Source organism: Lysobacter sp. yr284 (genome assembly GCF_900107375.1).
Taxonomy (GTDB): domain Bacteria; phylum Pseudomonadota; class Gammaproteobacteria; order Xanthomonadales; family Xanthomonadaceae; genus Lysobacter.
This window is the reverse complement of sequence record NZ_FNPT01000014.1, coordinates 1-56284: the sequence shown is the minus strand read 5'-3', so window position 1 is coordinate 56284 and position 56284 is coordinate 1. Positions and strand designations below refer to the sequence as shown.

Genomic DNA, 56284 nt, shown 5'->3' with positions numbered 1-56284 from the left:
ATCACCCGCGCCGGGCGGGCCTGGGGGTGCTCGGCCAGCAGCCGGCGCCAGGCCGGATCGTCGGGCGGCGCGGTCGGCTCGGGGGTGGAGGGGTCGGCGTCGGCAGGGACCGCGTCGGCCGACTCGGCCGGCAGCGGCCAACCGATCGCCTGCAAGGCGGCCAGTTCGGGGATCAAAGGCGCGGGAGGCGGTTGGGCATGGCGCGATTCTACATAGCCCGCTCGCCGGTTTTGCCGTCGCGCGGTTGGATTTTCGCGGCCGCGGGCCGATCCGCGCCGGCGCTGCGGACCGGCGCGGAAAACGGTTGCAGCGCCGGGTCCGCGGCCCGGATCGGTTTTTTTCGCGCCCGCCCGCGTCGCGGGCCGCGCCCGGGCGCCCGATTCAGGCTGTTTACCAGGGCGGATTCGGCTAGTCTGGACGTTCATCCACTTTCCGATGTGACGCCCCGATGTCCTTGCCGCCCTTGAAGACCCGCGAACGCCTTTCCGAAGTCCGTTACGAAATCCGCGGTGAACTGGCCCGGCGAGCTCGCGAGTTGGAGGCCCAGGGGCGCAAGCAGATCAAGCTCAACATCGGCAACCCCGGCGCGTTCGGTTTCCGCGCCCCCGAACACCTGCAGCGCGCCATCGCCGAGCGCATCGCCGACACCGACCCCTATACCCACCAGCAGGGCCTGCCGGCCGCGCGCGAGGCCATCGCCGCCTTCCACAAGCGCCGCGGCACGCCCAACGCCTCGCCCGAGCGGGTGTTCGTCGGCAACGGCGTGAGCGAGCTGATCGACCTGTCGCTGCGCGCCCTGCTCAATCCCGGCGACGAAGTGCTGCTGCCCTCGCCCGACTACCCGCTGTGGTCGGCCGCGACCATCCTCAACGACGGCCGCCCGGTGTACTACCGCTGCCAGCCGGAGAACGGCTTCCTGCCCGATCCGGACGAGATCGAGCAACTGGTCTCCAGCCGCACCCGCGCGATCGTGCTGATCAACCCGAACAACCCGACCGGCGCGGCCTACCCGCGCGAGCTGATCGAACGCATCGTCGCCATCGCCGCCAAGCACAAGCTGCTGCTGATGTGCGACGAGATCTACGACTCGATCCTCTACGACGGCGCGCAGTTCGTCCCGGTCGCGCCGATCGCCGGCGACCTGCCCTGCCTGAGCTTCGGCGGCCTGTCCAAGGTCCACCGCGCCTGCGGCTGGCGGGTCGGCTGGGCGGTGCTGTCGGGCGACCCGGTCGCCAGCGGCGACTTCCACCACGCCATGGACCTGCTCGGCGCGCTGCGCCTGTGCGCCAACGTGCCGGGCCAGTTCGCGATCGAGGCCGCGCTCGACGGCACCGACACCATCACCCCGCTGTGCCAGCCGGGCGGACGCCTGTTCGAGGCGCGGCGCGCGGTGATCGAAGCGGTCCAGGCCAGCCGGCACCTGCACCTGGTCGTGCCCGCCGGCGCGCTGTACGCGTTCCCGTCGGTGACCGGCGCGGCCGCGCAGGGCTTCGACGACCACCAGTTCGCGCTGGAGCTGCTGGAGACCGAGGACGTGCTGGTGGTCCCCGGCTCGAGCTTCAACGTCCCCTACCGCAACCATTTCCGCGTGACCCTGCTGCCGCAGCCGGAGGACGTGCGCGAGGTGTTCGGCCGGATCGAGCGCGTGCTCGACCGCTACGCCGAACGCGCCGGCGCGCCGCGCGCCGCGGTGGCCTGAGCGCCGCCGATGGCGCAGTCCTACCTGGCGCTGGGCGACAGCTACAGCATCGGCGAGGCGGTCCCCGAAGCCGGGCGCTGGCCGGTGCAGCTGGCCGCCGGCCTGCGCGCGCGCGGCGTCGGGCTGGCCGCGCCGCGCATCATCGCCACCACCGGCTGGACCACCGACGAACTGGCGCTGGCCCTGGACCTGGCCGAACCGCTGGGCGAGTGGGACTTCGTCAGCCTGCTGATCGGCGTCAACAACCAGTACCGCGGCCGCAGCGCCGCGCAATACGCCGGCGAGTACCGGCAGCTGCTCGAACGCGCGATCGGCTACGCCCGCGGCCGGCCCGACCGGGTGCTGGCGCTGTCGATCCCCGACTGGGGCGCAACCCCGTTCGGCGCCCAGGACAAGCGCGGCGCGGCGGTCATCGGCGCCGAGCTGGACGTGTTCAACATCACCGCCAGCGAGATCTGCGTGCGTCACGGCGTGGCCTTCGTCGACATCGCGCCGCTTTCGCGCGAACTCGCCGCGCAGCCGGCGATGCTGGCCGACGACGGGCTGCATCCCTCGGCGCAGATGTACGCGCGCTGGACCGAGCTGGCGCTGCCGGTGGCCGAAGGCCTGTTGCGGCAGGGCTGAGCGGCGGGGCGGGCCGGCCGGACAGCGGCGGCCGCCTCGCCCGGGCCCCGTTCCGGTCAGGCCGTTGCGCGCTCCTGCTGAAGCGCCTCCGGCTGACGCGCAACCAAGCCACGCGCCACTCGCGCAGCGTTCGCCGGCCGTGCCGCGCGGCCCCGCGCTGCGGCGACGAATGTGTTCATTGGTAATACCCGCCGCCGCGGCCGCAAACCGCGGTTTTCGCCCGGGGCCGGCCGGTGCCACACTGCGGGCACCGGCAACGACGACGCCGGGGGAACGTCCGACCCGAATGACTTCAGCGGTACAAGCCATGCCTCCCGGCCAGGCCCTGCGGATCGCCCGCGCCTATCTGCCCGAGCATCCGCTCGGTAATCGCTGGGACTATTACTACAGCCGCGCCAAGCTCGGCAGCGACCCGCTCTACCCCGGCGTCAGCCAGGCGCTGCGCGGCACCCGCGCGCCGCTGCTGGACCTGGGCTGCGGCCTGGGCCTGCTCGCCCACACCCTGCGCGCCGACGGCATCGCCCTGCCCTACCGCGGGGTCGACAGCGACGCCGCCAAGATCCGCCGCGCCGGCCGCGCCGCCGCGCGGGTCGGCCTGGACACCGCCGGCTTCGCGGTCATGGACCTGTCGCGCGAACTGCCCGAACACCGCGGCAGCGTGGCGATCCTGGACGTGCTGCAGTTCATCCCCTACCCGGCCCAGGCGCGCGCGATCGACGCGATGATCGCGATGCTGGTGCCCGGCGCGCGCCTGGTGATCCGCACCGGCCTGGACGACGGCACCGGCCGCGCACGGGTGACCCGCGCGGTCGACCTGTTCTCGCGCGCGCTGGGATGGATGAACGCGACCCCGCGCTATTACCCCGACGGCGAAGCCTTGCGCGAACGCCTGCAGGCGGCGGGATTGCGGGTGGAGTTCACGCCGATGTTCGGGCGCACGCCGTTCAACAACTGGCGGATCGTCGCGGCGAGGGAATGATCGGCCGCGGGTTGCGGCCCGGCTTCGCGGTGCGATGCCGATCGCGCCTGCCTGCGGCAGCGACGCGGGACGGCGTTCGTCGCGATCGGATTTTCGCGGTCGCGGCTCGCGCCGCTCCTACAGTGGGCTGCGGCCGCATCCGACTGCAGCAGCCGCAACTACGCGCGACGCCAGCCCGTCATTCCGGCGAAAGCCGGAATCCATTTTGCCGTTGCCGTTGCTCTTCGCTCGGACGCAACCCCACGCGAAGCACACGTCTCGCAGCCCCGCAGGGCGTGCGCATGGATGCGCACGCGCGCCATGGGGCAGGAAGCCCCTTATGGCGCGGCCCCGCGCCCCTTTCGAGCCATAGTGGCTTTTGATTCGAAACAGGGAAAAGCACTTTCTTTGGTTACTTTCTTTGTGGCTTTGGACAAAGAAAGTGACCCGGCCGCTTGCGGACGGAAGCTCTTGATCGAGGCTTGTCGTCACACGTACGAACACACAAAGGCCGAACCCGCCGCGGAACGCCCCCTGTAGGAGCGACGCAAGCCGCGACCGCGCCAGCGCGGCGATTGCGAAAGTTTCGTCGTAGTTGCATCGTCGCAGTCGCGGCTCGCGCCGCTCCTACCCACAACAAATGCACCTACTCGCGCGCTTCGGGCAACACGCAGCGATACCCCAACGCCTGCAACCGCGCCAACAACACCGCCATCGTCTCCACGCTGCGCCCGTGCCCCGCGCCCTCGTGCATCAGCACGATCGCGCCAGGCCTCAGGCCGCGCTCGACCCGCGCCACCACCCGCGCCGGTTCCGCCGCCACCGCGTCGAAACCGCGCGCGCTCCACGCCACCCGCGCCAGGCCGCAGCGCTTGAGCCCGCGTGCGACGAAAGGATTGGCCATGCCGACCACCGCCCGGAACCAGTGCAGGCGGTAGCCGGGCAGCAATTCACGCAAGGTCCGGTCGGCCTCGACGATCTCGCGCCGCATCGCCGCCGGGCCCAGCCGCCAGAACGCCGCCGAAGGATGGCTGCCGCTGTGATGGCCGACGCCGTGGCCGCGCTGCACGATCCGGGCCAGCAGCTCCGGCCGCGCCCGCGCGCGTTCGGCGACGACGAAGAAGGTCGCCTTGGCGCCGTGCGCGTCGAGCAGGTCGAGCATCGCGGCGGTGTCGTCGGACGGGCCGTCGTCGATGGTCAGCCACACCACCGGCTCGCGCGTGGGCAGGCGCCGCAGCACCGGGCTGAACAAGGCCGAGCCGGGGCGCAGGGTGCCCCACAACAGCGCCGCGTGGCTCAGCGCCAGCGCCGGCAGGCCGACCGTCCAGCCGGCCACCCACCACAGGCCGAGCACGCCCAGTTGCGAGGCCGCGAACAGCCACGGCGCGGCCTCGGGGTGGCGCGGCGGGCGATGGCGGACCGTGGGAGGCATCGGCGGGCGGGCGTCGAGCGCGAATCGGGCGGGACGCTCATCGTAGCGGGGCGGCGGTTGCGGGGCATCCCGGCCGCGCCGGACGTCCGGCCCCGTGGCGCGGTCGCGAACCGAGGCGCGGCGGGCCCGAGGGCCCTCCCACCCACGCGGAGTCCTGAAACCTTCCCAGGCAGGCAAGCCGGGGCCGGCCGCCGCCGCTCCACTTGCATCGCCGCGCCGGCGCCCCCATGTGCCCAGGACTTCCGTCAGCTTCCGCCAAGCCCATGTCCCTCACTCCCGACCTGCGTTCGCGCATCGAATCCCTGCTCCAGTCCAACCGCGTCGTGCTGTTCATGAAGGGCGCGCCGGACGCGCCGCAGTGCGGTTTCTCGGCCAAGGCCGCCGGCACCCTCAACGCGCTGCTGCCGCAGGGCTATGCGCACGTCGACGTGCTCAGCGACGCCGAAATCCGCGAGGGCATCAAGGCCTACGGCGAGTGGCCGACCATCCCGCAGCTGTACATCGACGGCCAGCTGGTCGGCGGCAGCGACATCATTCTGCAGATGGCCGGCAACGGCGAACTGCACGGCGCGCTCGGCCTGCCGGCGCCCGACCGCAGCCCGCCGAAGCTGGAGATCAGCGCGGCCGCGGCGAAGATGCTGCGCGACGCGGTCGCCGGCGCGGGCGAGAACTATGCGGTGCAGCTCGACGTCGACGCGCGCCACAACGTGCGCCTGCAGCTGGCGCCGGCGGACGCCGACGCGGTCGCGGTGGAGATCGGCGGCGTGCGCGTGCAGACCGACTGGATCAACGCGCGCCGCGCCGACGGCGTGTCGATCGACTGGGCCGACGACGAACGCGGCCGCGGCCTGGTGATCAACAATCCGAACGCGCCGGCGGCGGTGCGTTCGATCGCGCCGGCGCAGGTGCGCGAGCGCGTGCAGGCCGGCAGCCTGCGCCTGATCGACGTGCGCCCGGCCGACGAACGCGCGCTGGCCCAGGCCGATGTCGCCTTCGACACCTTCGACCACGGCACCGACGCGCTGGAAGGCCTGCCCAAGGACGCGCCGGTCGCGTTCCTGTGCCACCGCGGCGGGCGCAGCGCGCAGGCGGCGGAGCATTTCCGCCAGCTCGGGTTCCGCGAGGTCTACAACGTGGTCGGCGGCATCGACGCCTGGGCCGACCTCGGCGGCGGCATCGCCAAGTACTGAGCGCGCGATCGGTTGCGCCTGGCGAAGCCGCGGCCTGCGAGCCGCGGCTTCGTCGTTTGCGGCCTGTGCGAACCCGCTCGCAGGCGCACGGCCGCGGTGGCACGGGCCAGCGCGGGCGCCGCCGCCGCCCAGGGCCGCGGCTTGCCGCCCGCCAGCGGCTTAGCGATACTCGTCTCACTACGCGCCTGGAACCGGGCGCGGCGAGCCCCACCATGGATTCAGGACGAATCGCCTGTGTTGCGCGCCAGGCCGCCTCGCCGACGGCGAGCCGGACCCGCCGCAGCGCCTTCGCGCCCGCATCCGCGCCGCCTTGCACGGCCGCTGCCGCGCCGCACGCCCGCGGCGCGGGCCGCCCCCTCCTCCCGACGATCCCGGCACGGCCCTGGCCGCAACGGCCGCGCGCTCTTGCGCGCGCCCGCTGCGGCCCGCCGCTGTCCTGAGACCCTGCGCATGCCGCCCATGAAGTCCTTTTTTCTTGCCTCAGTGGTGACCTTGATGACCGTTTCTACCGCCGCCTGCCAGCAACCGGTGCCGCCGCCGCAGGTCAAGGCCAATCCGAATCCGCAGCACAAGTACGAAGTCGTAATGACCGTGCGCAACGCGCCGCGCGCGTTCGAGCAGGTCGCCGGCAGCGCCCAGTTCGACATTCCCGCCGAACAGGACGCCTGCATCCCGCTCGACCAGACCCGCGCGCTGGCCGGCGTGCGCAACCGCCCGAGCGAGACCGTGCCGCTGCAGTTCCGCAAGGTCTCCGATACCGAGTACCGCGCAGAATTCTTCGCCGACGCGCTGCTGGACGAGGACTACTACGGCCTGGGCGTGTGCCACTGGAAGCTCACCGCGGTCGGCGCGACCCTGACCGCCAAGCCCGCGGTGTTCTCCACCGAGACCTGGAACGAGGCGATCGTCGGCGGCGCGCAGCAAGTGACCTTCGCGCCGAAGTCGCTGTTCGCGCTGTCGCCCGATCCGATCGAGTTCCATCCCATGACCCTCGCCGGCGAGCGTTCGCCGTCCGCCGAGGACTTCGAGGTCGTGTTCCAGTCCAGGAAGATCGAACAATGACGCTGCCCAGCCGCGCCTACGCCTCCCTCGCCGACGACAGCTACCAGGACCGCGCCAAGCAGGAAGGCGCGAAGATTTCCGTCGAAGGCCGCGAGTACAAGGTCCTCAAGACCTCCTCGGACTTCGTCAGCGGATACCAGGGCACGATCTACCAGGACGTGAAGTCCGGCGAGATCGTGGTCGCCCACCGCGGGTCCGAAGGCGGCCTCACCAGCGCCGTGCAGGACTGGGTCGGCGGCAACGGCAACATGGTGCTCAACCGCACCAACCCGCAGGTCAAGCACGCCAACGAACTGACCGAAATGGCGATGAAGCTGGCCGAGCGCTATCCGGTCAACGGCCACGCCGCGCAGGTCTCGGTCACCGGCCACTCGCAGGGCGGCACCCTGGCCCAGGCCACCGCGGCCAAGTACGGATTGCACGGCGAGACCTTCAACGCCTACGGCGCGGCCAGCCTCGACCTGCACCTGCCCAAGGGCGCCAAGCTCGACATCGTCAACCACGCCCGCGCCACCGACATCGTCAGCTCCGCCAGCAAGCACCTGGGCGAAGTGCGGCTGTACGCGATCGACAAGGACGCCAAGGACCTGCTCGCCGACAAGCAGGACCCGCGCACCCAGGGCATCGCCGGCTTCGCCGCCGACATCAAGAAGGTCGGCTTCGATCCGCACAGCGTCACCCAGTTCTACAAGCAGAACGACATTTCCGGGCCGCCGCTGCTCAGCGACGCCAACCGGCAGACCTACGCCAAGAACAAGGACATGTTCGATTCGTTCCGCAACGACATCTACCAGATGCGCGCGGTCATCACCAACGGCAAGGACCTGTCGGACTGGAAGCTGCCCAAGGAGCCGACCGCGGGCATGCCCGACGTGCTCAAGCGCGAGATCAAGCATCGCTACGAGGACGCCAAGGAAGGCGTGCAGCAGGGCTACGACCGCGCCAAGCAGGGCGTGCAGGACGGTTACGACCGGGCCAAGCACGGCGTGCAGGAGGGCTACGACCGGGCCAAGCACGGGGTGCAGGAAGGCTACGATCGCGCCAAGCAGGGCGTGCAGGACGGCTACGACAAGGCCAAGCGCGGCGCCCAGGACGCCGGCGAGCGCCTGCAGGAAGCCGGCGACAAGGTGCGCGGCGCGGTCAAGGACGGCTGGGACCGGTTGCAGAACAACATCCCGCACATCCGCTTCCCGGGCCTGTCCGCCAACGACGCGCGCCAGCCCGGCGGGCCGCTGCTCAGCGATCCGAACCATTCGCACAACCCGATGTTCAACAAGGCCTTCGCCGGCATGAGCGAGATCGACACGCGCCACGGCCGCGTGTCCGACGACGCGACCGCGCGCGCGGCCGGCGCGCTGACCGCCGCGGCGGTGGCCGGCAACCTGCGCGACATCGACAAGGTCGTGCTGGGCAAGGACGCACAGCACCTCTTCGCGGTCCAGGGCGATCCGCGCTCGGTCCACCACAACGCGGTGTCGGTGCCGACCGAGCAGGCCATGCAGCAGACGCTGGTGGCGAGCACCGAGCAGGTCGACCGCTCGGTGCAGGGCCAGAACACGCAGCGCGACCAGCAACTGGCCCAGCAGCAGAACGAGAGCCGTTCGCGCTCGATGGGCTGAACGTCGCACGCGTCGGCTACGGGGATTCGGGGCGGCCTTGGCCGCCCCGAGTCGTTTTGCGGCCTTGGCCGCCTCGGGTCGTCTGAGGCCCTGGCCGCCTCGGGTCGCGTCCGCGCGGCGCGCCTCAGCCCTTGAAGCCGCCGCCGTCGAGATAGGCCTGTTCCTCGGCCGTGGTCGCCCGCCCCAGTACCGGATTGCGGTGCGGAAAGCGCCCGAAGCGCTCGATGATGCGCTGGTGCTGCACCGCCCACTGCGCCGGATCGCTGCCGTCGGCCGACGGCGGCAACGCGCGGTGCAGCTCGACCGAGCGCTGCTGGTCGCCGAGGTCTTCGGAATGCTCCAGCGGCAGGTAGAAGAACGGCCGCAGCGGCGCCTCGATCTTTTGATCGTGGCCGAGCTCCAGCGCGCGCCGCGCGTAATGGCGCGCCAGCGGATCGGTGGCGAAGGCATGGGCGCTGCCGCGGAACACGTTGCGCGGGATCTGGTCGAGCAGGATCAGCAGCGCCAGCGCCGATTCGGCGTCGCGTTCGACCCAGTCGTCGTGCGCGCGCTGCGCCGCGGCGAAGTGCGCTTCGAGGAAGCCGATGCGGCATTGCTGGTCGAAGCGGTCGTCGCGGTCGAACCAGCGTGCCGGGCCGGCGTCGCGCCAGAACGCGACGACCTCTTGGGCGGTGACGGGCATGGCGGATCCGTGAAGGGGGATGGAGCCGCACCCTAACACGACGCTGCGCAGCAACGAGGTCCCCCTGTAGGAGCGGCGCGAGCCGCGACCGCGACATCGCAACTGCGATGCAGGTACGACGCAAGCGAAGTTTCGCGGTCGCGGCTTGCGCCGCTCCTACAGGTAGATCGCCGCGTCCGCGGCGATCAGGCGCCTTCGCCGAGCTGGGTTTCCAGCTCGTTGATCCAGGCCACGGTGATGCTCTCCATCGTCACCGCGTAGATCAGCGGCCGCACCGAACCGGCGGAGTACGACTGGGCGACGAAGCGCGCGTGCTGCTCGCGGAACGCCGACCAGGCGTTGTGGGCGCGCTCGAACGCGGCGCGGCCGTCGCCGTCGAGCCGGTCGCGCAGGTGCGCGACCACCGCGTCCAGGCGCGCCTGCTCGCGGCCGAGTTCGGCCACCGCCTGCTGGTTCATGTCGGCCTGGCTGACCGCGGCATCGCCCTGGTCGCGGGCGATCGCCTCGGCCTTGCCGACGTAGCTGTCGGCCACGCGCGCGGCGTGCTCGGCCTTGCCGATCAGGCGGCTCTCGAAGCGCTGCAGTTCCTCGACGCTGGTGTGCGCGCCGTCGAGTTCCTGCTTGAGCGCGAGCAACTGCTTGCCGCGCTCGATCGCGTCGACGGTGCCGCGACGTTCGGCGATGCGCTGGATGAAGTAGAAGGCCCAGGTGAGCAGGGCGCCGATGACGGTGAAGATGAGCTGTTCCATGACCTGTCCTCCGGTCGTGGAGGACAGTGTCGCGGACCGAGGTCTCAGGCCTTCGGATGTCGCGTGTCGCGCGTCGCAAAACCCCTATAAAAATAGGGGTTTTGTGACAATCCATGAAGCGTTCAGCGCGACTTCGCAGTTCCGCCGGCGGCGTCCGCCGCGGCGCGCAGCAACGCGCGCAGGATGTCCTGCGAGCGGCGCTGGCCGTAGCCGCGGCCGTAGGCGCTGGACTGGATCGCCACCACCATGCGCAGCGACGGCACCAGGTAGAGCTTGTTGCCGCCGTTGCCCGAGGCGAACACCACCGGCACTTCGTCCGCGCCGACGCGCAGGCGCTTGCGGTACCAGAAGCAGCCGTACTCGTCGGCGTAGGGATCGACCGCGCCGATGCGCACGCGCGGCGCCAGGATCGCGCGCAAGGTGTCGGCCTGCACGATCGCGCGGCCCTGCCAGCGGCCGTCGTCGAGCGCCATCTGGCCGATGCGGGCGAAGTCGCCCGCGCGCAACGACAGGTTGCCCTGGCCCTTGGCGTGGCCGCCGGCGTCGCGCTGCCAGCGCCATTGCGCGATGCCCAGCGGCGCGAACAGGTGCTCGTCGGCGAACGCGTCCAGCGGCTGTCCGCTCGCGCCTTCCACGCACAGGCCGGCGAGGTAGGCGGTCAGCGAGTTGTAGGCGTAGCGCGTCCCCGGCGGCTCGCGCCGCGGCGCCGACAAGGCGAACGCCGCCGGGTCGGCGGCCTCGTCCAGGCGGTCCTCGTTGCCGGGCGACTGCGGGTTCTCGTCGTCGGCGTCCAGGCCCGAGCGCATGCTCAGCAGATCGCTCACGCGCACGCCGGCCAGCGCCTCGCCCGCCGCGGGCAGGCAGCGCGCGGCCGGCTGATCGAAGCGCAGGCGCCCGCGATCGGCCGCGATTCCCGCCAGCAGCGCGGTCACGCTCTTGCCGGCCGAACGGATGTCGTGCAACGACTGCGCGTCGTTGCCGCCGTAGTAGCGCTGCGCCGCCAGCTGGCCGTCGCGCAGCACCACCACCGCCTTGAGGTCGCCGCGGGCGTCGCCGTCCCAGCGCGCCAGCACGCGCTCCAGCGCCGGATCGGCGGGCGCCTGCGCGGCGGCCGCGACCAAGGGAAGGCACAAGCACAAACCGAGCAAGCAGCGGATGGCGGCACGCATATGAGGACTCGCGAACAGGTGGCGGCGCGGGCGCGCACTGCCGGCGCGCCGGCGCCAAGGGCCTGCAGCATCTCCCACCGGGCCGGCGCGGTCTCGTGCCAGCAGTCATTGCCGCTGCCGCGCCGCCGGAGCGGCCGGAGCGGCCGGAGCCGCTGCGCCGCGGTCGGCGGCGCAGCGCGGCGCTTACTCGTCGAAGCGCAGGTGCCGCACCGACTTGCCGTGGCGGCGGATCAGCTTGAGCGCCTCGATGCCGACGCCGATGTGGGTATCGACGTAGCTGGCGCTGACCTTGGCGTCGGAGGCCTCGGTCTTGACGCCTTCCGGGATCATCGGCTGGTCCGACACCAGCAGCAGCGCGCCGCAGGGAATGCGGTTGGCGAAGCCGGCGGCGAACACGGTCGCGGTCTCCATGTCGATGGCCATGCAACGCATCGCGCGCAGGCGCTCCTTGAAGGCTTCGTCGTGTTCCCAGACCCGGCGGTTGGTGGTGTAGACGGTGCCGGTCCAGTAGTCGTGGCCGAGGTCGCGGATCGTGGTCGATACCGCGCGCTGCAAGGCGAACGCCGGCAGCGCCGGGACTTCGGGCAGCAGGTAGTCGTTGGAGGTGCCTTCGCCGCGGATCGCCGCGATCGGCAGGACCAGGTCGCCGAGTTCGTTCTTGCGCTTGAGCCCGCCGCACTTGCCCAGGAACAGCACCGCCTTGGGCGCGATCGCCGACAGCAGGTCCATCATGGTCGCAGCGTTGGGGCTGCCCATGCCGAAGTTGATCATGGTGATGCCGTCGGCGGTGGCGCTCGGCATCGGCCGGTCCAGGCCGACCACTTGCGCGCCGGTCAGGCGGGCGAAGGTGTGCAGGTAGCCGCCGAAGTTGGTCAGCAGGACGTGTTCGCCGAACTGGTCCAGGGGCACGCCGGTGTAGCGCGGCAGCCAGTTTTCGACGATCTGTTCTTTGTCTTTCATGGGGTTTTCCCTTTTTTGTTGTTGTAGTGCCGGTATTGTCGCACGGCCATGACCATCGTCAGGGTTGGCACGGTCGCGGGCGGCGGCTACGGTTCCGAAGCTGGCCCCGGCGCCAGTCCCATCTGTCCGCGTTCTTCGGGGGAAACCATGTTCCGACCCTTCCTGGCCGGTTGCGGCCTGGTCCTGCTCGCCGGCGCGGCGCAGGCCGCGGCGCCCGCGCCCGCCTCGCGCTACACCCAGGACCCCTATCCCAGCACCTACCGGCCGGTCGCCTCCGGCCCGGTGCTGCTGCGCGGCGCGACCGTGCTGACCGGCACCGGCCAGCGCCTGGACGGCGCCGACGTGCTGCTGCAGGGCGGCAAGATCGTCGCCGTCGGCAGCGGGCTCGACGCGCCGGCCGACGCCGCCCGGGTCGACGCCAGCGGCAAGTGGATCACCCCCGGCATCATCGACGTGCACTCGCACCTGGGCGTCTACCCCAGCCCGGGCGTCAGCGCGCACAGCGACGGCAACGAGATGACCAGCCCGGTCACCCCCAACGTCTGGGCCGAGCATTCGATCTGGCCGCAGGACCCCGGCTTCGCCGCCGCGCTGGCCGGCGGCATCACCTCGCTGCAGATCCTGCCCGGCTCGGCCAACCTGATCGGCGGCCGCGGGGTCACCCTCAAGAACGTGCCGGCCGGCAGCTACCAGGCGATGAAGTTCCCCGGCGCGCCGTGGGGCCTGAAGATGGCCTGCGGCGAGAACCCCAAGCGCGTCTACGGCAGCCGCAACGTCTCGCCGGGCACGCGCATGGGCAACGTCGCCGGTTACCGAGCGGCCTTCATCGACGCCAGCGAATACCTGCGCAAGACCACGCCCAAGGCGGCCAAGCCGGCGAAGAAGCGCTGGTGGCAGAGTTCCAGCGCGCCGGCCGCGAGCGACAGCGAGAAGGACACCGGCGGCAAGCGCGACCTCAAGCTCGACACCCTGGCCGGCGCGATCAAGGGCGACATCCTGGTCCACATCCACTGCTACCGCGCCGATGAAATGACCACCATGCTCGACCTGGCCAAGGAGTTCGGCTTCAAGATCAGCGCCTTCCACCACGGCGTGGAGGCCTACAAGATCGCCGACCGGCTCGCCGCCGAGAACGTCTGCGGCGCGCTGTGGGCCGACTGGTGGGGCTTCAAGATGGAGGCCTTCGACGGCATCCAGGAGAACATCGCCATCGTCGACCGCCCGGCCAACAGCTGCGCGATCGTGCACTCGGATTCCGAGGAAGGCATCCAGCGGCTCAACCAGGAAGCGGCCAAGGTGATCGCGCACGCGCGCCTGGCCGGGATCGAGATCGCGCCGGAACGCGCGATCCGCTGGCTGACCCAGAACCCGGCCAAGGCGCTGGGCATCGGCGAACGCACCGGCACCCTGGAGGCCGGAAAGATGGGCGACGTGGTGGTGTGGAACGGCAATCCCTTCAGCGTCTACGCCAAGGCCGAGCAGGTCTACATCGACGGCGCGCGGGTGTACGACCGCGCCGATCCTGCGCGCCAGCCCAAGTCGGACTTCATGCTCGGCCAGCCGGCGACCCAGGGCGCGGCCGCGGGAGGCGTGCGATGAGCCGCGTTTTCGCTACGCCCCGTTCTGCAGCCGCACCCATGCGCCGCACCGCCCTCGCCGCCGCGCTGCTGTGCGCCAGCTTCGCCGCGTCCGCGCAGAACGTGCTGATCCGCAACGCCACCGTCCACACCGCCACCGCGCAGGGCTCGCTGGAGAACGCCGACGTGCTGGTCTCCGGCGGCGTGGTGCGCGCGGTCGGCAAGGGCTTGAGCGCGCCGGCCGGCGCGCAGGTGATCGACGCGGCCGGCAAGCCGGTGACGCCGACCTTGTTCGGCGGCATCAGCGAGATCGGCCTGGAGGAAGTCTCCGGCGAAAAATCCACGGTCGACCAAACCGTCGCGCTCGGCGCCGACAGCAAGGAAATGACGGTGCGGCCGGAGTTCGACGTGACCCTGGCCTACAACCCCGATTCGGTGCTGATCCCGGTGACCCGGATCGAAGGCATCGGCTGGACCCTGCTCGGCGCCGGCACCGCCGCCGGCGGCTCGATCGTCGCCGGACAAGGCGGCGTCGAACGCCTGGACGGCGGCGCCGAGCCGATCGGCCCGCGCGTGCTGTTCGTGCGCCTGGGCAAGGACAGCCTGGGCCTGAGCGGCAGTTCGCGCGCGGCGCAGTGGATGATCCTGGACCAGCTCATCGACGAAACCCGCGGCCGCATTGCTCCCGACAACCACGCCGCGCTGCTGACCCCGGCCGGGCGCGCCACGCTGCAGAAGTATTTCGGCGGCGGCGGCCGGATCGTGTTCGGCGTCGACCGCGCCGCCGACATCCGCCAGTTGCTGCGCTGGTCGTCCAAGCATCAGTTGCGCATCGCCATCGCCGGCGGCGCCGAAGCCTGGCGGCTGGCGCCGCAGCTGGCCGCGGCCAAGGTGCCGGTGTTCGTCAATCCGCTGTCGAACCTGCCCAGCGATTTCGACCAGGTGGGCGCCAGCATGGAAAACGCCGCGCGCCTGCGCGCCGCCGGCGTGGCGGTGGGTTTCAGCGAAGGCGGCGCCTCGCACAACGCGCGCAAGGTGCGGCAGCTGGCCGGCAACGCGGTCGCCGCCGGCCTGCCGTGGGCCGACGGCCTGGCCGGGCTGACCCGGATACCGGCCGAGACCTTCGGCGTGGCCGGCGAAGTCGGCACGATCGCCCCGGGCAAGCGCGCCGACCTGGTGCTGTGGAGCGGCGACCCGCTCGACGTGGCCAGCGTCGCACTGCAGGTGTGGATGGACGGCCGCGCGATCCAGATGCGCAGCCGCCAGACCGAACTGCGCGATCGCTACCTGCATCCGGACAACGGATTGCCGCGGGCGTATCCGCTGCCGGCGGGGCGCTGAGCCCACGCGGCCGGCGCCCCGGTGCCGGCCGCATCGCCTGCCGTCGCAGACGGCGCACCGGCGCCGCGGTTCGGCGCTTACAACGTCAGCCCGCCCGGCGGCCGCGCAGCGCTTCGCCGGCGCGGCGCGCTCAGGCCGAAGCCTTCGCCGATTCCGCCGCAGCCGCTCGCGGCGCCAGATACGTCGCCACGCACAGGCTGCCGGCATAGCCCAACGCCACCGCCACGGCGAACCGCAGCGGGAAGATATTGGTCGATCCCGGTTCCGGCCACGGATTCCAATCCGCGCGGCCGAACTGCCAGGTGAAGCAGGCGCAGAACGCCGCGACCGCCAGCGTGTCGGCCATCCACGCCGCGCGCCGCTGCGAACGCACTCGGCTGCGCAACGCGGCGAACCTGATCAGCCACGCGACGAGCACGATCGTCACCAGCGACAGCCCGGAAGGCAACGCGATCGAGGTATCGCTCACGCTGCCCGGCACGCGCTTGCCCAGTTCCCAGACCAGGCGGGTCGAAAGCGCCCACAGGAACGGCAGGGCGAAGGACAGCAACAGCGCTGCGGTCGAGGCGAGGCGCGAGTCGCGGATGCGCGCGGCAAGGGGTTCGGTCATGGCGGGCACAATGCCCGACGCCGGCCAGCGGCGATAGCCCGCCGCGCGCGGACGCCGCCGGCTCGCGCGGGCGCCGCCGCACGCGACGCGCTGCGCGGCCGCCGTCGCGCGCAGCCGGCGCGGCGCGCGGCCAACGCCCCGCCCCGCCGCCACGGCGTATGCTTGCCCCACGGCGCGCCACGCCGCCGCGCGCCCGCTGCGCATGGCCGGGCGCCCGCCCCACGCAATCGCCTCACGCACCGCTTCCGGAGTCCCGCATGAACGTCCCGCTCGACCAGGTCAACTGGCTCGCCATCGCCGCCGCCACCGCGTCCTCGTTCGTCCTCGGCGGGCTGTGGTACGGGCCCTTGTTCAAGAAGGCCTGGTGCCGCGAGGCCGGGGTCGATCCGGACGCCAAGCCCGCTCACGCCGGCCGTGTGTTCGCCACCGCCATCGTCTGCGCGCTGCTGTCGGCGACCATCTTCGCCGCGCTGATGCCGCCGCAGGCGACCGCGGTGGACGGCTTCGGCGTCGGCTTCGTGGTCGGCCTGTTCTTCGTCTCGATGAGCTTCGGCATCAACTACGCCTTCGCCGGCCGCAGCCTCAAGCTGTGGATGATCGACAGCGGCTACCACATCGTCCAGTTCGTCCTCTACGGCGCGATCCTCGGCGCCTGGAAATAAGGAGCCTGCGATGAGCACCCCCGCGCTGCGCTGGTACTTCGACTTCATCTCGCCGTTCGCCTACCTGCAGTGGCAGCGGGTGCGCGCGCTGGCCGCGCAGCGGCCGGTCGCGCTGGTGCCGGTGGCGTTCGGCGCGCTGCTGGCCGCGCACAGCCACAAGGGGCCGGCGGAAATTCCGGGCAAGCGCGAGTTCACCTATCGCCACGTGCTGTGGCAGGCGCGCCGCGCGGGCGTGCCGCTGCGCTTCCCGCCGGCGCACCCGTTCAACCCGCTGGCGTCGCTGCGCCTGAGCGTGGCCGCCGGCAATACGCCCGAAGCGGTGCAGGCGATCTTCGACTGGATCTGGGGCCAGGGCCAGGCCGGCGACAGCGTCGAGGCGCTGGGCCCGGTCGCGGCGGCGCTGGGCGTGGCCGCGCAAACCGTCGGCAGCGAATCGGTCAAGACCGCGTTGCGCGCGAATACCGAATCGGCTTTGCTTGCCGGTGTATTCGGCGTGCCCACGCTGAGCATCGGACCAGAACTGTTCTGGGGCAACGATGCACACGATTTCGCCCTTGACGCGCTGCAACATCCGGAAATGCTTGAAGATCCCGAAATGCAGCGGCTGAAACAGCTGCCGGTCGCGGTGCACCGCCGGGCCTGAACGAATGCCCGAACGGCGCCGGCCTGCGTGAGTGCGCGGCCGGCGCCGCCGCGGGTATGCTGCCGGTCACATTCGATAGCCACGCGCCAAGAACCCGGGGGGGGACCCATGCGCATTGGAATCGTCGTCGACTCCGCTTGCGACCTGCCGCTGGAGTATCTCCAGCAGCACAACATCCACCTGCTGCCGATCACCGTGCGCATCGGCCAGGCGGTGCTGGCCGACCACCGCAACGAAGAGGCCACGCTGCAGTTCCTGCAGGCGCACCTGGCCGAGCGCGGCTTCGAGGCCGAGACCACGCCGTTCACCGTGCAACAGGTGCGCGACCTGTTCGTGAGCCAGCTGGCGATCGACTACGACTACGTGTTCTGCATGACGATCACCAAGACCCGCAGTCCGGTGTTCGACAACGCCAACCAGGCCAGCTTCGCGATCCTCAACGACTACAAGCCGGTGCGCAGCGCCGCCGGCATCAACACGCCGTTCTCGTTGCGGGTGATCGACACCTTGAACCTGTTCGCGGCGCAGGGCATCACCGCGGTCGAGGCGGTGCGCATGCGCGCGGCCGACGAGCCGCCGCCGAAGATCCGCGCGCGCCTGGAGCAACTGGTCAACGCCACCCATGGCTACCTGATCCCGCGCGACCTCAACTACCTGCGCGCGCGCACCCGCCACCGCGGCGACCGCAGCGTGAGCTTCCTCAGCGCGACCCTGGGCACCGCGCTGGACATCAAGCCGGTGCTGCACTGCAACCGCGGCGAAACCGGGCCGATCGCCAAGATCAAGACCTACGAGGCCGCGGCGCAGAAGCTGCTGGAATTCGCCGCACGGCGGGTGACCCGCAACGAACTGCTGACTCCGACGGTGTGCCTGAGCTACGGCGGCGAACTCGGCGAACTGCGCGCGCTGTCCGGCTACGAGACCCTGCGCCTGGCCTGCCAGGAGCACAAGGTCGAGCTGTTCGAGAGCCTGATGAGCCTGACCGGCATGGTCAACATCGGCAAGGGCGCGCTGGCGCTGGGGCTGGCGACCGAACAGGCGGCCTGGGACGGCTGAGGCGCGCGGCGCCTGAAGCGGCCCGCTTCGGCGGTTGTGGGAGGGCCTTCAGGCCCGACGCTCTTGTTCCAGATCGCGGCGATCGGACCGGAAAGCGTCGGGCCTGAAGGCCCTCCCACAACAGCAGCGGCCTCGAAACGCGGCGAACAGGACTTCCAGCCCAGGCCGCTGCGATGCGGACCGGGTTAGCCTGCCGGACTGTCCGTCCCAGGTATCCGCTCCATGCCCAGCCACCGCCTGCTCGCCCTCGCGCTCGCCAGCGCGCTCGCCGCTCCGGTCTTCGCCCAGACGCCGCCGGCCCCCGCTCCCCAGGAACGCAAAGGCCAGGACGCCGACAAGCCCGCCGCCCAGCTCGAACAGGACGCGCTGAAGCCCGTTGGCACCGACCCGGCGCGCGCGCCGGCGGCGACCGCCAAGGGCGCGGCCAAGGCCGGCGACAAGGACGAGAAGAAGTGGGACGTCAACGCCGCCCACGGCCCGACCAAGACCATCGCCTTCGACACCGACGAAGGCACCTGGATGGACCTGGACGTGTCGCCCGACGGCCGCGAGATCGCCTTCTCCCTGCTCGGCGACATCTACCTGCTGCCGATCGGCGGCGGCCAGGCCCGGCGCATCAGCAGCGGTCCGGCCTGGGACGTACAGCCGCGCTTCTCGCCCGACGGCCGCCAGATCGCCTTCACCTCCGACCGAGGCGGCGGCAACAACCTGTGGCGGATGAACCGCGACGGCGGCAACCCGGTCGCGGTGACCAAGGAAGACTTCCGCCTGCTCAACAACCCGGCGTGGACGCCCGACGGCCAGTACCTGATCGGGCGCAAGCACTTCACCGGCGAGCGCTCGCTCGGCGCCGGCGAGCTGTGGATCTACCACGCCGCCGCGGGCGGCGGCGGCCTGCAGCTGACCAAGCAGAAGAACGACCAGCAGGACCTCGGCGAACCGGCGGTGTCGCCGGACGGCCGCTACGTGTATTTCTCCGAGGACGTCACCGGCGGCCCGAGCTTCCAGTACAACAAGAACCCGCACGACACCATCTACGCGATCAAGCGCCTGGACCGCCAGACCGGCAAGACCAGCACGGTGATCGACACCGCCGGCGGCGCGGTGCGCCCGCAGCCCTCGCCCGACGGCAAGTCGCTGGCCTTCGTCAAGCGCATCCGCGAGAAGTCGGTGCTGCACGTGCTCGACCTCGCCAGCGGCGAAGCCAGGCCGGTGTGGGACGGGCTTTCGCACGACATGCAGGAGGCCTGGGCGATCTTCGGCCCTTACGCCAATTTCGCCTGGACGCCGGACTCCAGGTCGGTGGTGATCTGGGCGCAGGGCAAGCTGTGGCGCGTGGGCATGGCCGACGGCAAGCCGGCGCAGATTGCGTTCAGCGCCCACATCGAGCAGACCGTCGCGCAGGCGCTGCGCTTCGAGCAGAAACTCGACGCCGGCCGCTTCGACCCGAAGATGATCCGCGACGTCGCCACCAGCGCCGACGGCAAGACCCTGATCTTCCACGCGGTCGGCCAGCTGTGGCGCAAGCGCCTGCCCGACGGCAGGCCCGAGCGCCTGACCGGCAACGACAACCTCTACGAATACCAGCCCAGCTTCAGCGCCGACGGCGGCAAGCTGCTCTACACCACCTGGTCCGACGCCGCGCTCAGCGCGATCTACGTCACCGGTGCGGGCGGCGGCGGCGGCAAGCGCCTGACCCAGGACAAGGGCTTCTTCTACAGCCCGCGCTTCTCGCCGGACGGGCGCCGCATCGTCTACGCCAAGACCGGCGGCGGCGGCCTCACCGGCAGCCTGTGGTCGGTGGACCGCGGCATCTACGTGATGAGCGCCGACGGCGGCAAGCCGGTACGCGTGGCCGCCAGCGGCGAGTCGCCGCAGTTCAGCGCCGACGGCAGCCGCGTGTATTACCTCACCGGCGGCGGCTTGAAGAAGAAGCTGATGTCGGTCGGCTTGAACGGCGAGGACGAGCGCGAAGTCTTCAACCTCAAGTACGTCGATTCGATCAGCATCAGCCCCGACGGCAAGTGGGTGGCGTTCACCGAACTGTTCAACGCCTATGTCGCGCCGATGATGACCGGCACCGGCTCGGTCGAACTCAGCCGCGACAGCAAGGCGCTGCCGGTGGCGCCGGTCAGCGCCGACGTCGGCAGCTACCTGCACTGGTCGGCCGATTCGAAGTCGCTGCACTGGATGGTCGGCAACCAGTACCACTCGCGCGCGCTCAACCAGGCGTTCGCGTTCCTGCCGGGCGCGCCGACGAGCGTCGCCAAGCCGTCCTCCGACGAGCGCGGCATCGCGGTCGGGTTGGAAGTGCCGGTGTACGCGCCCAAGGACACCGTCGCCTTCACCCATGCGCGGGTGGTGACCATGCGCGACGCCGACAAGGCGCAGGAAGTGATCGAGGACGCGACCGTGGTGGTGCGCGGCGACGAGATCCTCGCCGTCGGCCCCAGCGCCTCGACCGCCGTGCCGGCCGGCGCGCGCAGCATCGACGCCAGCGGCAAGACCATCCTGCCGGGCTACATCGACGTGCACGCCCACGCCGCGCACTTCGGCCAGGGCGTGGTGCCGCAGCAGAACTGGGCGTACTACACCAACCTGGCGTTCGGCATCACCACCATGCACGATCCCTCGGCGACCACCGAGTTCGTGTTCTCCGAGGCCGAACTGGTCAAGGCCGGCAAGATGGTCGGCCCGCGCGTGTTCTCCACCGGCACGATCCTGTACGGCGCCGACGGCGACTTCAAGGCGGTGGTCAACTCGCTCGACGACGCGCGCAGCCACCTGCGCCGGATGAAGGCCAACGGCGCGTTCTCGGTCAAGAGCTACAACCAGCCGCGGCGCGAGCAGCACCAGCAGATCAACCAGGCCGCGCGCGAGCTGGGCATGCTGGTGGTCGAGGAAGGCGGTTCGACCTTCAACCACAACCTGCCGATGATCCTCGACGGCGCCACCGGCATCGAGCACAACATCCCGGTCGCGCCGCTGTACAAGGACGTGGTCGAGCTGTGGCGGCAGACCGATGTGCGCAACACGCCGACGCTGGTGGTCAGTTACGGCGGGCTGTCCGGCGAATACTGGTGGTACGCGCGCGACAACGTGTGGGAGGACAAGAAGCTCAACCGCTTCTTCCCGCGCGAGACCCTGGACGCGCGCTCGATCCGCCGCGAGACCGCGCCGGACTGGGATTACTGGCACGTGCAGGTGTCCAAGTCGGTCAAGACGCTGCGCGACGCCGGGATCAAGATCCAGGTCGGCGGCCACGGCCAGTTGCAGGGGCTGTCGGCGAACTGGGAAATCTGGATGCTGACCCAGGGCGGCATGAGCAACTTCCAGGCGCTGCGCGCGGCGACCATCGACGGCGCCGACTACCTGGGCCTGTCGAAGTCGCTGGGCTCGCTGGAAGCGGGCAAGAAGGCCGACCTGGTGGTGCTCAACAGCAATCCGCTGGAGAACATCCGCGCCACCATCGACACCCGCTACGTGATGGTCGACGGGCGCTTGTTCGACGTCGATGCGGACATGGCCGAGATCGGCAACAAGGCCGAGAAGGCGCCGCTGTTCTACTGGCAGCGCCATCGCGACGGCCGCACCTTCGGCGCCGAGTACGGGCCGACCTCGGTCTGCCATTGCCCGAAGGGGCATGGGCCGCACCAGGCGCACGACCACGACGAGGACTAAGCCGCGCTTCTGCGACGCATCGCGACTGCCCCGCCCCGCGCGGGGCAGTCGCGTTTGGGGCCGCGCTCATCGCGCGGCCCGCTCGGCTTCGGCCCCGCGCGCCTAGGCCGCCGCGTCGCGCCGCAACGCCGGCCACGCGCGCAACCGCCGCAGCGCCTCGTCGAGCACGGCCTCGGACTGCACCAGCGCGACCCGCACCCGGCCCGCCCCGCCGGGGCCGAAGCCGCTACCAGGCGCGACCAGCACGCCGGTGGCGTCGAGCAGGGCTTCGACGAAGTCCAGATCGTCGCCGTCGAAACCCGGCGGCAGCGGCGCCCACAGGAAGAAGGTCCCGTGCGAGGGCGCGATGCGCCAGCCCAGCGCGGCGGCGCCGTCGACGAAGCGGCGCATGCGCGCGGCATAGACGGCGCTGTTGCGCGCGGCGATGGCTTCCAGTTCGTCGAGCATCTCCGCGGCCACGCACTGCAGCGGCAGGAAGGTGCCGAAGTCGGCGTTGAACTTGGCCGCGCGGATCTTCGCCACCAACGCCGGCGCGCCGGCGGCGAAGCCGATGCGCCAGCCGGCCACGCCGCAGGACTTGCTCAGGCTGTGCAATTCCAGCACCCGTTCCAGCGCGCCCGGCGCCGGCAACGCGGCGCCGCCGAGCACGCCGCCGCGCGGCGGCTCGAACGCGATCTCGGCGTAGGCGCGGTCGATCACCACGTACAGGTCGTGGCGCCGGGCGAAGTCCAGCACCTGCTCCAGCCTGGCCGGCGCCAGCGCGATGCCGGTCGGATTGCTCGGCGAGCAGATCACCAACACCCGCGCGCCCTGCAGTTGTTCGGCGCGGATGGATTCCAGCTGCGGCTGGCCGCGCTCGTCGCAGGCGAACAGTTCCACCCGCGCGCGGAGCAGGCGCGCGGTGCTCTGGTAGACGGTGTAGGACGGATCGGGCATCAGCACCGCCTCGCCCGGTTGCAGGCAAGCGAACAGGCTGTGGAAGATGCCCTCCTTGGAGCCGAGCAGGTCGACCACGTGGCGCTGCGGATCGAGCAGCGCCGGTGCGCCGGGCGGCAGGAAGCGGCGCTGGTAATAGGCAGCGAAGCGCTCGCGCAGGCGCTGGTTGAGGTCGGCGCGGAACTCGCCGTAGCCGTGCAGGTCGTCGCGGCCGACGTAGTGCTGCAGGCGCTCGCGCCAGCGCGGCTCCGGGGCGAGGTCGGGATTGCCGATCGACAGGTCCAGCAGCGGCGCGCCGGCGAAGCCGGGCGCGTCCTGGCGCGCGCGCTGGCGCTCGGCCAGGGTCTTGAGCAAAGCGAAGGCGTCGCGCGGCGCGGACTGCGCCGGCGCGGGGTCGGTCATCAGGGTCATGGCGGCGGCTCCGTGGTCAGCGAATGGGTTTTTCGAACGCGCTCGCGCCCAACGCGCGCGGCTGCGCGCGCAGCCGCGCCTGGAAGTCGTGGAACTGCGCGGCGATGTGCGCTACCGCCTCGTCCCACTGCGCATCGCTGCGCGGCTGCATCGGGTACAGCAGGAAGCCGGTGGTGACCGCGCCGGGATCGTTGTCGATGCGATAGCCCGGCACGATGCTGAACAAAGGCAGGTCGTAGCCGGCGTTGACCCGGTCCCAGCACTCCTGCATGAAGCCCAGCGCCAAATCCTGATACGACGGCGCCAGTTCGATCAGGTCCGGCGCGAACGGCGCCTCGAACACCAACTCCCAGCCGAGGCTGGCGCGGTTGAGCGCGCGGAACAGGCCGTGGCGTTGCAGCGCGTCGGCGAGCGCGTCGCGCGCCTGGTGCAGGCCGGCGAGGTAGTCGCCGTAACCGGCGCGGCCGAGCCGGCGCAGGTTCATCCACGCCGCCAGGATGCCCTGCCCCGGACGCGAGTTCTCGAAGGTGTAGCGGTAGGCGCGGAACTGGCCGTACTGGAAGTCGTGGTCGCCGTAGCGATAGCTGCCGTCGCCGAGTTCGTCCATGAAGCGGCGGTCGCGGGCGACGAAGAAGCTGCTCGCGTACGGGCACAGGCCGTCCTTGTGGAAGTCCACGCCGAGCGAGTCGAAACCGTCGACGCCGCGCAGGCGCCGCAGCACTTCGGCGATGCGCGCGCGGCCGCGCGGATCGGGCACGCGCTCGCGCAGCCGCGCCTCGTCGGCGTCGAGCAGGCTCAGGTACAGCCAGCCGATCACGCTGTCCAGGTGTAGGTAGGGCCGCTGCGGCAGGCCGTGTTCGCGCGCGAAGGCTTCGGCGATGTCGCGCACTTCGCGCGTGTCTTCGCAGTTGAAGTTGATCGTGGTGCCGCCGCAGCACACGATCGCCGCGACCCGGCGCCCGCGCGCGTGCTGTTCGTCGAGCATGCGCCGCAGCGCATCGGGCCGCATGCGCCCGTCGCTGCCGCTGGGCACGCGCAGGCAGTGGCCCGAACCCAGCCCGAGCAGGCTGGCGGCGTGCTCGACGCAGTAGTGCGCGCCTTCGCTGCACAGGATCGTCAGGTCGCGCGGCAGGCCTTCTCGGATCGACTCCGGCGCGATCCGGCCCAGCGCCGACTTGATCGCGTACATGATGGTGAACTTGCCGCCGTTGCAGGAAATCCCCATCGCCTGCGGCCAGCCGGCCCAGCGCCCGATCTTGCGCGCGACCTGTTGCTCGATCAGCAGCGCTTCGCCGCCGAACGCGTCCATCAGGCTGTTGGCGTTGTAGGCGGTGGCCAGCCAGGCCGCGGCGGTGGACTCGACGCTGGGCTCGGGCACCATGTTGAACAGCGAGTGCCGCGACTGCGGGCGGATCGCGCCGCGGAAGAAACGCGCGGCCTCGTCGAGCAGCGCCGCCTCGTCGGCCGGCGCATCGTCTTGGTCGCGATCGAGTTCCTCCAGGTAGGCGAACGCGCGCGCCGGGTACTTCGGCCCCAGCGCGGCGCGCGCGCCGGGCGCGAGCGCCAGTTCCGGCAATGCGGCCAGGTCGGCGCGCGCGCGCCGCTGCACATGGCGGTCCAGTTCGAGGGTGCGCTCGATCAGCGCGTGCATGCGCTCCGGCGCATCGGGCGCGGACGCGGGCGGCAGGGCGAGGCGTTGCAGCATGGTCATGACGGTGTCTCCGGTTGCACGGCGGGAAGATCGGCCGTAGCCGCCGGCGCCGCCGCGGCGGTGCCGCGGCGCCACGCCAACCCGGCCAGGCCGGAACAGAACAAGGCGATGCCGAACCACTGCGCCGGCGCGATCGGCGCGGCCAGCCACCACCACGCGTACAGCGCCGCGGCCGGCACCTCGACCAGGGCGAACACGGTCGCCAGCATCGGCCCGCCCAGCGCGATCGCGCGCACGTACAGCACGTCGGCGAACACGGTCGGAATCAGGATCAACGCGGCGATCCACAGCCACGCGTGGACGTTCGACAACGCCGGCAACGCCGCCGGCGCGGCGCCGAGCAGCGGCGCGAGGAAGGCCGCGCCGAGGCCGAGGCTGGCGCTGACCACCACCCAGGTATCGAGCGGGCCGAGCGCGCGCGCGAAGATCGGGAACACCCCGTAGCACAGGCCCGACACCAGGCCGCAGGCGACGCCGGCATACCACGGCGCGGCGAACAGCCCGGCGGCGGCGGGTTCGCCGCGGCCGCACAGCACGGTCAGCGCCAATCCGCACAGCGCCAGCAGCACCAGCCGCCAGGCCGCGCCGTCGAGGCGTTCGCCGAAGCACATGCGGTTGATCGCGGCGGTGAACAGCGGCCCCATGCACAGCAGCACGATCGCGAGGCTGCTGCCGGCGCCGTCCACCGCGGCGGCGAACGACACGCTGCCCAACGCCTGGCAGACCGCGCCGATCGCCGCCAGCCAGCCCCACTGGCGCAGGCTCAACGCGCGCGCCCGGCGCAGCGCCAGCGCGACCAGCAAGGTGACCGCGAACGCGCCGCCCAGGCGCAGCAGCGCCAGTTGCGCCGCGCCCAGGCCGTAACCGAGCAGCGCGCGGGCGATCAGTCCCAGCGATCCCCACAGCGTGCCGGCGGCGAGCGCCAGCGCGACGGCGGCCAGCGGCGCGCCCGCGCGGGTGGCGGTGGTCATGAAGTTACGTCCTTGTAAAACGGCGGCGCGGCGGTCCGCATCGGCCGCGCAGTGTCGTGCGCGCGCGTCTCAACGGTTGCGCGGGCAATCACAGATCGGCCGGCCGACAGGGTCGGCAAACGCGGCGCATGACGGGGTTGGGTATTCAGGCGCGAGACTCGCGCCGGCTCGACCCACTTCACGCCCGAGCCATGCGCCGCTCATTAATCTGAACGCGCCCACTCACCGAGAGATGCGAATGGCCACCCGTTACTTCCTCAGCATTCCCGACGCCGACCGCGCCCGCGGCAGCGATGCCGACCTGTCCTTCACCGCGATCAGCTCCGAGGGCTTCGCCGCGCAGTTGCAGGACGCGCTGCGCAGCGATGCGCTGTTCGAGCGCTGGCGCGCCAAGCAGCCCGATCCGGACGAGGTCGATCCCAGCCTCGGCGCGACCGATCCCAACGCCACCGTGGTCGGCGAGCAGCGCGACCTGCGCATGGACCTGACCGTAGTGACCGCGCTGTCGGGCACCGTGCTCAAGCACCGCCTGCGCCTGCTCGCCGGCAGCGGCTGGGAACTGCGCGACGTAACCGCGGCCTGAGCCGCGCGCGGCAACGGGGCGGCGTCTACTCCGCCGCCTCGAACGGCTGTTCCGACAACGCCAGCAGCGCCTGCGCCATCGCCGCGATGTCCTCGCGCATGACCAGGCGCTGCAGCCAGGCCGGCGGGATGCCCTGCACGCCGTAGAACGCGCCGGCGACCTGGCCGCAGATCGCCGCGGTGGTATCGGCGTCCTCGCCGAGGTTGGCCGCGCGCAGGATCGCGGCTTCGAACGACTCGGTGTGCAGGAAGCACCACAGCGCGGCTTCCAGCGACTCAACGCTGTAGCCGCTGCCGCGGATTTCGTCCTCGCGCTTGCCCGCGTAGCCGCGCGCGTGGATCGCGGCGACCTTCGCGCTTTGCGGCGGCGGCATCGCCGGGGTCAACACCGCTTCCTTGCCGGCGCCCATCAGCGCCGCGCGCAGCTGGCTTGCGAACAGGCGCGAGCAATCCAGCGCCTCGGCCGCGCCGTGGGTGGTGCGGGTGGATTCGGCGGCGTAGCGGCGCAGCCGCTCGGGATCGCGCCGCCACAGCATCGGCACCGGCGCCAGCCGCATCAGCGCGCCGTTGCCGGCCGCGCGCGGGCCGGGATCGCCGGCGTAGGGATCGCCGCTGCGCAGGTAGCGGTCCAACGCCGCGCTCACCGTCGCGCCGATGTCGAAACACTCGCCGTTGCTGCTGAGATAGCCGTGCGCGCGCCAGTTGCAATAGCGGTTCATCTGGTCGCGCGGATCGAAGCCGCGGCAGTGCAGCAGGCTCGCGCCCAGGCACAGCGCCATCGAGGTGTCGTCGGTCCATTCGCCCGCGCGCAGGCCGAACGGGCCGCCGCCGGTCATGTCGGTCAGCGGCGCGAAATCGCCGCGCGCCTTGAATTCCACGGTGGTGCCGACCGCGTCGCCGCAGGCCAGGCCGAGCAGGCAGCCCAAGTAGCGTTCGCTCAGGTCGGGGCGTCGTGCGTCCGCGGTGTTCATGCGCCGGGCGACTCCAGGTCTTCGTAGCACTCCGGCACGAAGCGCGGCGTGCAGATCGCCAGGAACATCAGATCGTCGTCGCCGAGGTTGGCGATGCGCTGGGCGGCGCCGGCGGGAATGAAGACGGTATCGCCCGGCCCCACGTCGGCAGGCGCGAGGCCTTCGACTTCGATGCGGCCGCGGCCGGTGTGGATCAGGTAGCGCTCGGCGGTACCGCGCAGGCGGTGCAACTGCGTGGTCGTGCCCGGCGCGACGCGGATGCGGGCGATCGAGGCCTGCGCGTCGTCGGGCGAGTTCCAGTGTTCGACCACGTGGCAACGTTCGCTGAGGTAGAACTCGGTCGGTTCGTCGCGGCGGACGAGGCGCGGCTCGGTCATGGTTCGCGTTCGCTCGGGGCGGGAACGCCGAGTCTAGCGCTGCCGGGCGGCAGCCAGTCCGACCGCGGCGCGGCGACGGCCGCGCGCGCCTGGGCCGCCGCGCGCGCGGCGGCGGATCAGACGCCGACGCCGTGCGGCTGGACCACGCCGGTGGCGATGCCGACGACCACCAGCGCGATCAACGCGATGGAGAAGCCGATGCGCCGGGTCAGCGCGTTGACGGTGCGCTTGCTGGTGCCCTTGTCGACCAGCATGTAATACAAGCCGGCGCCGAGGTTGTAGACGATCACGGCGAGAAACGCGGCGACGAACAGCAGTTTCATGGTGCGACCTTGCCCGGATGGGCGATGGGGGACGGAAAAGTCAGGCGGCGACGCGGCGTCCGCGCAGCCAGCGCCAGCGCGCGAGCAGCGCCGCGGTCATCACCGCCAGGAACAGGCCGTAGGCGACCGAGGTGGCCAGCACCTGCTTCCAGATCGCGCCGGCGTGCGGGTCGGCGTTGTACATGCCCCAATGCATGCCCCAGAACGCCGCCAGCGTGGCCAGGACCAAGCTGGCGCTGTCGAAGACGGTGCGCGCGGCCGAACGCGGCTGGCGCGGATAGGCCCAGAACAGCCAGGCCAGGATCGAGAACCAGGGGATGAACAGGATCAGCGCCAGGTTGAGTTCGATTTGCGGGTTCATGTGCTTGGACGTTCGCGCAGCCTTTGCTGCGGGGTCCATTGTTCGCCTATCGGCACAGATTGCGTAGACTCAGATTCGGAGCAAAAAACCGGATCAGTCGCATGAAATAGCGAGAACCAGCAACGGGCAACCGGGAGCGGTTGAAGACGGGCTCGCCTCGCCATTCCCCATCTCGCGCCCTCCATTTCCCGCGTCCTGCGCCGCTGCTCCCTTGCCGCCCCCATGAAGCGCTACCAAGCCCTCGCCAACGACCTCGCCCGCTCGATCCGGCAGGGGCTGCTGCAGCCCGGACAGCGGCTGCCGTCGGTGCGCCAGGCGAGCGCGGCGCGCAAGCTCAGTCCGGCGACGGTGTTCCAGGCCTATTACCTGCTCGAGGCGCAGGGGCTGGTGCGCGCGCGGCCGCGCTCGGGGTATTACGTCGCGCCGGCGGCGCTGCAGCTGCCGCCGGAGCCGGACACCGCCTCGGCGCCGCAGGGCGAGTCGCGGCCGGTCGACGTCAGCGCGCTGGTGTTCGAAGTGCTGGAATCGGCGATGGCGCGCGAGATCGTGCCGCTGGGCTCGGCCTTCATGAGCCCGGCGCTGTTCCCGCTGGCCAAGCTCGGCCGGGCGATGGCGCACGAGGCGGTGCACCTGGACCCGCGCAGTACCGTCGACGACCTCACCCCGGGCAACGCCGAACTGCGCCGCCACATCGCCCTGCGCTACCGGGTCGAAGGCGTCGAGCTGGGCGCGGGCGACCTGGTGGTCTGCAATGGCGCGATCGAAGCCTTGAACCTGTGCATCGCCGCGGTCGCCCAGCCCGGCGACGCGGTGCTGGTCGAGTCGCCGTGCTTCTACGCCGCGCTGCAGACCCTGGAGCGCCGCGGCCTGCGCGCGGTGGAAGTGCCCACCCACCCGCGCGAGGGCATCGAGCTGGGCGCGCTGGAAGCGGCGATCCGCCGCCACGCGCCCAAGGCCTGCTGGCTGATGACCAGCTTCCAGAATCCGCTCGGCGCCAGCCTGCCCGAAGCCAAGACCCGCGAACTGGTGCAGCTGCTCGCGCGCTACGAACTGCCGTTGATCGAGGACGACGTCTACGGCGAGCTGCACTTCGGCGCGCGCCGGCCGCTGCCGGCCAAGGCCTTCGACACCCGCGGGCTGGTGCTGCACTGCTCCTCGTTCTCCAAGACCCTGGCGCCGGGCTACCGCATCGGCTGGGCCGCGCCGGGACGCTATACCCAGCAAGTCGCGCGGCTCAAGCTGACCAACACCCTGTCGACCTGCGTGCCGGCGCAACTGGCGATCGCGCGCTACCTGCAGCGCGGCAGCTACGAGCGCCACCTGCGCGGGCTGCGCAAGACCCTGGCCCAGCAGCAGGCCGCGTACCTGGACGCGGTCGCCCGGCATTTCCCCGCCGGCACCCGCGTCACCCGTCCCGACGGCGGCTATTTCCTGTGGATCGAGCTGCCGCCGGGCCGCGACGCGCTGGCCCTGCAGCGGCAGGCCGCGCAACGCGGCATCAGCATCGCGCCAGGGCCGATGTTCTCGGCCGAACGCGGCTACGGGCGCTGCCTGCGCCTCAACTACGGCCACCCGCTCGATGCGCGGATCGAGAATGCGTTAGCAGCCTTGGGCGCGCTTTCGGCGGCGCCAGCGGCGTGAGCCGCGCGCGCACCGCGTCGCTGGCGCCGTCCAGGGCCTCGGCCTGGCGCTTGCGGCTGAGGTTGCCGAGCGCGCGCCGGTACGACCAGTCCACCAGTTCGCGCAGGTAGTCGGCCGGCATCTGCCGCACATCGACCACGGTGACCCAGTGGTGCCGCCCCATGAAGCGCGCCGGCTTGATTCCGGGAACGCCGGTCAGTTCCAGGAAGCGCTCGGCGCTGGCCCTGAAGCTGAAACGCCAGCGCTCGGGCTCGCTGGTCTTGAAGTAGGCGAAGAACTTTCCGCCGACGCTGTAGACCAGGATGTTCGATGGCGCGGCGTGGCGTTTTTCCTCGACGCCCGGATAGCTGCGGCAGACTTTCTTGAGGGCGTGGGTGTCCATCGGATTCGCGCGTGGGGAGCGTCGCCAAGCATGCGCGGGTTTGGCCGCGGCGCAAAGATCGCGACGAACCCCGCCGCTCACATATGCGCCGTCACCGCCGGCGGCCGCGCCCAATCCTCGTCGCGCCCGTTGAGGTAGGCCACCGGCACCGCCGCCAGCCATTGCGGCGCGACGTCGAGGCAGGCCAGGCTCAGCGACACGTAGTCGCCGCCGAGTTCCTCGACGTGGTTCTGCGCGAACACGTGCACGCCGCAATGCCGGCAGAACCGGTGCCGCGCCACGCCGCGACCGAAGCGATAGTCGGCCAACGCGTCCTCGCCTTCGAGCAGTTCGAACGCCGACGGCGCCAGGATCGCGGCCCAGCGCCGAATGCGCGCGCACAGCGAACAGTTGCAGCGCACGCTGCCCTGGGCGGGATCGACTTGCGCGCGGAAACGGACCGCGCCGCAGTGGCAGCCGCCGTGGAAGGTGCCGCTGTGTGGGGTGTGCTCGCTCATGCCGGACTCCGCGTGAAGGGCGTCGAGCATGGCCGGTGCCTGCGGGCGGGTTCGGTCCTGGATTCGCCCGCCGCCGCGCACGGGCGATGCGGACGATCCTTCGGCAGTGCAGCGCAAACGCCGCCGTGCGCGAGGCGCACGGTCGTCCGGATCGGGAGCGGTGTCGCAATGCGCCGGGCCTGCGCCGCCATCCATCGGCTGAAGCCGGCCGGCGCGGCGGCGGCGCGCAGCGCGGTTGCTAAGCTCGGCGCGCCCGATCCCGGGCATCCAAGGAGTGGGAACATGGCCCGAAAGACGCAACTGGCAGCGCTGTGCACCTTCGCGTTCGGACTGAGCTTCGCCGCTGCCGCGTTCGCCGGCCAGGACTACGACCTGGCCTGCGTCTCCAACTGCCAGCAGATCGAGATCGAGCGCTGTCAGGCGGCGGGCGGCGGCGAGGAATGCCGCCTGATCAACATCGACCACTGCTATTACCAGTGCCCGCTGATCTATCCGTGATCGGATCGCGATCGAAGGCTTCGGATCGTCCTGGGCGCCTTGTCGGTCGCGACAAGGCGCTTTTCGGTTTCGGCGCCGGTAGCGGACGCGCTTTTTCGCGGGGCGGCGGGGTTCGTCGTCGTCGCGGGTTCGCGGTCGCGGCTTGCGCCGCTCCTACAGTCAGGTCACGCGGGTGCGTCGCGGTTTACATGTGCGCGGTCACCGCCGGCAGTTCGAACCAGTTGTTGTGCAGGCCGTCCATGAACCGCACCGGCGCGGCGGCGAGGACGGCGTGGTCCACGTCCAGGCAGGCCACGTTGATCGCGTAGTACTTGCCGCCCAGCACCTCGAGTTCGCCTTCGCCGAAGGCGTGGACGCCGCATTGCTTGCAGAAGCGGTGGTGGCCGCTGAAGGTGCCGAACTGGTAGTCGCCCATGTCCGCCACATCGCCGGCGAGCAGGCGGAACGCGTCGGGCTTCACGATCGCGCCCCACTTGCGCAGCTTGCCGCAGATCGAGCAGTTGCAGCGCGAGGTGCCGGCGTCCAGGTCGAGGTCGACTTCGTAACGGATCGCGCCGCAATGGCAGCTGGCCTGGTAGGTCTGGACGGTCATGGCGGTGGCTCCGGTTCGGTGGTGCCGGGGCGGTTCCCCGGTTCGCAGCCAGATTACCCCGCTTTGAGGACAGGATATGTCCTCAATGGGTTTTACACTGGGCCCCATGCTGAAGACCTCGACCCGCCTGCTGCGACTGCTGTCGCTGCTGCAATCGCGCCGCCACTGGACCGGGGCGGAGCTGTGCGAGCGCCTGGAAGTGGACGCGCGCACGGTCCGCCGCGACGTCGACCGGCTGCGCGAACTGGGCTATCCGGTGCAGGCCTCGGCCGGGGTCGGCGGCGGCTACCGGCTCGCCGCCGGCGCCAGCCTGCCGCCGCTGCTGCTCGACGACGACGAGGCGGTGGCGATGGTGGTGGCGCTGCGCAGCGCCGCCAGCAGCGTGGCGCGGATCGAGGACACCGCGGTCGGCCTGCTCGGCAAGCTCGACCAATTGCTGCCGGCGCGGCTGCGCCGCCGGGTCGGCGCGCTGTACTCGGTGACCCTGAGCCTGGGCCAGAGCCAGGAAAGCCCCGACGTCGACACCCTGACCGAACTGGCCGGCGCCTGCCGCGACCATCGCCTGCTGGAACTGGACTACAGCGACCGCGGCGGCCGCGCCAGCAGCCGCACCATCGAGCCGCTGCGCCTGGTCAACAGCGGCCGGCGCTGGTACCTGCTGGCCTGGGACCGCAGCCGCGACGACTGGCGGCTGTTCCGCGCCGACCGCATCCGCAGCCTGCGCTGCGGCGGCGGCTTCGTGCCGCGCAAGTTCCCCGAGGACGTGGCCGCCTACGTGCAGCGCTCGATCAGCCAGGTCATCAGCGGCGAAGGCCTGCGCGTGCGCGTGCGCCTGCGCGGCAGCGCCGAGACGCTGGCGCCGACCCTGCCGCCGTGGTGCGGCGTGCTCGAACACATCGACGACAGCAGCAGCCTGCTGCACGTGCGCGGCGACAGCGCCGAGGAGATCCTGGCGCTGCTGGCGCTGACCGGGGTGGAATTCGAGTTGATCGACGGCGCCGAGCGGGTGGCGCAGCTGCGCGAAGTGGCGCAACGCTTGTTGCGCGGGCTGGAGCCGCCCGCCGGCTAGGATTTTGTGGGAGGGACTTCAGTCCCGATGCTTTCCGCTCAGATCGAATCGACCCTCATGCAGGTCCTGCCGCACCTGAGCCAAAAGCATCGGGACTGAAGTCCCTCCCACAACAGCAGTCCCCCGCCTCAGCCCAGGTCGTGCAGCAGGTTGTCCGCCGCCTGCAGCGCCAGCGCGGCGATGGTCAGGGTCGGGTTCGCGGTCGCGGTGGACGGGAACACGCCGCTGCCGACCATGTACAGGTTGTCGTGGTCCCAGGATTGCTGGCGCGCGTTGAGCACCGAATCGCCGGCGCTGCTGCCCATGCGGTAGGTGCCGATGATGTGGCCGGCGCCGTAGAAGATGAAGTTCTGGCCCTGGTAGCGGAAGGTCGTGGCCGAGGCCTTGGGCCCGCTGAGCTGCGCGTTCTGCGGTTCCTGGGTGTACTCGATCGCGCCGAGCGCCTTGAAGATCTCGGTCGAGGCCTGCTTGGCCGAGACGAAGGCGTTGCGCACGTAGTCCTCGCGGATGCGGTAGGTCACCTGCGGCCGCGGCAGGCCCAGGCGGTCCTTGTACTGGGTCGACAGGGTCACCCGGTTGTCGGGATCGGGCAGCTGCTCGATCAGGTAGCCCAGGCGCAACTGCCGGACATAGACGCCGTTGAGCGCGTTCACCAGTTTCGAGCCGTAGAGTTGGCTGTAGGCCGGCAGGTTCGGATCGAATCGCAGCGCCTGCCCCTGCGCGTTGACCGAATTGCCGTTGAGCTGGGTGTTGTTCTGCCCGAACACGAAATCGGCGAGCGTGGTGTTGGGATCGTTGGCCGCCCAATTCCAGCCCTCGTTGCCGATCTCGATGCGGTAGGCCGCGCGCTGGCTGCGGAACGCGCCGTCGCGCGCGGCCTCGATGCCCGACGTCGCCAGCGGCCCGCGATAAGCGTAGACCGGCGCCTTGGCCAGGCCCCAGGCCAGGTACATCACGTGATCCATGAGGTTGCGCCCGACCTGGCCGGAGCTGTTGGCCACGCCGTTGGGATAACCGGGGTTGCCGTTGGACATCAGCAACAGCTTGGGCGTCTCGATCGCGTGCGCGGCCAGCACGTAGCGCTTGCCCACCGCGGTGCCGCCGCCGGTGGACGGCCCGGTCTGGGTGTCGTAGGTCAGGTAGTCGATACCGCTGACCTGCTTGTCCTTCAGGCGGATGTTGCTGGCCACGCTTTGGTACTGGATCTGCACGTTGCCGGTCTGCAGCGCCTGGGCCAGGGTCACGGTGCCGTCGTACTTGGCCTGGATCGGGCAGATCGGGATGCAATTGGTGTTGCCCGCGCACTGGCGGCGCTTGCCCGGACGCGAGTTGCGCCCCTGCGGCGTCGGCGTCACGAACAGCGAAATGCCGTCGATCTTCAGCGCGGTCACGTTGCGCTGGTACAGCGCGTCGTTGGTCGAGGGCACGATCCCCGGCATCGGGAAATCGTAGTCCGGCCCGTACACGCCGCCGGGCTGCACGTTGAAGGTCTTGTACAGGTCGACCATCGGATCGCGGTCGCTGGACACGCCGATCACTTCGGTCGCGGCGCGGTAGTACGGCAGCAGTTGCTCGTAGAACTTCGCCCCGTTGGGCCAGTCCACGCCCTGGCCGTATTTGGTCTTGAGCTGGAAATCGTTGGGCAGGTGCATCAGCGAGGTGCCCAGCCAATGCCATGTGGTGCCGCCGGCGACGCGTTCGTAGGAACTGCCGAAGGCGAAGGTCATCTGCGGGTCGCTGGGCGAGGTCGCCGCCTGCGGCCCGTAGATGAAGTAGCACTGCTTCGGGTCCTGCCAGGCGTTGATCTGCAGCACCGTGTAGCGCGGGGTGTTGAGCGTGGCCGGGTCGGGCTGGCCGAGCGCGTTGCCGGTGCCGCTCGCGCCCTGGGTGGTCGGCGGGTACGGCGATTCCGGGGTCTTGGCGTCGGCGGTGAAGAAGGTCTGCATGTAGTCCTCGCGGCTCTTGGGCACCGGCGGCCCGCCTTCGAGGATCAACACTTTCTTGCCGGCCTTGCCGAGCTGGTAGGCGATGATCGAGCCGGAGATGCCCGAGCCCACGATCACCACGTCGAAGCCGCCGGGAGGGGTGACGATGCTCATACCGGATTCTCCAGATAGGCCGACAGCGGCGGCGGGTCTGTGGCCCAGTAACCGTAGTTGTAGGTCGAGCTGCCCATCGGATGCGATTGCATCACCCGCCACACCAGGCCCTGGGTGTAGCTCTCGGCGGAAATCACGCTGCTGAAGGTCTGCCCGCGCGAGGGACTGTCGTCGTACTGCACGCTCGGCCAGGCGCCGGCGTACCACAGGAAGATCAGCTGGCGCATCGCCAGTATCTGCGCGGGCGTGGTGCCGCTGCCGCCGAGCATCTGGCCGACGATCTGCTCTTCGTTGCCCGGCTTGCCGCCGGCGGCCTCGAACAGCGCCTTGTAGCGCTCCAGGATCTGCTCGGCCATGCCGTCGGGCAGTTTCTCGTCGAACGCCTGCAAGTAGACGGTCTTGATTCCGACCGGATCGATTTCCGGCGCGATCGCCTCGCTGGCGAAGCCGGTCAGGCCGACGCTCATGCTGACGAAGTAATCCATGTAGTCGAACACCATGTCGCTGTCCCCTTATTGCGCGCGCTGCAGCAGGTAGGTGAAATCCGAGGGCAATTGGTTGTTCATGGTCGCGTTGTTGTGGCAGGCCATGCAGCTCGACGAGGCCAGCGGCACCCGGCCCTGGATGTAGGTTTCCAAGGTGGCGTTGGCGAGGAAGCTCGGCGCGGGATTGCCGGTCGGGTCGATCGGGTTGTTGGCCTTGGTCGGCCACTGCGTGCTGATCAGCTCGTAGTTGGCCCACACCGTGCCCGGATAGTTCTTCTGCAGCAGCGCCTGGTAGGTCGCGTTGAGCCGCTTGGTGGAGTCGGTCAGCGGGATCTCGCGCATCACCTGGGTCGGCACGGTGTGCGGGTTGTTGGGATTCCACGGCCGCGGCGGCGGCTGGTTGACCTGGCAGGTCGTGCAGTTCTTGTCGAAGAAGTTGTAGCGCGGCTTGTCGATCGGCTCGCCCTGGGTGGGCACGTTGTCCACGTGCTCGAAGGTCGACCACACCCACTGCGGCGCGCTGCCGGTCTTGTGCGCGATGTGCAGCCCGACCAGGCCCATCGTCTGCAGCTTGCACGCGGCCTGCACGCCCTCGTTCTCGCCGGGATTGGTGTAGACCAGCGCCTTGGCGGTGTGGAATCGGGCGGCGTCGTCGTTGGCGCCGAGCACCTTCCACGCCGACTTGATCATGATCGCGCCGACGTTGGGCGAGCCCTTGGGCAGGGCGAAGTTCGCGGGCTTGCCGAACTTCTTCTGGCCGGCCGTGCTGTACAGGCCGTTGGCGACGATGTTGTCGAACATGTCGCGGTTGGTCAGGATCGCGAAACGCACGTACTGGCCGTTCTGGTCGATCAACGGGCCGGTCTCGAACGGCTCGCCGCTTTCGTCGAGCACGTTGGGCGTCTTGCCGACCTGGGTCAGGTGCAAGGTCGCATCGCCCAAGCCCTTGCACACCGCCGGCGGCGGCGTGTCCTGGCCCCACGGCAGCGGCGTGGCGCCGCCGGGCAGGAAGATCTCGCGGCTTTCCTTCCAGTTCTCCCACACCGTCGGCACGTCCGGGCCGATGGTCGCGCCGGGCTTGGGATTGCCGTCGGGCCCGGCCGGCCAGTTCACCGCGACGAAGGACTGCCACGACAGCAGGTCGAAATCGTCCTGCAGGTCCTGCAGGTTGGGGTTGGCCTGCGGCACGCTGACGTCCTGCGGAATGGTCGCGCTCAGCGGCGGCGGCGGCGGCCCGTCGTTCCACCGCTGTTGCGCAGCGGCCTGGACAGCGGCTTCGGGCTTGACGTTGCCGTCGCCGCAGGCGGCCAGCGCGAGCGTCAGCGCCGCCGCCAGCAGCGGCAGCGCCGGCGCGCGCGCGCCGGTGGCGAAGGTATGGAAGGTCTGCGGCATGTCCTGTTCCCCTGGCTCCTCGATGAACGAAGCGGAGGCTTCCGCTTCGCGGCGAGACGGCCCGGGCCAGCGCGCGCGGCCGCGCGCGCTGCGCGGTCGCGGCGACGTCGGCTGGCTGGCATAGCGCGGGCTGCTTCGCGTCGGGAACGCACGCTAGCCGCGCGCGCCCGGCGAAAGTGCGATGCGCGAAGCAAAAGTCGCGCGCGGCGCGCAAGCGCGAACTCGTTCGGCGCGTTTGTCCTCGGCGCGGACGCGATTGCGTATGAACCTGTGGGGCGATGCGGCCCGCGCCTGGGCGGCGGCGGCGCCGGGGTGAGCGTGAGTGAGCGCTGTTGCGTCGCAGCGCGGATTTGCGCGGAGCGGCGCGGATCTACGCGGCGCGAGCACCCTCGCCGGAGCGTCGGCGATGTCCGTCCGAACCAGACCGGAGCGCGCGAGGTTTGCGCCGCCGACTCGCGAATTCGGCGTTGCGGCTCATGCGAAGCACGACGCCACGTCCAGGCCGGACGAAAAAAAGCGCCGGACCGAAGTCCGGCGCCCCGGGCACGACCCGCGCCGCATGCGCACGATGCGGGCCGCCGACCCTACGGCGCGGCCCCGGCACGGGCCCGCGCCGCTGCGGTGCTCAGCGGGCGACGGCCGCCGCCGCTGCCGCCGCGCAGGCCACGCTGTTCTCCTGCGCCAGCGTGTCGTAGCTCTTCTGGCCCTGCGCCTGCACCGGCAGCAAGGCGCGGTAGCGGGCGTCGTAGGTCGAGGCCAGCAGGCAGGCCGCCGACTGGGCGTGGAACTTGAGCCGGCCGTTGCCGAAGCTGCTGTCGAACCCGGCCGCGCCCAGGTCGTTGCCGCCGGTGGCGGCGACCTTGACCAGCGAGTCGTAGGTCAGGTCGGCCAGATCCACGCGGCGCTGGCGCAACGCGGTCTCGCGCTGCGCCTTCTGCGCCGCGGTGGCGTTGGCCGGCAGCGCCGCCGGCACGGTCGCGTCGGTGAGCTGGCGCTGGTGCTGCAGGCCGAGCAAGGCCAGCGCCGCCGCGTGCGGCGTCGCCGCCGAGGTGCCGTTGAAGCCGGCGCTGGACTCGGTGCTGACCACGGCGAAGCTGGCCAGGTCGGGCTTGGCGTTGCCCGCGGCCTGTCCGGCCGGGCGCGCGCCGCCGGCGGCGAGCACCGGGCCGCGCGAGCTGTAGGGCTCCAGCGCCGAGGTCGCGGCGCTGATCGCCGCCACGGTGATCACGCTGGCCGAATCCGACGGCGGCAGCAGCGAGCGCTCGTTGGAGCGGAACTCCGGATCGATCGCCTTGCTGCCCATGATCCGCAGGAAGTTGGCGGCGCCGGCGGTCTTGCGCAGGATGCGCACGCCGAAGATGCCGCCGCGGATGTTCGGCGCGCCGGCGAAGGCGTTGTTGCACAGCGCGGTCGCGTCGGCCTGCGGCGCCTTGTAGTTGACCAGTTCGACCGGCCGCTGGCCGGCGCCGCCGTTCTGCGCGCTGTCCGACGAGCTCACCTGCACCCAGCCGGCCGGGGTCGGATTGATCCAGGTCCAGGTCGACCAGTCGAACACGCGCTGGGGCACCGCGTCGCGCCAGCGCACCAGCTCCAGGCGGTAGTCGGCGTCGGTGGCGTTGGTTGCGCTCTGCCAGTCGTTCCAGCCCAGCGCGGCGAACAACGACCAATCCGACGCGCTCGGCTCGGCCAGCCCCACCGGCGTGCACTGCGCCTGTGCGGCGGGCTGGCCCAGCACGCCGGCGGTCGGCAGCAACACCATCACGTTGGACGGGCGCGCGCTGCCGTCGGGGTTGAGGTTGGCGGCGCCGAAGTTCTGATAGACGTTGGCGCCGGCGCCGGCGGTGCTGTCGGCGTCCCAGTAGTGCTGGCCGTGGTTGCCGGCGGCGTTGAGCACGATCGCGCCGTTGGCCGCGGCGGCGGCGATGGCGTCGTACAGGCCCTTGAACTCGCTGTTGCTGGTGCTGCCGTCGCCGGGCGAGAACGGATAGCCGAAGCCCAGCGACGCGGTGATGACCTGCGCGCGCGGCTCGCCCTGCGGCACGTTCTGGCTATTGAGGTTGGCCGCGTTCTGCACGCCCGAGACCCAGGCGGCATCGCTGCCGGACACGTCGTAGGCGCGGAAGCTGGCGTTCGGCGCGATGTCGTAGACGATCTCGGTCACAGCGTTGCCGTGCGACTGGCCCGAGTAGCCGAACGCGCCGGCCGGGCTGGCGATCTTGGTCAGCCGCGCCGCCGCCGGCCAGTTGTCGCCGACCTGCAGCGCCGCGACCTGGCCGTTGTTGTCGCCGAACTGGTCCATGATCGCGATGGTCAGGCCGTCGCCGCGCAATTCGCGGCGCAGCGCCTGCGCCACCACCGTGGAGTTGCCGAACGCGCGCAGCGTATTGAGCGCGCTGGCGTCGGCGCCCTCGGTGTAGGCGACCGGTTCGGCCATGGCCTTGAGCCCCACCGTGGCGACTTCGCTCAGGCCCGCGACCCATTCCAGCTTGTCCAGCGGCACCAGCGCTTCCAGCGCCGGCGAGCCGTTGATCGCGCTGGCGCTCACGCCCTGGGCGAGCAAGGTGTCGCGCAGCGCATGGCTGGCGCGTTCGAGCAGGCTGGGGTTCTGCAGTTCATCGAAGCTCAGCGCCAGGCCGACGCTGACCTTGACCTTCTCGCCCTCGCGCCAGCGCCCGGGCACGCCGGCGCGGTCGAGCGCGGCGATCTGCGCCGCCGCGGTCGCGGCGCTGCGCGCGGCGCTGCCCGAGGCGGGGCCGCCGCTGCCGGCGGCCGCGGCGGCGCTGCGCGCGGCCGGGCTGGCGGCGAAGGACTGCACCGCTTCGAGCAACTGGCCGCCGCCGAGCTTGGCCTGCGCGGGGGTGCGCGGCGTCGGCGCGACATAGGCGACCGGACGCAGGCCCGCCGCGGCCGCGGACGGCGCCGCGGCCAATACGCTGCTGGAATCGCCCGGCGCGGGCGCTTGCGACGACGCCTGCGGCGCAGGCGCCTGGCGCGACCACACCAGCACCGACGCGCAGGCCGCCGCCAGGCCGAGCACCGCGAACTTGTTCGGAGAAAGCTTCTTCATGGACCGTTCCCGAGATTCGAGGGGACGCACGGCCGCGCCGGACACCGGCGCGCAGCCGTCCGCCTCGCAGGGTCCGGCCTCAGGGCCGTGCGCCTGCGAAAGAAAGGATGGATGTGGAGTTCGAGCGCCTGAAACTTCGACGTTCCGTGGCTTTGTTGCGCGCTCACTTAGTCAAACGCGCGTCACGCGGAATCCCCCCACTCATCGGTGGAATTTCGCTAAGAACGAATCGCCATGAAATCGGCACTGGGGGGATCGCGCGGCGGTGCGTTGCAAGCGCACGCGCGGCCCTGCGCGCGGCAGCGTCGCCTCGCGCAGGCAAATCCGGACGACGGCGGCCGCGATCCGCGGCGAAACCGTTTCGCCGGAAACGATCGCGGCGCGCTATCGCCGCGCCGCCTCAGCCCTGCGGCAGGCCGCGCGCCAGGCTCACTTCCGCGCGCGGCGGCGCGCCGAACAGGCGCTTGTACTCGCGCGAGAACTGCGACGGGCTCTCATAGCCGACGCGGTGCGCCGCGGCCACCGCTTCCATGCCGTCGATCATCATCAGCCGCCGCGCCTCGTGCAGGCGCAGGTGCTTTTGGAACTGCAGCGGCGACATCGTGGTCACCGCCTTGAACTGGTGGTGCAGCGAGGAGGTGCTCATGTGCAGTTCGTCGGCGAGGTCCTCGATGCACAGCGGCAGCAGATAGCGCTGGCGCAGCATCGTCACCGCCTTGGCGATGCGGTGCGAACGGCTGTCGTTGAGCGCGAGCGTGCGCAGGCGATGGCCGAGGTCGCCCATCAGCACCCGGTAGAAGATCTCGCGCAGCGCCATCGGCGCCAGCACCGGCAGATCCTGCGGCGTGTCGAGCAGGCGCATCAGCCGCAGCACCGCGTCCATCAGCGTCGCGTTGATCCGCGCCGCGTACAGGCCCAGGTCCATGCCGGCGTCCTCGCGCGCTTCGCGCAGGCGCTCGCCCGTCGCCGGCTGCCCGGCCTCGACGATCAGGCGCGCGATCTCGGCCGGATCGATGTCGATGCGCAGGCACAGGTACGGCTTGTCCGGCGTGGCCTCGACCACCTGCCCGATCATCGGCAAGGTCACCGACACCACCAGGTAGTTGAGCGGGTCGTAGTGGTAGACGCGATCGGACAGCGTCACCACCTTGCGCCCCTGCGCCACCACGCACAGCCGGGGCTCGTACACCGACGGCGAGCACTCGGTCGGCCGGTCCATCCGGATCAGATGCAGCTGGCGCACCCCGGTGGCGTGGACGCCGTCGCCGGCGACCGTCAATCGGGCAATCCGGTCGACCAGCTCGGCCTGCTGGGCGCAATGCCCGCGCTGTGCGATGGTATCTGCGGAAGTGCTGGCGCTCATGGCTTCCCGTGGGCGGTCGGGGTGGGGCGATTATCGGTACGAATCTGGCCTGAGACTGTGCCGCTTCGGCCGAATTGCAGGATCGTGCAAGGATGCGGCAGTAATGTACTAACGCGTCCGCGCTTTCGGGCCTACCTTAAACGCGCTCCCCCAGCGGTTCGAGTCGCGCCCCGCGCACGCGGGCCGGTGGGCGTCGGCCCGGTGCCCCGTCGCGCGCGACGGCGGCCGCCGCGGCCTGCGCGCCGGCCGGAGCCGCCGGCGGGCCGGCGCGCGAGCGCCGCCGATCCGCCCAGCCAGCGAGGCACGCCAGCCCCACGCTCTTCCGTCCGCCGCCGCCCGCCGACACCTGCGGCGCGGCGCGCCTGACCAATTTGTCAGCGCGGCGACAGCCTCGCGTATGTACGCGCCGCCTACAGTTGCGACGTCGGCGCCCGCCGAAGCCGCTGCCGCCGGCCACGCATCCGCCGCAGCGTTGCGGCACGCATACGTATCATTCCACGCGACACGGCTGCGCGACGGCCGCGACGCGTGGAGACTTCGCACCACTCAATCCAGCCGTCGGAACCTGACACGATGTGGATAGTCCAATACGCGCTGAGCCGCCGCTACACCATCGGCGTCCTGGCGATCCTGATCCTGCTGTTCGGCGTGCTGTCGGCGCGCAAGATGCCGACCGACATCCTGCCGGAAGTCGGCATCCCCTCGGTCAACCTGGTGTGGACCTATAGCGGCCTGCCGGCCGCCGACGTCGCCGCCAAGATGACCTCGTTCTCCGAGGCGGCGATCCTCAACACCGTCGACGACCTCAAGGAAGTGCGCTCGGAGACGCTCAACGGCGCCAGCATCGTGCGCATCGACTTCCAGCCCACGGTCAGCCTCGACCGCGCGCTGGTGCAGATCACCTCGGTCTCGCAGACGATCCTGCGGCGCATGCCGCCGGGCACCTCGCCGCCGCTGGTGGTGCGCAACAACGTCTCCTCCACGCCGGTGCTGCAGTTGGTGCTGTCCTCGGATTCGCTGACCGAAGCCCAGCTCTACGACTACGCGCGCCTGCAACTTCGCTCGCAGATCCAGACCATCCCCGGCATCCGCATGACCCTGCCCTACGGCGGCGCGCCGCGGCAGATCATGGTCGACCTCGATCCCTCGCGGCTGCAGACCTACGGCCTGACGCCCGCGGACGTGACCGCGGCGCTGGAACGCGGCAGCCCGACCCTGCCCTCGGGTTCGATCCGCGAAGGCGCGCGCGAGATGCAGATCTCGATCGACACCAGCCCGGCCACCGCCAGCGAGTTCCTCGACATCCCGGTGGCCTCGCGCGCCGGCACCGTGATCTACGTGCGCGACATCGCCTCGGTCCGCGACGGCGGCGCGTTGCAGACGAATGTGGCGCGCATGGACGGCTCCAGCGCGGTGTCGGTGGCGCTGATCAAGCTCGGCGGCGCGTCCGCGGTCGAGATCGTGCGCGCGGTGCGCGAGCGCCTGCCCGAGATCGAAGCCTCGGCGCCGCCGGGCACGCGCATCCACGCGATCTTCGACCAGTCGGTGTTCGTCGACAACGCGATCGGCTCGATCGAGCACGAAGCGGTGCTGGTCGGCCTGCTGGTGGCGCTGGTGGTGCTGGTGTTCATCGGCTCCTGGCGCTCGAGCCTGATCGTGCTGTCGGCGATCCCGCTGGCGCTGCTGGCCTCGGTCGCGATGCTGCACCTGCTGGGCTACACCTTCAACGTGATGACCCTCGGCGGCCTGGCGCTGGCGATCGGCATCCTGGTCGACAACGCGGTGGTCGACGTCGAGAACACCAACCGCAACATCGCGCTCGGCAAGGACGTGCGCACCGCGATCATCGACAGCGCCAAGGAAGTGGTGTTCCCGGAAATGGTCTCGACCATTTCGATCTGCATCGTGCTCACCCCGATCCTGCTGATGACCGGCCTGTCGGCGTGGGTGTTCACCCCGCTGGCGCTGGCGGTGATCTTCGCCATGCTGGCCTCGTTCCTGCTCTCGCGCACGCTGATCCCGGTGCTGTGCTACCTGCTGCTGCCGGCCGACATCCGAAGCCGCGCCAACCCGCGCTGGGCGCCGGAAAAGTTCCTGCTCGCGATCAACCACAAGGTCGAGCACCGCCTGGATTCGCTGCGCGACCGCCACCACGCGCTGCTGGTCAAGCTCGGCCACCACGGCGGCGTGCTGGCGCTGGCGGCGCTGCTGGTGTTCGCGCTCGGCGCGGGCGCGGCGATGTCGCTGGGCCGCGAGTACTTCCCGCAGGTCGACGCCGGCCAGCTGCGCCTGCAGGTGCGCCTGCCGACCGGCACCCGGCTGGAGGAAACCGCGGCCAAGCTCAGCGAGATCCAGCGCGAGATCCGCGCGATCATCCCGCCCAACGAACTGCAGACCGTGTACGAACAGATCGGCGTGCCCGACGCGATCAACCTGTCGCTGGTCGACAGCACCGTGGTCGGTTCGTTCGAAGCCGAGATCATGCTGCAACTGCGCTCGCCGCACGCCAACAGCCACGACTACCTGGTCAAGATCCGCAAGCGCATCGCCGAGCGCTTCCCCGAGGTCAAGCTGTTCGAGCGCCCGCCGGACGCGACCAGCCGCACCCTGGCCGGCTCGGCCGCGGCCGCGTTCGAAGTGCGCCTGATCGGCCGCGACGTGCCCGGCAACATGGCGCTGGCGCGCGAGATCGAAAAACGCCTGCACCAGGTGCCCGGCGCGGTCGACATCTCGCTGCGCCAGGTGCTGGACCTGCCCGAGTATCAGGTCAAGATCGACCGCACCCGCGCCGCCCAACTCGGCCTGGACCCGCAGCAGGCCGCGCGCGCGGTGCTGGCGGTGCTCGGCTCGGCCGGCACGGTGTCGCCGGTGTACTGGACCGACACCGTCAACGCCATCGCCTACACCGTGCAGGTGCAGGCGCCGATCAACCAGATGCGCGACATCGACCAGTTGATGAACTCGCCGCTGCGCATCGGCGCCAACGGCGAAGCGGTCCTGCTGCGCAACATCGCCAGCGTGGTGCCGCGCAAGGTCCCGGCCAGCATCGCCCGCACCACGTTGGCGCCGACCATCAGCGTCATCGCGAATGTCGAAGGCACCGACCTGGGCTCGGTCTACGACAAGCTCAGCGCGATCACCAAGGAACTCAACGGCCAGCTCAAGCCCGGCAACCGCATCGAGATCGTCGGCCAGGCCGGCGAGATGCAGAACGCCTACGGCGAACTGGCCGCGGGCCTGGTGATGTCGGCGATCCTGGTGTTCCTGGTGCTGGTGGTGAACTTCCAGTCGTGGATCCAGCCGGCGGTGGCCATGTCCGGCCTGCCGATCGCCATCGCCGGCGCCGCCATCGGCCTGTTCGTCACCGGCACGCCGCTGAGCGTGCCGGCGCTGATGGGCGTGATGATGGTGATCGGCGTGTCGACCGCCAACTCGGTGCTGGTGACCAGCTTCGCGCGCGGCCTGATCGCCGACGGCCACGATCCGGAACTGGCCGCGTACGAATCGGCGGCGGTGCGCTTGCGTCCGGTGCTGATGACCGCCAGCGCGATGATCCTGGGCATCATCCCGATGGCGATCGGCTTGGGCGACGGCGGCGAGCAGAACGCGCCGCTGGGCCGCGCGGTGATCGGCGGCCTGCTGTTCGGCACCCCGGCCACGCTGATCCTGGTGCCCTCGATCCTCGCCGTCGTCGGCCGCCGCCGCAAGCCGGCCGGCAACGAAGACGACACCGTCACGAACACCCCCGCCGACGCCCCGGGCGACGGCGCCCCCGCTGGAGCCAACGCATGAACCGCCCCCTCCGAACCCACGCTCCCCTGCTGCGCGGCGCGCTGAGCGCCGCGGTCGCCGGCCTCGTGCTCGCCGCCGCCACCGGCTGCGGCCGCAGCGAAGCCGAGACCGCGTCGGCGCCGGCCACGCCCGAGGTGCTCACGGTCAAGGCCAAGCCCGCCGACGCGATCTACGACCTGAGCCTGCCCGCGCGCGCGCAGGCCGGCGAATCGGCGGCGCTGTACGCGCGCGCCACCGGCTTCGTCAGCGAACGCCGCGCCGAACTCGGCGACAAGGTCGGCGCCGGCCAGGTGCTGGCGACGATCTCCGCGCCGGAGATCGACCAGGCCGTGCGCGAGGCGCGCGCGGTCCTCGCCCAGGCCACCGCCGACGAAGAACTGGCCAAGGTCAACTACCAGCGCGCGCAGCAGCTGATCGGCTCGGGCGCGGTGTCGAAGGAATACTTCAGCGACCGCAAGGGCAACTTCGACGTCGCCGTGGCCGCGCGCAACGCCGCCCAGGCGCGGCTGACCTCGGCGCTGGAGCGGCAGTCCTTCACCGCGGTGCGCGCGCCGTTCGCCGGCGTGGTGGTGGCGCGCAACATCGAGCGCGGCGACCGCGTGGTCGGCGATTCGGCCACCGCCACCGTGCCGATGTTCGAAGTCGCCGTGCTCGACCCGCTGCGCGTGGTCGTGGACGTGCCGCAGAACGTATCGCTGCAGATCAGCAACGGCCTGCAGGCCGAAGTGAGTTTCCCCGAACTGCCGGGCCAGGTGTTCCAGGCCGAAGTCGCGCGCAGCGCCCGCGCGCTGTCGCGCGACGCCGGGGTGATGCGCACCGAACTGCGCCTGCCCAACCCCGACGGCCGCATCCCCGCCGGCATGGTCGGCAGCGCGCGCCTGCACCTGCCGCGCGCGGCGGCGGCGGTGGTGCTGCCGGTGTCGACCGTGGTCCAGCGCGCCGCGGGCACCCAGGTGGCGACGGTGACGCAGGGATCGACCCTGGCGTATCGCGACGTGACCGTGGGGCGCAACCTCGGCAACGAGATCGAAGTGCTGACCGGCATCGCCCCGGGCGATACGGTGGTGTTGGCGCCGAATGCCTTGTTGGCCGACGGCAACAAGGTCAATGCGAAGGCGATGCCGCCGCCGGCGGCCAAGAAGTCCTGATCGGTGGGAGGGCCTTCAGGCCCGATGCTTTCGTTTCGGATCGTCGCGACCTGAGCCAAAGGCATCGGGCCTGAAGGCCCTCCCACTACAGCACAGGCCTCGCACACCCACTCACGTCCCCGCCTTCGCGGGGACGATGCTTTTGTGGGAGGGCCTTCAGGCCCGACGCTCTTGTGTCCGATCGCCGCGACCGGCCGCAAGCCCCTCCCGCATCAGCCGCGCAAGGCCTTGGCGTGATGCGCGATGTGCTCGCCAATGAAGCTGGAGATGAAGTAGTAGCTATGGTCGTACCCCGGCCGCAGCCGCAGTTGCAGCGGATGCCCCGCCGCCTCGCAGGCCGCGCGCAACAGCTCCGGCTTGAGCTGCGTCGCCAGGAACTCGTCGTCGCCGCCCTGGTCGATCAGCAGCGGCAACCGCTCCTGCGCGCCCGGCACCAGCGCGGTCGCGTCCCACGCCAGCCATGTCTCGCGATCCTCGCCCAGGTAGGCCGAGAACGCCTTCTCGCCCCACGGCGACTGCGACGGCGCGGCGATCGGCGAGAACGCCGACACGCTGCGGTAGCGCCCCGGATTCTTCAGCGCGATCGTCAGCGCGCCGTGCCCGCCCATCGAGTGCCCGCTGATCGCGCGCGCGCTGGTGGTCGGGAAATGCGCATCCACCAGCGCCGGCAGTTCGTCCACCACGTAGTCGTACATGCGGTAGTGCCCCGCCCACTTCGGCCGGGTCGCGTTGAGGTAGAAACCCGCGCCGATGCCCAGGTCGTAACCTTCCGCATCGGGAATGCCCTCGCCGCGCGGACTGGTGTCCGGCGCGATCAGGATCATCCCGTGCTCGGCCGCGTAACGCTGCGCGCCGGCCTTGGTGATGAAGTTCTGCTCGCTGCAGGTCAGGCCCGAGAGCCAGTACAGCACCGGGCAATCGGCGCTCTCGGCCTGCGGCGGCAGGTAGACGCCGAAACGCATCGTGCAGCCCAGCGTGGTGGCGGTGTGGCTCCAGACCTGCTGGCGGCCGCCGAAGCAGCCGTGGGATTCGATTTTTTCCATGTTCGCTCTCTCAGCGGCGCAGCGCGGATCCGTTCGGGTTGACCGCCAGTTCGTCCACGCGCTGCGGATAGAACGGCTTCTTCTCGTCCAGTTCGCAGAACAACAGGCCGTGCAGGCCCCTCACCTCGCGCTTGGGAACGCGGTTGCGCCACAGCCGCTCGAACACCGGTTCGAGCGTCGCCGGCGGGTGCCGCGCCAGGGCTTCGTCGATGAAGGCGACGTCCTGGCCGGGCGGGAACAGCAGGTCGAAGTCCGCATCGTCCAGCGCGAATACGTCGTAGACGCAGTTGATCGCGGCGTCGACGACCTGGATGTTCTTCATGGGTGCATCAGAAGTGGATCACCGTGCGGATCGACTTGCCCTCGTGCATCAGGTCGAAGGCTTCGTTGATCCGCTCCAGCGGCAGCGTATGGGTGATGAACGGATCCAGATCGATCTCGCCCTTCATCGCTTGTTCGACCATGCCCGGCAGTTGGGTGCGGCCCTTGACCCCGCCGAACGCGGTGCCGCGCCACACCCGCCCGGTCACCAACTGGAACGGGCGGGTCTTGATCTCCTGCCCGGCGCCGGCCACGCCGATGATGACCGACTCGCCCCAACCCTTGTGGCAGCACTCCAGCGCCGAACGCATCACCTCGACGTTGCCGATGCATTCGAAGCTGAAATCGACGCCGCCGTCGGTCATCTCGACCAGCACCTCCTGGATCGGCCGGTCGAAGTCCTTCGGGTTGACGCAATCGGTCGCGCCCATCGACTTGGCCAGTTCGAACTTCGAGGCGTTGGTGTCCACGCCGACGATGCGCCCGGCCTTGGCCTGCACCGCGCCCTGGATCACCGCCAGGCCGATGCCGCCGAGGCCGAACACCGCGACGGTGTCGCCCGGCTGCACCTTGGCGGTGTTGTGGACCGCGCCGATGCCGGTGGTGACGCCGCAACCGAGCAGGCAGACCTTCTCCAGCGGCGCTTCGGGATTGACCACGGCCAGCGAAATCTCCGGCACGACGGTGTACTCGCTGAAGGTGCTGCAGCCCATGTAGTGATGGATCGGCTGGCCCTGGTAGCTGAAGCGGCTGGTGCCGTCGGGCATCAAGCCCTTGCCCTGGGTGGCGCGCACGGCCTGGCACAGGTTGGTCTTGCCCGACAGGCAGAACTTGCACTGGCGGCATTCGGCCGTGTACAGCGGGATCACGTGATCGCCCGGCTTCAGACTGGTAACGCCTTCGCCGACCTCGACCACCACGCCGCCGCCCTCGTGGCCGAGCACGGCCGGGAACAGGCCTTCGGGATCGTCGCCGCTGAGGGTGAACGCATCGGTGTGGCAGACGCCGGTGGCGTGGATGCGCACCAGCACTTCGCCGGCCTTGGGCGGCTGCACGTCGATCTCGACGATCTTCAACGGTTCGCCGGCGGCGAAGGCGACGGCGGCGCGGCTTTTGATGACCCGGCTCATGGGTGGTGGTCTCCTGGTGGCGGGAGGGGGAAGCGGAAGCGCTCGCGGCAAGCGTCGCGCACGTCGTGGTGAAGGGTTATTTCAGGTACGAGCGCACCAGCGCGGCGATCGCGTCGATGCTGTCCTCGCGCCCGCGATCGGCCACGGCCTGGCCGAGCTCTTCGCGGATATGGCTCTCCAGCACTTCCGACATCAGCCCGTTGACCGCCCCGCGGATCGCCGCGATCTGCTGCAGCACCGCCGCGCACTCGCTGCCGGCCTCGAGCGCGCGTTCGAGCGCTTCGGTCTGGCCCTTGATGCGGCGCACGCGGGTGAGGACGCGCTTTTTTTCTTCGGGGGAGTGCGGCATGGCGGCCTCCGGGCGGGCGGCGCTGGATACTGGGGGATAGTATCAGATCGCGGCGACCGCGCATGGCCCTCCTGTAGGAGCGGCGCAAGCCGCGACCGCGACAACGCAAACGCCGGCGACATCCTCGCGCCACGCCCTAAACTGGCTGCGCCGGCGTTCGCAGTGTCGCGGTCGCGGCTCGCGCCGCTCCTACAGGGGGCTTCGGATACGAAAACGGCGCGCCGGAGCACGCCGTCCCGAAGCAGCGCCGACCGCGCCGCTCAACCGGTGTTCTGCACCCCCGCGGCGATCCCGTTGACCGTCGCCACCAGCGCCTGCAGCGACGCATCGTCGGGCCGATCCGCCGCGCGCCAGCGCGCGAGCAGGTCGACCTGCAACAGGCTGATCGGGTCGACGTAGGGATTGCGCAGGCGGATCGACTGACGCAGGCGATGATCGCCGCGCAGCAGTTCGTCGCCGCCCTTGATCGCCAGCACCGCGGCGCGGGTGCGTTCGAACTCGGCGGCGATGCCGGGATGGAAACGCGCGTGCAGGTCGCCTTCGGGCAAGGCTTCGGCCAGGCGCGAGTAGCGTTCGAAGATCGCCGGGTCCGACTTGGCCAGGACCATTTCCAGATCGTCGATCAAGGTGCCGAAGAACGGCCAGTCGCGCGCCATCTCCGCCAGGGCGTCGCGGCCGTGCCGGGCCAGGGCGCGTTCCAGGCCGGTACCGACGCCGTACCACGCGGTCAGGCCGGCGCGGTTCTGCGACCACGCGAACACCCACGGGATCGCGCGCAGCGAAGAGATGTCGCCGGTGCCGGCACGCTTGGCCGGGCGCGAGCCGATGCGCAGGCGCTCGATCACGTCGATCGGGGTGGCGGCGCGGAAGTAGGCCGGGAATTGCGGGTCTTCGTGCACCAGCGCGCGGTAGTGTTCGCGCGCGTCCAGCGCGAGCTGCCCGGCGATGCCGCGCCAGCCGGTCTCGCGCGGCTCCGGCGCGCGCGGGCGCAGGGTCGCGCGCAGCACCGCGCCGCTGGTCTGTTCGAGGTTGCGCAGGGCCAACGCGCGGATGCCGTACTTGCGATGGATCACTTCGCCCTGCTCGGTCAGGCGCAGGTAGCCGTCGACCGAACCGCGCGGCGCGGCGATCACCGCGCGTTCGGTCTTGCCGCCGCCGCGGCTGATCGAGCCGCCGCGGCCGTGGAAGAAAGCGATGCGCACGCCGCTGTCGGCGGCCAGCGCGGTCAGCGCGATCTGGGTCTGCTGCAGCGCCCAGCGCGAGGCGACCATGCCGCCGTCCTTGGCGCTGTCGGAATAGCCCAGCATCACCACCTGGCGGTCGCCGCGCGCGCGCAGGTGGCCGCGGTAGACCGGATCGGCGAACAACGCGCGCAAGGTGTCGGCGGCGGCGTCGAGATCGTCGACGGTCTCGAACAGCGGCGCCACGTCCAGCGGCACCCGGCCCTGGTCGTCGGCGCAGCCGGCGGTGCGCGCCAGCGCCAGCACCGCCAGTGCGTCGGCGGCGCTGCGGCTCATGCTGACGATGTACGGGCCGAACGCGCGCGCGCCGAAGCGCGGGCGCAGGCGCGCGACCGCGCGGAACACCTCCAGCGTCGGCTGCGCCGCGGGCGCGGCCGGACGCGCCGGCGGCGCTTCGCCGTCGAGCAATTGATGCAGGCGCGTGGCGCGCGCGGCGACGTCGAGCGCGGCCCAGTCGGGCTGGTCCAGCAGCGCCGCCAGCGCGGCGTCGTGGGTGGCCGAATCCTGGCGCAGGTCCAGCCCGGCCAGGTGGAAGCCGAAGCATTCCGCGCGCCGGCGCAGACGCCGCACCGCGAAGCCGCCGGCGTGCGCGCCCTGGTGCGCGGCCAGGCTGCGCTCGATCAGGTCGATGTCGGCCAGGAACGCGGCCGCGTCGGGATAGCCGTGCACGCTTTCGTCCAGCGTCGCCTGCAGGCGCGCCGACATCAGCCCCAACAGATTGCGGTAAGGCATGTCGGCATGGCGCGGCTTGAGCAGCGCGGCGGCCTTGGGCAGCAGGTAGCGATAGTCCTCGACCTTGGCCAGCACCGCATCGTCGACGCGCACGCGGTGCACCGACTGGCTCAGCAGCTCTTCCAGCGAGGCCAGGTCGCGCCGATACGCGCCCAGCACCAGCGCGCGCTGGCCGGCCAGGGTGGCGGCGACGGTATCGGCGCCGACGTTGGGATTGCCGTCCATGTCGCCGCCGACCCAGGTGCCGAAGCCGAGCACGTCCGGCAGCGCCGGCGCGTCGCCGTAGGTCTCGCGCAGCGCTTCCTCGAACACTTCGTAGTAGACCGGCAGCACCCGGTAGAGCACGTCGGACAGATAGAAACCGACGTGCTCGAATTCGTCGGCGACGCTGGGCTTGGCCGCCGGCGCCTCGGCGGTCTGCCAGCTCGCGGTCAGCGCCAGGCGGATGCGCTCGCGGTCGGCGCGGCGCTCGGCCGGGGTGCGGCCGCGGTCGATGTCGGCGACCAGGCACTCGACGATGGTGCGTTCCTTCTCCAGCAACGCGCGCCGCACCGCTTCGGTGGGATGGGCGGTGAACACCGGCTCGATCCGCAGCCGCGGCAGTAGCGCCGCCACTTCCTCGGCACTGACGCCCTGCCGCGCCAGCGCGGCCAGCGAATCGCGCAGGCCGCCGGGCTGGGCGCCGGCGCCGCTGCGCTCGTAGTCGCGGCGGCGGCGGATGCGGTGCACGCGCTCGGCCAGGTTGACCGCCTGGAAATAGGTGGCGAAGGCGCGCACCAGGTCGGCGGCCTGCTCCAGGTCGATGTCGGCCAGCGCCGCGGCCAGCGCGTCGACCGGCTCGCCGGCCTCGCGGCGGCGGATCGCGGCGCGGCGCAGGCGCTCGACATCGTCGAGGAAACCCTGGCCGCGTTGCTCGGCGAGGATCTCGCCGACCAGCGCGCCGAGGGTCTTCACGTCCTCGCGCAGCAAGGCATCGGTGGGCGCGAAGTCGGCCGCGCGGTCGGCGGCCGGTTCGGCCGCACGCAAGGATTCGTCGTTGCTGTCGGTCATGACGTTCATCCGTCCAAGGCTAGCGCAGAGGCTTGTGCATTGCAGCATGCGATGCGTTAAAGATCGGGGGCCGCGTTAGTTGCTGCGGTAACCAATGCTGCGGCGGCATCGGGCATGCTGGGCCGCACCCGCACAGGAGCCGTCCAATGCGCCGATCCGCGCCCGCCCGCTGCCGCTGAGCCGCTGTCGCGACGCTCGCGCTGGCCGCGATCGGCTGTTCGCGGCCGACGCCGTTGATGGCCGACGCCGCGGCGCTGACCCAGGCCCAACGCGCGCTGGCGGCATTGCCCGAGTTCGCCGGGCGCGCGCCGCACGTGCATGCGGTGGCGTTGTTTCACGACGATGACATCGAGATCGCGATCGTCGACCCGGGCGACGCGCAGACGCTGCACACCTATCGCTATCTGCGCGGCCGCTGGCAGCGCGAGGGCGCGATGGGGCACAGCTGCGCGCAGATGCGCGGCGCGCTGGGCGCGAACAACGACGATATGACACTGGAGCGGATCGATTTCGCCACCGCGGCGCGGGTGCGCGCGAACTGGTACGCGAAAGCGCGCAGCGTGCCCGGCGCGCTCGCCGACCCGCAATACGACCGGCTCAGCGGCGTGTGGTTCTACACCCGCGACCACCGCCGCCTCGCCGAACCCGGCAACGGCGGGCCGGACAGCGACCGCGGCGCACCCGGCCCGGATGCGGACGGAGACGACGACCGCGGCGAGTGGTCCACCGGCCCGATCTCCGGCCAGGACGGCATCGGCTACCGAATCGAGTTCGCCATCGACGGCTCGGTGCGCCGCTTCGAACGCCTGCGCTGACCGCTCGTCCGCGACCACCGCCACCGCGCTGGCGCCGGTCGCGCAAAACCCGGACACTTGCGCCCTTTCCGCCGCCCGCCTCGCAAGGATCGCGTCATGCCGTACTTCGGCCTCGGACTGCACGTGCTCGTCGCCCTGTGTTTCGCCGTCCACGCCGTGCGCAGCGGCCAGGACCGCTACTGGCTGATGATCCTCTTTATGTTCCCGCTGCTCGGCAGCGTGGTCTACGCCTTCGCGATCTGGCTGCCGGAACAGCGCCACAGCCGCCACGGCCGCGCCCTGGTCGGCAACGTGCGGCGCATGCTCGACCCAGGCCGCGAATTGCGCGAAGCGCAGGACGCGTTCGACACCTCGGCCACCACCGACAACCGCCTGCGCCTGGCCGACGCCCTGCTCGGCGCCGGCCGCGCCGGCGACGCGCTGCCGCTGTACCGCGCCGCGCTCGGCGGCGTGCATCGCGACGATCCGCACATCCAGGTCAAGCTCGCCCATGCGCTGCTGGAAGCCGGCGAGCCGGCGCAGGCGCGGCAGTTGCTGGATGAGCTGATCGCCAAGCGCCCGGACTTCCGCTCGCCCGAAGGCCACCTGGCCTATGCGCGCGCGGTCGCCGCGCAGGGCGACCAGGCCAAGGCGAAGGAAGAGTTCGAAACCCTGGTCGGCTACAGCAGCGGCTTCGAGGCGCATGCGCGCTACGCCGAATGCCTGATCGGCTGGGGCGAGCTCGGCCGCGCGCGCGAGCTGTGCGAAGGCGCGCAGGCCAAGGCGCGGCGCCTGCCGGCGTATGCGCGCAAGCTGCACAAGCCGGACCTGGACAAGCTCAGGGAACTGGACAAGCGCGCGCAGGCGATGTGAGCGCGGCCGGCTGGGACTAACGCGTCGGTACTGAAGTCCCGAAGCTTTTGCATCCGATCGCTGCGCTACAGCGATTCCTCGCCGCGCAGCAGTTCCACCACCCAGTCGCGCACCCACTGCAACCGCGCCGCGCCCTCGGCTTCCGGCAGCCACGCCAGGTAAAGACGCTTCGCCGGCGCGGCGCGCGGCACCGGCAACGCCAGCAACTCGCCCTGCGCCAGCCGCTGCGCGATCAGCCGCGGATACAGCAGGGCGATGCCCTGCCCGGCCAGCGCCGCGCTGATCGCCGGCATCGGCGAGGACAGGCTCAGCTGCGGCAGCGGCCACGCCGCGGTGTCGTCGCCGAACCAGGCCGGCCAGTCTTCGCGCCAGCCGTCGCTGACCACGTGCAGCAGGCGCGCGCCGGGCACCGGCTCCAGCCACCAGCGCTGCGGGTCCAGGCGCTCGTAAAGCGCGGGCGAGACCACCGGCACCAGCGCCTGCTCGAACAGCCGTTCGCCGCGCAGCCCTTGTTCGCCCGGGTCGCGATGCATCAGCAGCGCATGCACGCGCGCCTGGGCGAGGTCGGCGGCGCCGGCGGGGCAGATCAGCTGCAGCTCGAAGCCGGCGCGGGCGGAGAACTCCTCGATCCGCGGCAGCAGCACGCTCACGCTGAGGCTGGTCGGCGCGCCCAGCAGCAGGCGCCGGCTCTCGTCGCCGCGCAGGCGCAGGCGCGCGCTGGCCGCCTCGATCCGGGCGAAGCCGTCGATCAGCGCCTCACCGAACTCGCGCCCCAGCGGGGTCGGCCGCGCGCGGCCGCCGCTGCGGTCGAGCAGGCGCAGGCCGAAGGCCTCCTCCAGGTGCTGGACGTGCTGGCTCAGCGCGGCGTGGCTCAGGTGCAGGTGCTCGGCGGCGCGGCGCATGCCGTCGTGGCGGACCACCGCGGCGAACGCCTGCAAGGCCCGCAGCGGCGGCAGCCGGCGCGCGGGCGGGGCGTCGCGGGGTTCCGGGGTGTCGGCGCGAGTGGTCATTTTTACTTACCGCCTTTCTGGAAAAACGAGATTTTTCAACAACGATCCGGCGGATAGATTTACCACATGTCTACCGCCCAGCTGACCGCCACGGCCGCCCCGTCCTCCCGCTCCCTGCCCCTGCGCGCCGGCCTGATGGCCGCCGCGTCGATCTCGCTGGCCCTGCTGGCCCTGCTCAGCCGCTACACCCGCGGGCTGGCGCCGGAGCTGGTCACCTGGGGCCGCTTCGTCCTGCCGGTGCTGGTCCTGACCGCGTTCGCGCGCGGCGCGGACTGGCGCGCGGCGTGGTCGCTGGCCGACCGTCCGGGCTGGCTGCGCGCGCTGTGCGCGGTGATCGCCCAGGCCTGCTTCGTGTTCGCCGCGACCCAGGGCGACCTGCTGCAGGCGGTGCTGCTGTACAACACCGGCCCCTTGTTCATCCCGCTGGTGGCGTGGTTGTGGCTGCGCGAACCGCTGCGCCCGGCGACCCTGGCCGGGCTGGCGCTGGGCTTTCTCGGCGTGCTCGCGGTGCTGCGCCCGGGCGGCCACGCGCTCGATCCGCTGGCCGCGGTCGCGCTGACCGGCGGCGTCGCCATGGCAGTGTCGCAGGTGCTGTTCTATCGCAGCGCGCAGCGCCAGCCGCCGTTGCGCAACCAGTTCAAGCTGTACACCCAGGCCGCGCTGTTGAGCCTGCCGCTGGCCGCGTTCGGCGCCGCGCACACGCCCTGGGCCACGGTGCTGGCCGGCGGCGCCGCGTCCGAGCCGCTGTGGGTGCTGGCCCTGGCCTTGCTCGGCATGACCGCGTGCAGCCTGGGCAACCAGTCGCTGCGCGACCTGGCCTACCGCGGCATGGACAACGCCTCGACCCTGGCGCCGCTGATGTACGTGGCGGTGCCGGTCAGCGCCGCACTCGACTGGCTGCTGTTCGGCCGCGTCGCCGCGCCGGCGGCGCTGTTCGGCGCGGCGCTGATCGTCGCCGGCGCGGTGGTTGCGCTGCACAGCGGCGCGCGGGCGGTGGGGCGGACCTCGCCTTAAGGGGCGCGGCGGGGTGGTCGCTGGCATGCGGGGCGGGTGTGGCGGCGTGGCGCTGAGACGAACGAAGGCGTCCGTATAGCGAAGAGAGACTGTCGCTGCGTTGTTGCTGTTTCTGTTGCTGCTGTTGCCTTGTCTCCACCTCGAACGAGGCCTCGGTTGCGCAGACCCGGAGGGCGCGCGCATGGATGCGCGCGTGCGCTGTAGGGGCAGGATGCCCCTTACGGCGCATCCCCGCGCCCGGTGCTGGACCTAGTGGCTCGTGACTTTAGACAAGCGTTTTTCTTTGGTTACTTTCTTTTGGCGCGCTGCCAAAAGAAAGTAACTCGGCCGCTTGCGGACGAAAGC

At 71.0% G+C, this 56284-nt stretch carries 49 protein-coding genes (1 of these 49 cut by a window edge); 21 read left to right on the top strand and 28 right to left on the bottom strand.

The window, feature by feature from the left end; translation table 11 throughout:
* A protein-coding gene (gene rsgA / locus BLV01_RS18100; RefSeq protein ID WP_254782687.1) for a ribosome small subunit-dependent GTPase A crosses the window boundary here: on the bottom strand, window positions 1-176 show its 5' portion. Its footprint begins 994 nt before the window's first position; 176 of the gene's 1170 nt are visible here — the first part of the coding sequence; the start codon lies at window positions 174-176; its stop codon lies beyond the left edge, outside the window.
* 272 nt (window positions 177-448) lie between these two features.
* On the opposite strand from rsgA, the gene BLV01_RS18095 reads away from it, so the two are divergent.
* The 3 genes from BLV01_RS18095 (at window position 449) to BLV01_RS18085 (ending at window position 3302) form a co-directional block, all read left to right on the top strand.
* Window positions 449-1699 (top strand): pyridoxal phosphate-dependent aminotransferase, encoded by a 1251-nt coding sequence (locus BLV01_RS18095; RefSeq protein ID WP_091803012.1) that lies wholly within the window; start codon window positions 449-451, stop codon window positions 1697-1699.
* A 9-nt stretch (window positions 1700-1708) separates the two neighbouring features.
* On the top strand, window positions 1709-2323 hold the full coding sequence (locus BLV01_RS18090; protein WP_091803009.1) for an SGNH/GDSL hydrolase family protein: 615 nt from the start codon (window positions 1709-1711) through the stop codon (window positions 2321-2323).
* Window positions 2324-2630: 307 nt separating this feature from the next.
* Window positions 2631-3302: a methyltransferase domain-containing protein gene (locus tag BLV01_RS18085; RefSeq protein ID WP_091802991.1), complete on the top strand. Its 672-nt coding sequence runs from the start codon at window positions 2631-2633 to the stop codon at window positions 3300-3302.
* A 625-nt stretch (window positions 3303-3927) separates the two neighbouring features.
* On the opposite strand, the gene BLV01_RS18080 is transcribed toward BLV01_RS18085, so the two are convergent.
* On the bottom strand, window positions 3928-4713 hold the full coding sequence (locus BLV01_RS18080; RefSeq protein WP_091802988.1) for a polysaccharide deacetylase family protein: 786 nt from the start codon (window positions 4711-4713) through the stop codon (window positions 3928-3930).
* A gap of 263 nt (window positions 4714-4976) precedes the next feature.
* Here BLV01_RS18080 and grxD point away from each other — a divergent pair, with 263 nt between their 5' ends.
* The 3 genes from grxD (at window position 4977) to BLV01_RS18065 (ending at window position 8584) form a co-directional block, all read left to right on the top strand.
* Window positions 4977-5903, top strand: coding sequence for a Grx4 family monothiol glutaredoxin (gene grxD, locus BLV01_RS18075; protein WP_091802985.1), 927 nt, complete (start codon window positions 4977-4979; stop codon window positions 5901-5903).
* A 495-nt stretch (window positions 5904-6398) separates the two neighbouring features.
* The gene (locus BLV01_RS18070) at window positions 6399-6965 is read left to right on the top strand and encodes a hypothetical protein (protein ID WP_091802981.1); all 567 of its coding nucleotides are present in this window, start codon (window positions 6399-6401) and stop codon (window positions 6963-6965) included.
* Window positions 6962-8584: an XVIPCD domain-containing protein gene (locus BLV01_RS18065; protein WP_091802978.1), complete on the top strand. Its 1623-nt coding sequence runs from the start codon at window positions 6962-6964 to the stop codon at window positions 8582-8584. Before BLV01_RS18070 ends, BLV01_RS18065 begins: the two co-directional genes overlap by 4 nt.
* A 124-nt stretch (window positions 8585-8708) precedes the next feature.
* Here BLV01_RS18065 and BLV01_RS18060 read toward each other — a convergent pair whose 3' ends face one another.
* The 4 genes from BLV01_RS18060 to BLV01_RS18045 form a co-directional block, all read right to left on the bottom strand.
* The gene (locus BLV01_RS18060; protein ID WP_091802973.1) at window positions 8709-9266 is read right to left on the bottom strand and encodes a DUF924 family protein; all 558 of its coding nucleotides are present in this window, start codon (window positions 9264-9266) and stop codon (window positions 8709-8711) included.
* 185 nt (window positions 9267-9451) lie between these two features.
* On the bottom strand, window positions 9452-10015 hold the full coding sequence (locus BLV01_RS18055; protein WP_091802970.1) for a lysozyme inhibitor LprI family protein: 564 nt from the start codon (window positions 10013-10015) through the stop codon (window positions 9452-9454).
* Window positions 10016-10137: 122 nt separating this feature from the next.
* Window positions 10138-11148 (bottom strand): serine hydrolase domain-containing protein, encoded by a 1011-nt coding sequence (locus BLV01_RS18050; protein ID WP_175486087.1) that lies wholly within the window; start codon window positions 11146-11148, stop codon window positions 10138-10140.
* Between the two features lie 219 nt (window positions 11149-11367).
* Window positions 11368-12144 carry an AMP nucleosidase gene (locus tag BLV01_RS18045; RefSeq protein ID WP_091802949.1) on the bottom strand — a complete coding sequence of 259 codons (777 nt, stop codon included), beginning with the start codon at window positions 12142-12144 and terminating at the stop codon, window positions 11368-11370.
* A gap of 147 nt (window positions 12145-12291) precedes the next feature.
* Between BLV01_RS18045 and BLV01_RS18040 the strand changes: the two genes are divergently transcribed.
* Window positions 12292-13743, top strand: a complete 1452-nt coding sequence (locus tag BLV01_RS18040) for an amidohydrolase (protein WP_175486085.1) — start codon at window positions 12292-12294, stop codon at window positions 13741-13743.
* A 38-nt stretch (window positions 13744-13781) separates the two neighbouring features.
* On the top strand, window positions 13782-15062 hold the full coding sequence (locus BLV01_RS18035; protein WP_254782686.1) for an amidohydrolase family protein: 1281 nt from the start codon (window positions 13782-13784) through the stop codon (window positions 15060-15062).
* A gap of 130 nt (window positions 15063-15192) precedes the next feature.
* On the opposite strand, the gene BLV01_RS18030 is transcribed toward BLV01_RS18035, so the two are convergent.
* Window positions 15193-15876 (bottom strand): hypothetical protein, encoded by a 684-nt coding sequence (locus BLV01_RS18030; protein WP_175486082.1) that lies wholly within the window; start codon window positions 15874-15876, stop codon window positions 15193-15195.
* A gap of 53 nt (window positions 15877-15929) precedes the next feature.
* Between BLV01_RS18030 and BLV01_RS18025 the strand changes: the two genes are divergently transcribed.
* The 4 genes from BLV01_RS18025 (at window position 15930) to BLV01_RS18010 (ending at window position 21714) form a co-directional block, all read left to right on the top strand.
* Window positions 15930-16334, top strand: coding sequence for a DUF1761 domain-containing protein (locus BLV01_RS18025; protein ID WP_175486080.1), 405 nt, complete (start codon window positions 15930-15932; stop codon window positions 16332-16334).
* Window positions 16335-16344: 10 nt separating this feature from the next.
* Complete coding sequence (locus tag BLV01_RS18020; RefSeq protein ID WP_091802933.1) at window positions 16345-16977, top strand: 2-hydroxychromene-2-carboxylate isomerase; 633 nt, start codon at window positions 16345-16347, stop codon at window positions 16975-16977.
* 108 nt (window positions 16978-17085) lie between these two features.
* Window positions 17086-18033, top strand: a complete 948-nt coding sequence (locus tag BLV01_RS18015; protein WP_091802931.1) for a DegV family protein — start codon at window positions 17086-17088, stop codon at window positions 18031-18033.
* Window positions 18034-18255: 222 nt separating this feature from the next.
* Window positions 18256-21714, top strand: a complete 3459-nt coding sequence (locus BLV01_RS18010) for an amidohydrolase family protein (RefSeq protein WP_091802928.1) — start codon at window positions 18256-18258, stop codon at window positions 21712-21714.
* 102 nt (window positions 21715-21816) lie between these two features.
* Here BLV01_RS18010 and BLV01_RS18005 read toward each other — a convergent pair whose 3' ends face one another.
* The 3 genes from BLV01_RS18005 to BLV01_RS17995 are packed head-to-tail and all read right to left on the bottom strand — an operon-like array spanning window position 21817 to window position 25743.
* A complete protein-coding gene (locus BLV01_RS18005; RefSeq protein WP_217633537.1) occupies window positions 21817-23061 on the bottom strand; it encodes a pyridoxal phosphate-dependent aminotransferase in 1245 nt (414 codons plus the stop codon).
* Window positions 23062-23077: 16 nt separating this feature from the next.
* Window positions 23078-24772, bottom strand: a complete 1695-nt coding sequence (locus BLV01_RS18000) for a pyridoxal phosphate-dependent decarboxylase family protein (RefSeq protein ID WP_217633536.1) — start codon at window positions 24770-24772, stop codon at window positions 23078-23080.
* Window positions 24769-25743, bottom strand: a complete 975-nt coding sequence (locus BLV01_RS17995; RefSeq protein WP_091802922.1) for a DMT family transporter — start codon at window positions 25741-25743, stop codon at window positions 24769-24771. The genes BLV01_RS18000 and BLV01_RS17995 overlap by 4 nt, the downstream gene beginning before the upstream one ends.
* Window positions 25744-25981: 238 nt before the next feature.
* Between BLV01_RS17995 and BLV01_RS17990 the strand changes: the two genes are divergently transcribed.
* The gene (locus tag BLV01_RS17990; protein WP_057949335.1) at window positions 25982-26326 is read left to right on the top strand and encodes a hypothetical protein; all 345 of its coding nucleotides are present in this window, start codon (window positions 25982-25984) and stop codon (window positions 26324-26326) included.
* A 25-nt stretch (window positions 26327-26351) separates the two neighbouring features.
* Here BLV01_RS17990 and BLV01_RS17985 read toward each other — a convergent pair whose 3' ends face one another.
* The 4 genes from BLV01_RS17985 to BLV01_RS17970 form a co-directional block, all read right to left on the bottom strand.
* The gene (locus BLV01_RS17985) at window positions 26352-27296 is read right to left on the bottom strand and encodes an ADP-ribosylglycohydrolase family protein (protein WP_091802920.1); all 945 of its coding nucleotides are present in this window, start codon (window positions 27294-27296) and stop codon (window positions 26352-26354) included.
* A complete protein-coding gene (locus BLV01_RS17980; RefSeq protein WP_091802917.1) occupies window positions 27293-27673 on the bottom strand; it encodes a cupin domain-containing protein in 381 nt (126 codons plus the stop codon). Before BLV01_RS17980 ends, BLV01_RS17985 begins: the two co-directional genes overlap by 4 nt.
* A gap of 116 nt (window positions 27674-27789) precedes the next feature.
* Entirely contained in the window at window positions 27790-27996 is a 207-nt protein-coding gene (locus tag BLV01_RS17975) for a twin transmembrane helix small protein (protein WP_057949338.1), read from the bottom strand.
* Window positions 27997-28036: 40 nt separating this feature from the next.
* Window positions 28037-28357, bottom strand: a complete 321-nt coding sequence (locus BLV01_RS17970) for a hypothetical protein (protein WP_091802912.1) — start codon at window positions 28355-28357, stop codon at window positions 28037-28039.
* A gap of 222 nt (window positions 28358-28579) precedes the next feature.
* Here BLV01_RS17970 and BLV01_RS17965 point away from each other — a divergent pair, with 222 nt between their 5' ends.
* Window positions 28580-29998 (top strand): aminotransferase-like domain-containing protein, encoded by a 1419-nt coding sequence (locus BLV01_RS17965; RefSeq protein ID WP_091802909.1) that lies wholly within the window; start codon window positions 28580-28582, stop codon window positions 29996-29998.
* Here the strand turns inward: BLV01_RS17965 and BLV01_RS17960 are convergent.
* Window positions 29916-30380, bottom strand: coding sequence for an MmcQ/YjbR family DNA-binding protein (locus tag BLV01_RS17960; protein ID WP_091802906.1), 465 nt, complete (start codon window positions 30378-30380; stop codon window positions 29916-29918). The genes BLV01_RS17965 and BLV01_RS17960 overlap by 83 nt on opposite strands.
* A 77-nt stretch (window positions 30381-30457) precedes the next feature.
* Window positions 30458-30877, bottom strand: a complete 420-nt coding sequence (locus BLV01_RS17955; RefSeq protein ID WP_091803205.1) for a GFA family protein — start codon at window positions 30875-30877, stop codon at window positions 30458-30460.
* Between the two features lie 282 nt (window positions 30878-31159).
* On the opposite strand from BLV01_RS17955, the gene BLV01_RS17950 reads away from it, so the two are divergent.
* Entirely contained in the window at window positions 31160-31375 is a 216-nt protein-coding gene (locus BLV01_RS17950) for a hypothetical protein (RefSeq protein ID WP_091802903.1), read from the top strand.
* 184 nt (window positions 31376-31559) lie between these two features.
* On the opposite strand, the gene BLV01_RS17945 is transcribed toward BLV01_RS17950, so the two are convergent.
* Window positions 31560-31967 (bottom strand): GFA family protein, encoded by a 408-nt coding sequence (locus tag BLV01_RS17945; protein ID WP_091802900.1) that lies wholly within the window; start codon window positions 31965-31967, stop codon window positions 31560-31562.
* Window positions 31968-32052: 85 nt separating this feature from the next.
* On the opposite strand from BLV01_RS17945, the gene BLV01_RS17940 reads away from it, so the two are divergent.
* Window positions 32053-33036 (top strand): helix-turn-helix transcriptional regulator, encoded by a 984-nt coding sequence (locus BLV01_RS17940; protein ID WP_217633535.1) that lies wholly within the window; start codon window positions 32053-32055, stop codon window positions 33034-33036.
* Between the two features lie 128 nt (window positions 33037-33164).
* Here the strand turns inward: BLV01_RS17940 and BLV01_RS17935 are convergent, their stop codons facing one another.
* The 5 genes from BLV01_RS17935 to BLV01_RS17915 form a co-directional block, all read right to left on the bottom strand.
* Complete coding sequence (locus tag BLV01_RS17935; RefSeq protein ID WP_091802894.1) at window positions 33165-35135, bottom strand: GMC family oxidoreductase; 1971 nt, start codon at window positions 35133-35135, stop codon at window positions 33165-33167.
* Window positions 35132-35635, bottom strand: coding sequence for a hypothetical protein (locus BLV01_RS17930; RefSeq protein ID WP_091802891.1), 504 nt, complete (start codon window positions 35633-35635; stop codon window positions 35132-35134). Before BLV01_RS17930 ends, BLV01_RS17935 begins: the two co-directional genes overlap by 4 nt.
* Before the next feature lie 12 nt (window positions 35636-35647).
* On the bottom strand, window positions 35648-37012 hold the full coding sequence (locus BLV01_RS17925; protein ID WP_254782685.1) for a hypothetical protein: 1365 nt from the start codon (window positions 37010-37012) through the stop codon (window positions 35648-35650).
* Between the two features lie 625 nt (window positions 37013-37637).
* Window positions 37638-40079 carry a S8 family serine peptidase gene (locus BLV01_RS17920; protein WP_091802888.1) on the bottom strand — a complete coding sequence of 814 codons (2442 nt, stop codon included), beginning with the start codon at window positions 40077-40079 and terminating at the stop codon, window positions 37638-37640.
* A 400-nt stretch (window positions 40080-40479) separates the two neighbouring features.
* Window positions 40480-41442 carry an AraC family transcriptional regulator gene (locus BLV01_RS17915; protein ID WP_091802885.1) on the bottom strand — a complete coding sequence of 321 codons (963 nt, stop codon included), beginning with the start codon at window positions 41440-41442 and terminating at the stop codon, window positions 40480-40482.
* A 573-nt stretch (window positions 41443-42015) separates the two neighbouring features.
* Between BLV01_RS17915 and BLV01_RS17910 the strand changes: the two genes are divergently transcribed.
* Together BLV01_RS17910 and BLV01_RS17905 are read left to right on the top strand one after the other, a co-directional pair.
* Entirely contained in the window at window positions 42016-45234 is a 3219-nt protein-coding gene (locus BLV01_RS17910) for an efflux RND transporter permease subunit (protein ID WP_091802882.1), read from the top strand.
* Entirely contained in the window at window positions 45231-46382 is a 1152-nt protein-coding gene (locus BLV01_RS17905) for an efflux RND transporter periplasmic adaptor subunit (protein WP_091802879.1), read from the top strand. Before BLV01_RS17910 ends, BLV01_RS17905 begins: the two co-directional genes overlap by 4 nt.
* A gap of 212 nt (window positions 46383-46594) precedes the next feature.
* Here BLV01_RS17905 and fghA read toward each other — a convergent pair whose 3' ends face one another.
* The 5 genes from fghA to ppc all read right to left on the bottom strand — a co-directional run bounded on the left by fghA (window position 46595) and on the right by ppc (window position 52248).
* Window positions 46595-47425 (bottom strand): S-formylglutathione hydrolase, encoded by an 831-nt coding sequence (gene fghA, locus BLV01_RS17900; RefSeq protein WP_091802876.1) that lies wholly within the window; start codon window positions 47423-47425, stop codon window positions 46595-46597.
* 10 nt (window positions 47426-47435) lie between these two features.
* Window positions 47436-47747 carry a hypothetical protein gene (locus BLV01_RS17895; protein ID WP_091802873.1) on the bottom strand — a complete coding sequence of 104 codons (312 nt, stop codon included), beginning with the start codon at window positions 47745-47747 and terminating at the stop codon, window positions 47436-47438.
* Between the two features lie 7 nt (window positions 47748-47754).
* Window positions 47755-48864: an S-(hydroxymethyl)glutathione dehydrogenase/class III alcohol dehydrogenase gene (locus BLV01_RS17890; RefSeq protein WP_091803199.1), complete on the bottom strand. Its 1110-nt coding sequence runs from the start codon at window positions 48862-48864 to the stop codon at window positions 47755-47757.
* Between the two features lie 88 nt (window positions 48865-48952).
* Window positions 48953-49225, bottom strand: a complete 273-nt coding sequence (frmR, locus tag BLV01_RS17885) for a formaldehyde-responsive transcriptional repressor FrmR (protein WP_091802870.1) — start codon at window positions 49223-49225, stop codon at window positions 48953-48955.
* Window positions 49226-49485: 260 nt separating this feature from the next.
* On the bottom strand, window positions 49486-52248 hold the full coding sequence (gene ppc / locus BLV01_RS17880) for a phosphoenolpyruvate carboxylase (RefSeq protein ID WP_091803197.1): 2763 nt from the start codon (window positions 52246-52248) through the stop codon (window positions 49486-49488).
* A gap of 236 nt (window positions 52249-52484) precedes the next feature.
* Here ppc and BLV01_RS17875 point away from each other — a divergent pair, with 236 nt between their 5' ends.
* Complete coding sequence (locus tag BLV01_RS17875; protein ID WP_091802867.1) at window positions 52485-53063, top strand: hypothetical protein; 579 nt, start codon at window positions 52485-52487, stop codon at window positions 53061-53063.
* A gap of 96 nt (window positions 53064-53159) precedes the next feature.
* Complete coding sequence (locus tag BLV01_RS17870; protein WP_091802864.1) at window positions 53160-53915, top strand: tetratricopeptide repeat protein; 756 nt, start codon at window positions 53160-53162, stop codon at window positions 53913-53915.
* A 65-nt stretch (window positions 53916-53980) separates the two neighbouring features.
* Here the strand turns inward: BLV01_RS17870 and BLV01_RS17865 are convergent, their stop codons facing one another.
* Window positions 53981-54925, bottom strand: coding sequence for a LysR family transcriptional regulator (locus BLV01_RS17865; protein WP_091802861.1), 945 nt, complete (start codon window positions 54923-54925; stop codon window positions 53981-53983).
* Window positions 54926-54991: 66 nt separating this feature from the next.
* On the opposite strand from BLV01_RS17865, the gene BLV01_RS17860 reads away from it, so the two are divergent.
* Entirely contained in the window at window positions 54992-55939 is a 948-nt protein-coding gene (locus BLV01_RS17860; protein WP_091802858.1) for a DMT family transporter, read from the top strand.
* The last annotated feature ends 345 nt before the right edge of the window (window positions 55940-56284 follow it).

Bases quoted from the DNA above. Each gene is read 5' to 3' on its own strand.
- BLV01_RS18095 (WP_091803012.1), top strand. From the start codon at position 449: ATGTCCTTGCCGCCCTTGAAGACCCGCGAACGCCTTTCCGAAGTCCGT.
- BLV01_RS18090 (WP_091803009.1), top strand. From the start codon at position 1,709: ATGGCGCAGTCCTACCTGGCGCTGGGCGACAGCTACAGCATCGGCGAG.
- BLV01_RS18085 (WP_091802991.1), top strand. From the start codon at position 2,631: ATGCCTCCCGGCCAGGCCCTGCGGATCGCCCGCGCCTATCTGCCCGAG.
- BLV01_RS18080 (WP_091802988.1), bottom strand. From the start codon at position 4,713: ATGCCTCCCACGGTCCGCCATCGCCCGCCGCGCCACCCCGAGGCCGCG.
- grxD (WP_091802985.1), top strand. From the start codon at position 4,977: ATGTCCCTCACTCCCGACCTGCGTTCGCGCATCGAATCCCTGCTCCAG.
- BLV01_RS18070 (WP_091802981.1), top strand. From the start codon at position 6,399: ATGACCGTTTCTACCGCCGCCTGCCAGCAACCGGTGCCGCCGCCGCAG.
- BLV01_RS18065 (WP_091802978.1), top strand. From the start codon at position 6,962: ATGACGCTGCCCAGCCGCGCCTACGCCTCCCTCGCCGACGACAGCTAC.
- BLV01_RS18060 (WP_091802973.1), bottom strand. From the start codon at position 9,266: ATGCCCGTCACCGCCCAAGAGGTCGTCGCGTTCTGGCGCGACGCCGGC.
- BLV01_RS18055 (WP_091802970.1), bottom strand. From the start codon at position 10,015: ATGGAACAGCTCATCTTCACCGTCATCGGCGCCCTGCTCACCTGGGCC.
- BLV01_RS18045 (WP_091802949.1), bottom strand. From the start codon at position 12,144: ATGAAAGACAAAGAACAGATCGTCGAAAACTGGCTGCCGCGCTACACC.
- BLV01_RS18040 (WP_175486085.1), top strand. From the start codon at position 12,292: ATGTTCCGACCCTTCCTGGCCGGTTGCGGCCTGGTCCTGCTCGCCGGC.
- BLV01_RS18035 (WP_254782686.1), top strand. From the start codon at position 13,782: ATGCGCCGCACCGCCCTCGCCGCCGCGCTGCTGTGCGCCAGCTTCGCC.
- BLV01_RS18030 (WP_175486082.1), bottom strand. From the start codon at position 15,876: ATGCGCAGCGGGCGCGCGGCGGCGTGGCGCGCCGTGGGGCAAGCATAC.
- BLV01_RS18025 (WP_175486080.1), top strand. From the start codon at position 15,930: ATGAACGTCCCGCTCGACCAGGTCAACTGGCTCGCCATCGCCGCCGCC.
- BLV01_RS18020 (WP_091802933.1), top strand. From the start codon at position 16,345: ATGAGCACCCCCGCGCTGCGCTGGTACTTCGACTTCATCTCGCCGTTC.
- BLV01_RS18015 (WP_091802931.1), top strand. From the start codon at position 17,086: ATGCGCATTGGAATCGTCGTCGACTCCGCTTGCGACCTGCCGCTGGAG.
- BLV01_RS18010 (WP_091802928.1), top strand. From the start codon at position 18,256: ATGCCCAGCCACCGCCTGCTCGCCCTCGCGCTCGCCAGCGCGCTCGCC.
- BLV01_RS18005 (WP_217633537.1), bottom strand. From the start codon at position 23,061: ATGACCCTGATGACCGACCCCGCGCCGGCGCAGTCCGCGCCGCGCGAC.
- BLV01_RS18000 (WP_217633536.1), bottom strand. From the start codon at position 24,772: ATGACCATGCTGCAACGCCTCGCCCTGCCGCCCGCGTCCGCGCCCGAT.
- BLV01_RS17995 (WP_091802922.1), bottom strand. From the start codon at position 25,743: ATGACCACCGCCACCCGCGCGGGCGCGCCGCTGGCCGCCGTCGCGCTG.
- BLV01_RS17990 (WP_057949335.1), top strand. From the start codon at position 25,982: ATGGCCACCCGTTACTTCCTCAGCATTCCCGACGCCGACCGCGCCCGC.
- BLV01_RS17985 (WP_091802920.1), bottom strand. From the start codon at position 27,296: ATGAACACCGCGGACGCACGACGCCCCGACCTGAGCGAACGCTACTTG.
- BLV01_RS17980 (WP_091802917.1), bottom strand. From the start codon at position 27,673: ATGACCGAGCCGCGCCTCGTCCGCCGCGACGAACCGACCGAGTTCTAC.
- BLV01_RS17975 (WP_057949338.1), bottom strand. From the start codon at position 27,996: ATGAAACTGCTGTTCGTCGCCGCGTTTCTCGCCGTGATCGTCTACAAC.
- BLV01_RS17970 (WP_091802912.1), bottom strand. From the start codon at position 28,357: ATGAACCCGCAAATCGAACTCAACCTGGCGCTGATCCTGTTCATCCCC.
- BLV01_RS17965 (WP_091802909.1), top strand. From the start codon at position 28,580: ATGAAGCGCTACCAAGCCCTCGCCAACGACCTCGCCCGCTCGATCCGG.
- BLV01_RS17960 (WP_091802906.1), bottom strand. From the start codon at position 30,380: ATGGACACCCACGCCCTCAAGAAAGTCTGCCGCAGCTATCCGGGCGTC.
- BLV01_RS17955 (WP_091803205.1), bottom strand. From the start codon at position 30,877: ATGAGCGAGCACACCCCACACAGCGGCACCTTCCACGGCGGCTGCCAC.
- BLV01_RS17950 (WP_091802903.1), top strand. From the start codon at position 31,160: ATGGCCCGAAAGACGCAACTGGCAGCGCTGTGCACCTTCGCGTTCGGA.
- BLV01_RS17945 (WP_091802900.1), bottom strand. From the start codon at position 31,967: ATGACCGTCCAGACCTACCAGGCCAGCTGCCATTGCGGCGCGATCCGT.
- BLV01_RS17940 (WP_217633535.1), top strand. From the start codon at position 32,053: ATGGGTTTTACACTGGGCCCCATGCTGAAGACCTCGACCCGCCTGCTG.
- BLV01_RS17935 (WP_091802894.1), bottom strand. From the start codon at position 35,135: ATGAGCATCGTCACCCCTCCCGGCGGCTTCGACGTGGTGATCGTGGGC.
- BLV01_RS17930 (WP_091802891.1), bottom strand. From the start codon at position 35,635: ATGGTGTTCGACTACATGGATTACTTCGTCAGCATGAGCGTCGGCCTG.
- BLV01_RS17925 (WP_254782685.1), bottom strand. From the start codon at position 37,012: ATGCCGCAGACCTTCCATACCTTCGCCACCGGCGCGCGCGCGCCGGCG.
- BLV01_RS17920 (WP_091802888.1), bottom strand. From the start codon at position 40,079: ATGAAGAAGCTTTCTCCGAACAAGTTCGCGGTGCTCGGCCTGGCGGCG.
- BLV01_RS17915 (WP_091802885.1), bottom strand. From the start codon at position 41,442: ATGAGCGCCAGCACTTCCGCAGATACCATCGCACAGCGCGGGCATTGC.
- BLV01_RS17910 (WP_091802882.1), top strand. From the start codon at position 42,016: ATGTGGATAGTCCAATACGCGCTGAGCCGCCGCTACACCATCGGCGTC.
- BLV01_RS17905 (WP_091802879.1), top strand. From the start codon at position 45,231: ATGAACCGCCCCCTCCGAACCCACGCTCCCCTGCTGCGCGGCGCGCTG.
- fghA (WP_091802876.1), bottom strand. From the start codon at position 47,425: ATGGAAAAAATCGAATCCCACGGCTGCTTCGGCGGCCGCCAGCAGGTC.
- BLV01_RS17895 (WP_091802873.1), bottom strand. From the start codon at position 47,747: ATGAAGAACATCCAGGTCGTCGACGCCGCGATCAACTGCGTCTACGAC.
- frmR (WP_091802870.1), bottom strand. From the start codon at position 49,225: ATGCCGCACTCCCCCGAAGAAAAAAAGCGCGTCCTCACCCGCGTGCGC.
- ppc (WP_091803197.1), bottom strand. From the start codon at position 52,248: ATGACCGACAGCAACGACGAATCCTTGCGTGCGGCCGAACCGGCCGCC.
- BLV01_RS17875 (WP_091802867.1), top strand. From the start codon at position 52,485: ATGGCCGACGCCGCGGCGCTGACCCAGGCCCAACGCGCGCTGGCGGCA.
- BLV01_RS17870 (WP_091802864.1), top strand. From the start codon at position 53,160: ATGCCGTACTTCGGCCTCGGACTGCACGTGCTCGTCGCCCTGTGTTTC.
- BLV01_RS17865 (WP_091802861.1), bottom strand. From the start codon at position 54,925: ATGACCACTCGCGCCGACACCCCGGAACCCCGCGACGCCCCGCCCGCG.
- BLV01_RS17860 (WP_091802858.1), top strand. From the start codon at position 54,992: ATGTCTACCGCCCAGCTGACCGCCACGGCCGCCCCGTCCTCCCGCTCC.